The organism is Lunatibacter salilacus (genome assembly GCF_009797935.1).
Lineage (GTDB): Bacteria > Bacteroidota > Bacteroidia > Cytophagales > Cyclobacteriaceae > Lunatibacter > Lunatibacter salilacus.
On the sequence record NZ_VOLC01000004.1, the window covers coordinates 230686 to 288356 of the forward strand.

Here is a 57671-nt window from a genome sequence, read left to right on the forward strand (position 1 = left end):
TTCGGTAACCTTTTCATCAGCAGCTACGTGTGAAGCCGAATCTCGGGGTCCCTGCCCCAGATAAGCAACCATAAAAATTCCATTGAGTTCTCCCCGCTCCATGCGGGGAATGTCTACCTGACTGCCAGTCTTCCACGGGTCGTGTTCTTCCCGAAGGTCAAATCCTAGGCGGGACATTTGAAGAGGCGTATCAGCATGTGTATCTATTTTTAGGACCGAGCTGTGAATTCGGTTGGCGATTTCCATGGGGTCTGGTTCGGAGGCACAGGAACTCAGTCCGACTGAGATCCCAACCAATCCCAACGCCGTATAAGCAAGGACCTGTTTGAGGAGATGCAAAGGGGTTTTGTCTTTCATGATTACTTTAGTGGAAGTTAGGGTTTTGAAGACTTAAATGCAAAATTTGCAATTTATACAGTGGTAAATTGAATGTAAGATCTAAAAATAAGGAATTGATAGGGAAAAATACAAAGACGGTTGAAGATTAATGAAAAATATTATCTCCGTCCCCTTAGTATCTTTGAAGATATATCCGTATTAATATTAACATGCCAAGTAAATGTTAAGAAGTTGTCTCTTGAATTAGGCAGCAAAACCTTTCGCACGCCCATGAAAACGTTTATCTTATTTTATGTTTTTGTACTTGTTTCTTTTATTCCGATCAGGATGAATCAAATTCCTTTCATTTTAGCCGATCCAGTTTTAAAACAGGAGGGTTCAAAAGAAGTGGGTGATTTATCTGAATTTATTGACTCTTTGGATAACTTTAATCAGTTGGAATACAACAACCCGGCTCTGCTCACCGACTTGGGGGTGGGGCTATGGGCTTGGCCCCTTCCCATGGATTGGAATGAAGACGGACTGATGGATTTGGTAGTAGCCTGTACGGATCGGCCTTCCAACGGCGTCTATGTGTTCTTAAATACCGGAACATATGATCCGGCCACCGGGATGCCGGTTTTTTCTACGAGTGAGCGAATTGGTCCGGCTGGTCCCAATCCGCAGGTGTCCTATGTGGACGGAGCTCCGTTGGTTACTACCAGTGGGAAGTTTTACCCGGACTTCAGGAAAAGTGGCCTGACAAATTCGGTGGTTTTGGGAAACCCGGACAGTATACATGTAGGTGAGGGTAGGGTTCGGGCCAATCAATGGAAGCTGGTGGATTATACCGGAAACGGAGTGTTGGATATTGTTGTTGGTATTGGCTTTTGGGGCGATTACGGTTGGGATGATGCTTGGGACAAGCAGGGAAGCTGGACCAACGGTCCCTTACACGGATATGTGTATGTGATGGTAAATTCCGGTACGAACGAAGAACCCGCCTACGGGAGCCCGTTTCAGCTGCAGACTACATTGGGTGAACCTATCGATGTATTTGGCATGCCATCGCCCAGCTTTGCCGACTTTGACGGTGATGGAGATCTGGATCTACTTTGCGGGGAGTTTTTAGACGGGTTTACCTATTTCGAAAATGTGGGTAGCCGCGAAAAACCCGAATATGCTTCGGGAAAAAAGTTGGAAATAGGGGGGAAGCCTCTTGTGATGGACCTGTGCATGATTACGCCGGTAGCGGTGGATTTCAACGGAAATGGACATATAGACTTGGTCGTTGGTGATGAGGATGGGCGAGTGGCACTTCTTGAAGCTACCGGAAAGTTGGTGGACGGGGTCCCGCAGTTTATGCCACCCCGGTATTTCCGGCAGCTGGCCGATCGGGTTAAGTTTGGTGCCTTGGCAGCTCCCGTCAGTGTGGACTGGGATGGAGATGGCTTGGAGGACATGATTGTGGGCAACACATCCGGACATATAGGATTTATAAAAAACCTCGGAGGTAACCCTCCCCGCTGGGCAAACCCTGTTAACCTAGCTGCAGGGACAGAACTCCTAAGAGAGCAGGCTGGAAAAAACGGCTCCATCCAAGGTCCTGCGGAGGCAAAGTGGGGGTATACCAATCCCAGCGTTGGCGACTGGGACGGAGATGGGCTGCTGGATGTGGTCACCAACGGAATCTGGGGCAAGGTACTTTTTTACAAAAATATAGGGACAAAGACGGCTCCAAGGCTGGCACCTGCGCAGCCAATTGCGGTGGACTATTCAGGCAAGACACCTAAACCTACTTGGACTTGGTGGGAGCCTAAAGGTAAAGAACTCGTGACACAGTGGCGAACTACGCCACAACTAATTGACTGGAACGGAGATGGCCTGTTGGACTTGGTTATGCTGGATCAAGAAGGATACCTAGCTCTCTTCGAACGCAAAAAGGACCAGGTAGGTAATCTTACACTCAGTCCGCCAAAGCGGGTGTTCTGGGGTGAGGGTGTCTCCGCATATGATGGAAGTGGAAGGCCCCAAAATGAAATTTCCGGTTTACTTCGGATGAATGTCCGGGAAGCAGGTGGGAGTGGACGGCGTACCTTTACCTTCTATGACTGGGACCAAGATGGCATCCTTGACTTGTTGGTCAACAGTGCCACCAACGTTAATGTTCTTAAAGGGCTGGGTAAGGATAGCAGCGGCCATTGGAGATACCAAGACATCGGCTCGGTCAGCGAACAGCTTCTTGCCGCACACTCCACCACGCCCACCATTGCGAAATGGGAGGATAAGTCCTTTTTGGTAGTCGGTGCGGAAGATGGCTTTTTCTATTATATGGCTGTACCGGAGTAGAAGATGGAACTGTTCTATAAATCCAAAAAACAGATTGCATGATTTCAATATGCTGGAAGCTTCATATTTGATATAATCATATTACTTTTGAAAGGATCAGGTACAGATGTAATTCCCTTAAAAAATGGATCCCATAGGCCACAAAGAAATTTATAGATCAAGTAAAAACTATGTGCGCTATGAGTCCTATGTGGTAAAATTTTATACACGAATTCTTAATGGAGCTGTTTTTTAACCACATAGTTGCATAGTTCACATAGAAATCTTAAAAAATTATTGACTTCGTCCTTTGTAGTTTTTTATCTTTAACTGCAACGGATGCTTAGTAGATTAACGGTAGGTAAAGAAATAAAAAAAAACGCTGTTTCTTTCAAGTATTTCCGTGTCCTTCGTGGCTAACCGTTTCTAATATAAATTAAACGTCGTCGATCATATCCCTTCATTTTTCACTGAGACCTTGGTTTTTTAAATCTATCTGCTCTTTCACATGCTGTATAAACCGCATTCTTTTGTAATCAAACCACTTCTGCCGATACTCCCCAGAGTTGTCGATCTCCCATTTGAAGTTTTGAAATGGTTTTCGACGGTCTAATGCATCGAATAGCTTTTGACGCAATTTTTTGTCATCAACCTCCTCCGCAAAACCAGCCATTATCCGGAAAGACTCCCGCGATTCGAAACCTTCAAACTCAAAATAATCCCTCCAATTATCCTCTATCTCTTTGATATCCTCCTCCCAAGGTTCCTCGTCACCCCCGCCAAAGCTGTCAAAATTAATAATCGTTCGGATCGCACCTGTTTTTAAGTTGTAATAGCACTTCATTCCACACTCCAGATTATCAGCGATTTCTTCAATTTCCTTTTCGCTTAATTTCATTGTATTAGAGTTTCATAGTTTCGACGTGCTTAGTGATTTATTCCCCGTATAGTAAATCCATATATTTCACTAAATTACTTGAATAACTGTTAAATCCCGAGTGTTATCAGATGTTTCACATGGTGGTAGGTCAAGGTTGCTTTTATACATTCCTTTAACTCTGACACGGGGATTTTTTGATTTAGCTGAAAAATGATGGCCCGGTTTCCCTCATACTGAAACATAGGGCCAAATACGATCCTAAAGGTTTCCACCAGGCGACTGGTACATTGGAAATACATGGCATATTGGTCGGAGGCCCGTTCTTTCCAATCCATGCGCAGGGTGCTTCCATGTTTTGTCACAAAACTGGGTTCGCCCCATTTCAAGGTAATTTCTAATTCTTCAATGCCAGCCGTTTCTTCAGCTGTCTGAATTACCAACTCTTTTAGGTATAGCATCTTATCCCGAACTGAGTCAGGATAGTTTGAAAATATTTCGTTGACTTTTGGGTCTGTTTTTAAAATAAGTTTTGACATTTGTTTCTTCAATAGTTGTCAACTTTACGTGGCGGTAAACAAGGTAAAAATTTTAATAATTAGTAATTCGTTTGTATTCAAAAATGTTTCGGAAATACAGCGGAATTCCCATTCTAAACATTATTCATTTCATATACAAATTATTCTATGTATTTGATAAATGAAAGAATTATGTTTTAAATTTGGCTTACAGGACACAATTAAGGTGATCGGTCATTCAACTTTTCCAGATTATACTTTACTTTCTAAAACCGGACAACATTACTTTTTACAATAACATTACAGGGGTGGTGGAACGTTACAGTTTGAAGCTACCCCTTGGTCTTATCGTTGGACATCCCAAGGTGATGCAGCTGTTCTGTCACAACCGTATATTCAGTGGAAGCACAAGGTGAATGATGACATTTCCTTTGTCGCCGGCTTGCACAGCCAGTATTATTCGCTTACTAATAGTTGGTCTGTTAAGGGCTGGGTGAGGATACCGGAGAACAGTTTACCACTACGGAATTAGACGAGGTGAATATGAATCAGGTGTTCAATCAATACAGGGATAAATTCAATATCCCATTTCCGGATGAAATTCGTAGAATTCGCAAAAAATATGGATTATCGGCAAAAAGGATGTCGGAGATACTGGGATTTGGAGTAAACAGTTATAGGAATTACGAAGCGGGTGAAATGCCAAGTATTGCCAATGCCAAATTAATTCAAATGGTTGACGACCCATCTTATTTTTTGGATATGGTTGAATTATGCGGCACGTTGGATAATGAGGTGAAACCAAAATTTATATAAAAAGCACAATTTCTAGTCGAAGAAAGAAAGAGGAATATTTTTCTTTTGAACCTTAAAGATTATTTATTGGGTGACCCCTTAGCAGATATTTATTCAGGATACAGAAATCCCAATTTGGAAAAATTAGCCGAAATGGTAGTGTATTTCTCTGAACAAATGGCGCCATTCAAAGCCAAAATGAACAAATTGTTATTCTATGCCGATTTTTTAATGTTCAAACGAAGCTGTTTTTCCATTAGTGGCGTTAGATACAAGGCTATTGATATGGGGCCTGTTCCCTTTAATTTTCAAGTATTTTTGAATATTTAGCCAACAATGATATAATAGATATCTACACTACCGAGTTTCCGCAAGGGTATACAGGGGAAAACTTCATGGCAATCAAAAGTAGGCCATTTAGTTCCGACTTATTTTCAGTTAATGAATTGGAAGTTTTGGAAAAAATAGCAACCTTTTTTAAGACTATTGGCACAAATGAAATTAATGAGATGAGTCACCTCAAAGAAGCCTGGAAGAAAAATGAAAAAGAAAAAAGAGTAATAAGGTATGAATATGTGTTTGAATTAAAGTTAGAAGATTAATGGAATTTTATAATGTATGTTTACTCTCAGTGCGCATTTATAAACTTTAAAGACCTGTCCTACAAAACATTAGTCCGTATCAAGTAGCCAGTGAAAAAGGTTTAAATGCCTCAATCCGTTTCTGTCTTGTATGAAAAAATCCGTCGTAAGCAAATATTTGGGATAGTTGTCGTTGATTTTTTCCAATGCCCCAAACTCACGTTCGATGGTATTTTCGCTTGTCATTTGCAATGGCTTGGAATAGAGCTTGAAAAAATATTTCGGACATTAACCCTTACAAAGCTAATCTACAATATTCCACCACAACCCCAAAAAACCAGCTTGAATCTCCCATTAAATTGCTCAATATGCATCAGGTTTATCCTCCTTACACCGCATAAGACCACTTCTGAACTTCGAGTATGAGGCTCTGTAGATGACATAGATACTCCCAACTTTAGTCCACGTTATTTTCCCCATCCAAATAACACTTCCCCGTCTCCTACGTTCAAATACCTAAGCCTCTGCAATTCCAGCGGCGCAAAAACCAAACCATACCCCAAGCCTACCATGATCAAACCAACCCCCGATACCCTGCTTACCGATCCCCGCCTGCCGCAGCTTACCCAACACCCAGACCAGTATACAGAAGAAGACCTTCAGGTGTGGAAGCTGCTTTTTGAACGCCAATATAAGTACCTACCTAAGGCTGCATCGAAGGTGTATTTGGAAGGATTGGAGGCCATTGGGTTTACCGCTGACCAAATACCGGATTTTGCCGATGTCGACCGTAGACTAGGCATGATGACCGGATGGTCGGTTCAGGTAGTCTATGGTCTTATTGATGACGATCTTTTCTTTGGTTTGCTAAACCATCGGCGTTTCCCCGCCTCTACATGGCTCCGTAAGATGGAGGCGCTTGACTATTTGCAGGAACCGGACATGTTCCATGATGCCTTTGCCCACCTTCCCCTGTTGACAAATGCTGCCTATACGGGTTATATGGAGGACTTAGCAGGTATTGCGCTCCGATATATGGACAATCCGCTAGCAATTGATTTGCTGTCACGGATCTATTGGTTTACTGTGGAATTTGGGCTGATCCGAGAGGATGGCGAACTGCGGGTGTACGGTGCTGGAATTATCAGTTCGGCAGGCGAAACCAAATTCAGCCTCTCCGACGAACCCAAGCACTTGGACTATGATGTCAGCCTGATCCTAAACACGCCCTATTGGAAAAACAAGTTTCAGGACAGGTACTTTATCATAGACAGCTTTGAGCAACTGTATGACTCTATCCCGGAGATCAGTCGGCAGTTGGAGGTTGAGTTGGAGAGAGACGAATTGTAAATTACGAATTACGAATTACGTATTATGAATCGTAATTCGTAATTCGTAATTCGTAATCATAACCAAACAATCATCCCCCGTGAAAGTAAATTAAATTCCAATTTCCTCGGTCAACGGGCGAAAAACAGTAAATTAGCGGCCTGAATGGGAGAAGGCGTGGCAAAATCCGGCTTTTCCGACATACTAAACCATGAATGTAGCCGTAATCAAATACAACGCCGGCAATGTGCAGTCGGTACTTTATGCACTGGAAAGGCTGGGGGCAAATGCCTCGCTGACAGACGACTGGGAGACTATAAAGAATGCCGATAGGGTCATCTTTCCCGGACAGGGAGAAGCAAGCACTGCTATGAGTTACCTTAAGGCCCGGAAACTGGATCAGTTGATTCAAGAATTGAAGCAACCCTTTTTGGGCATTTGCCTTGGTCTGCAGCTTCTCTGCGATCATTCCGAAGAAAATGATACTCCCTGCTTGGGTATCTTTCCCGTGCAGGTAAAGAAGTTTCCTCCCTACGACAAGGTACCCCATATAGGGTGGAACAACCTGGAAAACCTAAAATCACCGCTTTTGGAAGGCTTGGACGAAACGGCTTATGCCTATTATGTGCATAGCTTTTATGCGGAGATTCATCCCGATTACACCATTGCTACAGCGCATTATATGCTGGATTTCAGTGCCCTGCTGCATAGAGACAACTACTACGCTATGCAGGCCCATCCTGAAAAGAGTAGCACGGCCGGGGAAAAAATATTGACCAACTTTCTGAATATATAACGCCATGGAAATTATTCCCGCCATAGACATTATCGGTGGAGCTTGTGTGCGTCTTACACAGGGCGACTACACACAGAAAAAATCCTATTCGGAGGACCCGGTCTCCGTTGCTAAGTCCTTTGAGGATGCAGGGATACGACGACTACACTTGGTGGATCTGGACGGCGCCAAGCAAAAGCAAATTGTGAACGGGGAGGTGCTTAAGCGTATCGCTACGGAAACCAACCTCTGGGTGGATTTTGGTGGCGGTATACAATCGGACGAATCCTTGGAGTTGGCTTTTTCTCTAGGTGCCAAGCAGGTAACCGGAGGAAGCATCGCCATAAAAAATCCCGTTTTATTTGACCGCTGGCTGCAAACCCACGGCGGCGAGAGGATTATTTTGGGTGCGGATGCCAAAGACCGGATGATTGCGATTTCGGGTTGGGCGGAAACTACTGAAAAGGAAGTAATTGCTTTTATTGAAGCTTATCGGACGCAAGGTGCCCGCTATGTGATCTGTACCGATGTGGCCAAAGACGGACTTCTGCAGGGGCCCTCTCTGGACCTATATCGGGAAATTATGCAGGAGGTTCCCGAAATTCAGCTGATCGCCAGTGGGGGTGTTTCCTCCATGGCTGATTTAGATGCATTGGAAAATCTGGGCGTATTCGGGACCATTGTGGGGAAGGCCTTTTATGAAGGTCGCGTGAGCTTGGCCGATTTGGCGAGTTTTGTTAAATAGACTGTTAATAGCCAAGAATATATGCTGACAAAAAGAATTATTCCCTGCCTGGACATTAAAGATGGACGCACCGTAAAAGGAGTGAACTTTCTGGAACTCCGGGATGCCGGGGATCCGGTGGAGTTGGGCAGAATTTATGCACAGGAGGGAGCGGATGAGCTGGTGTTTCTGGATATCACCGCAACAGTTGAAAAGCGCAAAACATTAGTGGAATTGGTAACCAAAATTGCCAAAACGATTAATATTCCTTTTACAGTTGGTGGTGGAATCTCAACCGTAGACGACGTAAAAGCCCTGCTAAATGCCGGTGCCGATAAGATCAGTATCAACTCTTCCGCAGTGAAAAATCCTTCGATCGTCAATGAGATGGCAAGGGAGTTTGGCAGTCAATGCATTGTGGTGGCTATAGATACCAAAGATGTGGACGGAGTTGATCTCGTGCATACACACGGAGGCCGCAGACCGACCACCCTCGTTACTCAGCGTTGGGCACAGGAAGTATGTGACCGGGGTGCGGGGGAAATCCTGCTAACCTCCATGGACCATGACGGCGTTAAGTCGGGCTTTGCAAACGGCATCACTTCCGAGTTGTCTTCCATGCTTTCCATACCAATTATCGCTTCCGGCGGTGCGGGAACTATGGCGCATTTCAAAGATGTATTTACGGTGGGAAAAGCGGATGCTGCCTTGGCAGCTAGTATTTTCCACTTTAAGGAAATTCCCATTCCCGATCTTAAAAAGTATTTGCATGGGGAAGGGGTAGCGGTTCGGCTATAAGCCCTGGCAACTACCTTATCGGCTTGTAATAAGCCATTACTAATCAAAATAAACAAAAAATGCCACGAAGAGAACTGAATATAGATTTTGACAAGGTAGACGGGCTGGTTCCCGCCATTATTCAGGATGCCGCTACCAAGCAGGTTCTGATGCTCGGCTATATGAATCAGGAAGCACTGGCACACTCCCAAGCCACCGGAAAGGTGACCTTTTTTAGCCGGACAAAACAACGACTCTGGACTAAAGGAGAAACCTCGGGCAATTTTATGCTGATTTCCGATATGCAGTTGGATTGTGACGGGGACACCCTGCTTATCTATGTAAATCCGGTGGGTCCAGTTTGCCATACAGGCGATGACACCTGCTTTGCGGATACCAACCATTCCAAAACCCACTTTATCGACCGCCTGCGGCAGGTGATCAAAGACAGGAAAAACAACCCTTCGGACACCTCTTACACAGCATCCCTTTTTGCCAAAGGCATCAACAAGGTGGCGCAAAAAGTAGGGGAGGAGGCAGTGGAGATCGTAATCGAAGCAAAGGACGACAATAAGGAACTCTTTATGGGAGAAGCTGCCGATTTGCTTTACCATTACTTGGTCTTACTCGAAGCCAAGGGCTATGAATTGGACGAAGTTATGCAGGTGCTGATTGACCGGCACAAGTAATTAGTTTTCGTTTTTCCATGGAATTCCTATTTGTTTATGGCACCCTTCTCACTGATGTAAAGCATCCTAAGGGAGAAATGCTAAGAGCCTTAGCAAGCTTTATAGGAAAAGGCCAGATACCCGGAACTCTATATGATTTAGGAGAATACCCCGCTTTGGTAGCGTGTAATGAGACTAGTTCTTCGGTTCTGGGAGAAGTATATGACTTAAGCAGTTGTCCAAATCTTTGGGCCGAACTGGATGAATACGAAGGAATCAATGACTCCGATACTCCCGAATATACCCGGGAAAAAGTATTAGTCACAACAGCAGATGCTACCCTAACTTGCTGGACCTATATCTACCAAGGTATTGTCCAAAATCTTGTACCGATTGAGGGCGGGGATTATTTAAGCTATTTTAAAGAAAGGGAGGACCACAGAGGAGACGGAGAGACTAAGGGACTCAGAGAACATAGAGATCACGGAGAAGGCAAAGATGATATAGAGAAAAGTTTATAGAAACTTTTTGTTCATCAAGAACCTCTGTATTCTTTCGGGATACGGATTTTTGCAATTGATTTCCGTTAAAAGAATCAGCTTTACCTAAGTTCTATTTTTTTTTACATTGAATTGGATAAAATGCTGATTTTGAGGGTAATGGTTCCTATTTTATTACCGTAAATGTTTCTATGTAGCCACAATAGAAACTGAAAATAATTTCCTGTACTTCAGGATCCTCCGTTCCCTTAATGGGGTTAATTTTTAAACTTTGCGGTCTCCCCGAAACTAATTTCCCGCCAACTCAGGTACAACAGGAGTGAGGTTTACAACTTGTTCCAGAAATTCTATACTTCCAGCCAGGACCTCCTCCCAACTTTTGGAAGTAATACTGGATGCGATAACATGATCCCCGCTCTCAGGAAATGCCGTTTTTCGTTTTAAATGATCTGGAGTATTCACCTGATCGTACATTTCCAACATCGCAGGTACGGACACCACCTTATCTTGGTTTTCTTCATCTTTGTAATAATAGCCCATATAAAGCGGCTGTTCCACTGCTCGGAACGTAGTCGGATTCATTTTGCTTCTTAGCAGTATGGCCAGGCTGGAATAGGCATTAATATGGTACGCATCCGCCCAATACTTTGCTTTATCGCCTTCTCGGGCCACTTCCTGCACTCCCTTATCGTTAGTCATCACAGCCTTCATCAGCTGCTTTGTCCATGGTTGGAAAAAGGGGTCCAATTGATTTCCATATTCCTTTATGCAGGGGGAAAATAAAACTAAGGCTTTTATCTCAGGTCGTTCGGAAGCCAAGATCAGGGATAAGGCACCGCCCATGGATGTCCCGATAACAATAACTGAGTCGCCCAAACTCTGGGCGATTTTATAAGCTTCCCTAGCTCCTTCAACCAGCCTTTCCGGAGTTAGATTTTCAAAGGCATTCTCCCTTTTTATTCCGTGTTCAGGCAAACGGGTCAGGAATAGATTGGCACCAAAATGCGCGGCAATCTCACGGTGAACGGGATCTCCTTCCATCTGACTGGCTCCAAACCCGTGAACGTAGAGAAAACTATAGGGGGTTTTCTGCGGGTTGGAAGGATTTGCCCAAATGATTTTAGCCTCATTGTTGGCCTTGAGACCCTGGACCGTATCCTCGTTGCTCTTGATATATCTCTCCAACTCGGAGATATCTCGAGGTACTTCGGGATAGGATCCATTCAGGTCTCTAATTGAATCCTTGGGTCCAAACATGTAAACGATCGCCAATACAATCGCTATGCCGAGAAGCCAGATGAGTAATTTTTTCATGGAAGAAATTATTTTGCGATATTGTTGTAGGAAGCCAGCATTCCACGGACCATTGCGGCGCTAAATCCGTGATGCTCCATTTCGTTCAATCCGACAATGGTGCTCCCCTTGGGTGTGGTCACTTTGTCGATAGCTGCCTCAGGATGCAATCCCTTTTTGATAATCAATTCCGATGCTCCTTTTACTGTCTGGGTTACGATTTTGTTCGCCGTTTTGGCATCGAAACCTATCTGGATTCCACCCTGAGTCATTGCCCGCATAAAGCGGAAGACAAAGGCAATTCCGCAGGCACCCAACACGGTGGCAGCTTCCATAAGATGTTCTTCGATCAATATATTGACTCCGATACTTTCGAAAACATCCCGGACTAAAATTTCAGTTTCTTCCGAAAAGTCTTTCCCACAAATACAGGTAATGGATTCCTTTATGTCTGCCGCAATGTTAGGCATCACCCGGAAGATTGCCGTCCCCGGTTCTAAAATCTGCTGCATTTGTGCAATGGTAACGCCCGCCGCGAGCGAAACGATCACTTGCTTGTCTGTGCGGAGGACAGGCTTGATATCGTTTAACACCACCTCCACATTATAAGGCTTGACGCCCAATATAACAAGGTCAGCGTCTTTGGCAGCTTCGGCATTGTCCCCCAAAACGGTTATACCCTGTGATTGCAGGTAAAAGAGGCTTTCCGGATGTCTTTTTGTAACGGTCAATTGCTCTCCCTTATAGGCAGATCCGCCCAATAGGCCGTTGACAATGGATAAGCCCAGGTTGCCACAGCCTATGATGGCGATTTTATAATTTTCCTTCATTATTTTTTAAATTCTACTTTCGGGTCCAAAAGTATCACTTATTGGATGTAAAAACTATATAGAGTATTTGTTTACTTAGTAAAATATCCCTTTGATTTAATTACTCGTATCGATCCTTTATGTCCAATGCGGCAATTTCCTGCATCAATTTGGCAAGCTTTTGACTGACGTCCTTCAGGAATTTCTCACCCTTTTCGGCACATGAAAGCTTAGGATCTCCGATACCTGTATCCTCAGAGACCATTGACCAGCGTCGCTCCGCCCAGGCCCAACCTTCACGGATTCCCGTTACCTTGGATCTTTTTTCAGCCCCATCTCCCGCTTCTTCCAATGGAAGCACTAGGTCGGGGTGGAGAAATTGGATGATGCTTGTTTCCATCTCGTCGGCATGGTCTCCAGCCTTTTCAAAATATTGGGATTTATCCATGGATTGAAACCAATTGCAAGTACTAAAAAACATGTCCGGATATTGTAGACCAATTTCCCTTAGCATCGTTTTGAAATCATTCCCCCCGTGGCTGTTCAAAATCAGTAATTTGGAAATCCCCTGCCGGTCAAGTACTGCTACGATGTCCTTAAGGATAGCAAGCTGGGTACTGGGATTAAGGTTGATATCCAGATAAATGTCTGACTGCCCTGTATTGACACCAAAGGGGATGGTAGGAAGGATCATCACTTTTGCCCCTGCCTCCCAGGCAATCTTACCGGATGCGTGGGCTATGGCGTCGGCTTCGAAAACGTCCGTTCCATAGGGTAAATGATAATTGTGGGCCTCTGTGGCGCCCCAAGGCAAAACTACCAAATCAACGGGGCTGTCTTTGAGTGCTTTCCAGTTCGTTTCTGCTAATATATATGGTCTCATAGAAATAAATAACGTTAATTTAAAAAGCCAATCTTCTCTGTTGGTGTAAATAAAACATAATTTTTTATCAAAAACCACCTTACTTTTCAGAGAAGCATTTATCTTGCAACGAAGTGAATGCGATGTCCGTCTTATCGCAGGTGTCAATATAATAAACTTATAACTAAAACAATGGCAGTATTTAATACCCGAAGAAGTTTCGTGAAAAAAGGAGTGATGGGCGTGTTGGCGGGATCCGTAATGGGTTCCTCGCAATCAATTGCCGCTCCGGTAGCTAAAAGGAAAGACCCTTTTGATCTGGGGTTTGCGGGATATACCTTCGTTCATTTCAATCTGGAGGAAAGTCTGGATATGATCAGTAAACTTGAGGTGAATTACCTTTGCATCAAGGATTTCCACCTGCCCTTAGATAGTACACCAGACCAAATCAAAGCGTTTCACAGTAGGTTGGCAGAATCCAATGTAAAAGGATATGCCGTAGGACCTATCTATTGTAGGACACGGCCGGATATGGACAAGGCTTTCGAATATGCAAAAAAAGTCGGTGTAGACCTTATTGTGGGTATCCCCCTCCATGAGGATCTTAACTATTTAGACCAAAAAGTAAAAGAGTACGATATTCGTTTTGCCATTCACAACCATGGGCCAGAAGACAAATTGTACCCCAATGCCACTGTCACCGTAGGTTTAATCAAAGACCTGGACGCCCGCATTGGACTTTGTTTTGACATGGGGCACAATATGCGCGACGGTCACGACCCGATTGCCGACCTGAGGAAATATAAGGACAGGATTTTTGACATTCACTTGAAAAATGTTACAGCCGCTGCCGCGGAAGGTAAAACCTGCGAACTGGGTAGGGGAGTGATTGACATTCCCGCCTTTGTGGACATGTTGCGAAAAGTGAAATACCCCGGTAAAGTAAGTTTGGAATATGAAAAAGACATGAAAACTCCGTTACAGGGGATTTCAGAATCGGTAGGATATTACAGAGGGGTTACCGACGCCAGGTAATAACAAACTGAAAAGAATAAAAACTAGAAAACATGCCCTCCTTCAATCCAATCTGGTTGGATAAATAGGAGGGCATTTTTTTTTAGGCCTGAACTGTTTTTTCTTGATCCAACAGCTCAATAACTTCCTGAATTACCCGATCGGAAAATCCAGGGTATTGATTCAAGTCCTGACCCCACAAGCTGGTGTTGGCTAATATAGAAGGGACTACCTCATACGGATCACCAACTTTCCACGTCTCATTAAAAAACGCCATAACACCAGGAGTGTCATTTACGGGAATGTCCAATCCTTTATAGTGGCCTCTATAGAATACTAAGAGTGCCGCTAGGGATTTTAAAAGCAGCATCGGTAATTTATCCTCCTTTTTAATATATTCCAAGATTGAGGGAAGGACCCGTACCTGAAACTTTGAGATGGAATTGAGCGCAATAGCACTTAGTTGATGTTTTACGAAGGGGTTCCTGAAGCGGTCCATGACAGCTTCCGCAAACTTTTCAAGCTCTTCTTTGGGAAGGTCAATGGAAGGAATGATTTCGTTCCAAAGAGCTGATTGGAGATATTCGCTTACCTCGGGATCGTTCATGGCATCCCCCACAAAGCGCAGCCCTTTAAGGTAGGCCACTGGAACAAGGGTGGTATGAGCGCCGTTCAAAATCCTTACTTTTCGGGTTCTGTATGGTTGTAAATCATCCACTACAATTACATCCAATCCCAAACGTGATGCGGGGAATAGTTTTTTCAATGACTCCGGACCTTCAATCGCCCAAAAAAGAAAGGGTTCTGCCACGACCATCAGATCATCTTTGTAACCCAGTTTTTCCTGAATGGCTTCCGCTTCATCACTTGGGAAACCCGGGACAATGCGGTCCACCAAGGTATTATAAAATTTAACCTCAGCTTCCAACCAAGAGTTAAAAGCCGCGGGCAGCTGCCAAAGTTTTGCATACGCCAACACAGCTTCTTTCAACTTCTTACCATTTTGCTCGATCAATTCGCAAGGGAGGACGTGAATGGTTTTGAATGATTTGTCCTTGATAAATTCATATCGCTTAAATAATAGTGCGGTAAGTTTTCCCGGGAATGAATTTGGAGTTTGGGTATAGTCTGTATCAGTGGAATCAACAAAAATCCCCGCTTCCGTGGTATTGGAAATGATCCATTCAAGTTCTGGCAATTCAGCCAATTTCAGAAAAGCATCATATTCCATATAGGGATTTAGGGTGTCGGCTATGCAGGAGATCAGGCGGGATTCATCGACCGTTTGACCGTTTTGAAACCCCCTGGTTAGTAGGGTGTAAAGTCCTTCCTGCTCTATCAGGGATGTGGCAGGTTTTTTCCCGTGCACCTGTACAAGCTGAACAGATCCTAAAAACCCGGTTTTTTCGTTCATCAGATCAAAGATCCAATCCGCAAAGCCTCTCAAAAAATTGCCTGTGCCGAACTGAATGACTTTTACCGGGTGTTTTTCACCAATTTCTGCTGATTTTCTATTTAAGGATTTCATCTGAATTATTAATATAAGAGTTGATGGATAATTCAATTGGCTGTTTCCGAAGAAATGGCCGCGGTGTTAATGCCCAACCGTTGGGAGGAGCCTCTAAATACAGGTTTGGCCCTTAGGACAATTTTTTGGGTTTCGGTGATACGTCCCTCCTTGTCAAGAAGATCAAAAAACAACTTGGCAACAGCCTGACCCATGGCAATACTTACCTGATCTACCGTGGTGAGACCAGGGTCGGTAAATGCTGTAAATGGCTCATTGCCAAACCCGGCCAAGCCGACGTCTCCGGGAATGTTATATCCGTGTTTCTTGAGCTCTTGCAGGGCACCCACGATAGAATAATCACTGGCAGAAAATATGGCATCAAAGGGTATTCCTTTTTCTATTAGGTGACGGGCACTTTGGCGGCCATCTTCGAGCTGCAAGTTACTTTCTACGACGAGTGCAGGATCCACCGACATTCCGTAACTTTCCAATGCATCTTTATATCCTCTAAAGCGCTCCTTAAATATATTGATGTTCATTGGACTATTGAAGTGGGCAATTCGGTTATACCCCTGTTCGATTAGGTGTTCCGTGACTTGATAGGCTGCTAGATAATCATCGATGACCACTTGGCATACTGGAATATTATTGGCCACCCGGTCGAAGAAAACCAGGGGAATCCCTTTTTGGATTACTGATTTGAAATGATCCAATTTTTGAGTCCCTTTTCCTAAAGAAACGACGATTCCGTCTACCCGTGCATCCAACAAGGCATGGATGGTCTGAACCTCACGCTCATAATTGTCATGGGATTGCGTAATAATTACTTTATAACCCAGTTTGTTCGCTGTTTCTTCAATACCCCTTACCACAGAGGAGAAAAAATCCCTGTTTACCGTTGGTACAATAATTCCGATCAATCTACTCTTGCCATTTCTAAGCGCCACAGCGATAGAATTGGGTTTGTAGTTGATTTCTTTAGCTACTTTGAGCACCAGTTCTTTTGTTTTTGCACTGATTCTAGGGTGATTATTCAACGCCCTGGATACCGTAGACGCTGTTATACCCAATTGTTGGGCGATATCGTGTATGGTAGTTTTCTCTTTTTTGCTCATTTTTTTGAATATTAGGAATTAATTCCATAAAATGCAATCGATTGCGCACAAATCTGTTTTATTCTATGCATACTTTCTTTATATTTAATCCCAAGAATTAGAAGGCTGTGTTTATTTCCTATAGCAATGTAGGCGGAAGAAGGCTGACAATCAGACAATATCATATTATAATCAACCAATTAAAAGAAAATCCCCTTATGAAGGTTAAAAACCCGGTTTTATCAAGCTTATGTTTATCCACCTTACTTTTGGCTATGTCCTGTTCCAGTGAAACATCCGTAGAGTCAGCCGACTCTTCCAAACTTAGCGGAGCTCCAAATGAAATCAAATTGGTTACGCTTGACCCAGGGCATTTTCATGCCCATTTGGTTAAGAAATCAATCTATCCCCAAGTAGATCCGACTGTACACGTCTACGCTCCAAGTGGTCCTGACCTACAGGCCTATCTGACCGCTATCGAATCCTATAATACCCGGACGGATGACCCCACCAATTGGGAAATGGAAGTATATACCGGAAATGATTTTTTGCAGAAAATGGTGTCTGAGAAAAAGGGCAATGTCATGGTCACTGCAGGAAATAACCGAAATAAAACCAAAAATATCTTGTCAGCAGTAGAGGCCGGTTTTCATGTGCTGGCAGACAAACCTATGGCTATCGATACAGATGGATTTGAGGTTTTAAAGGAAGCATTTGATGTTGCGGAAAAAAACGACGTGCTGCTTTTTGATATTATGACCGAAAGGTTTGAGATAAGCACCATTCTTCAGAAGGAATTTTCCCTGATCCCGGAAATATTCGGCACACTTGAAAACGGAACATTGGAAAATCCTGCCGTGACCAAAGAAAGCGTTCACCACTTTTTCAAAACAGTTTCGGGCAAACCTCTTCAGCGGCCAGGATGGTTCTACGACGTGGCTCAGCAGGGCGAAGGAATTGTGGACGTAACCACCCACCTGGTGGATTTGGTGCAGTGGGAATGCTTTCCCGAAAAAATCATCGATTACAATACGGATATCGAGATGGTAACCGCTACACGTTGGCCAACAGAACTCAGCTTGGAAGAATTTACCCGATCTACCGGTTTGACGGAGTTTCCGGACTACCTTACTCCTTATATTAAAGGTGATGTATTGGAAGTTTATGGAAACGGAGAAATCAACTACAAAATCAATGGAGTGCATGCAAAGGTATCCGTTATCTGGAATTATGTGGCTCCGGAAGGTTCTGCGGATACCCATTATTCCATTATGCGGGGTACGACCTCCAACTTGGTGATCCGACAGGACAAAAAGGAAAATTACAAACCGGAATTGTATATTGAGCCTGTAAAAGGAACTGATTTGGCTTCATTCGAGGAAACGCTAATGCAAAAAGTGTCTGCGTTAGGAAGCAAGTTTCAGGGGCTGGGTGTAGTAAAAGTAGATGGAGAAAATTCCTGGAGAATTGAGATTCCGCAGGCTTTTAGAACCAGTCACGAAGACCATTTCCGTGAAGTAACTGAAAAATACATTGAACACCTGACAGCAGGAAAGTTGCCTGATTGGGAAGTTCCGAATATGATTACAAAATACTACGTCACCACCAAAGGCCTTGAAATGGCGACTAAATAGAAAGCGAAAACTATGGATGGTTGTCCGATAATTTTGCAAACGCAGCTAGTCGTCCTTCATAGATCTAATTGTCACTCGTAACGAAATAGCTTTGAATAAGACCCAAACAATATAACCCGGAAGTTTTCAGCCATGAAAAACACACGTAGAGATTTCATTAAAGTATCCGCCTTAGCCGGATTGGGCCTTGCTGGAGGAGGAGAATGGGTACTTGGATCCGGAAATAAGCCTTTTGCCACCCCACCGCGGAATTCCGTGGAACCAAATTTAATTGGCAGTTATGGCCCCTGGGCTAATAGCCTACAGGGTGATGAGCTCCCCAAGATGTCCTTCCGTAAGGAGGAATTTACAGATCTTGAAAGCTGGAGGAAGGAGGCTTTGGAAACAATCAATGACCGCTTGGGCATTCCAGATCTGGGTAGAACACCCGAGGTGACTGTTCACAAGTCCTATGTCTACGATGGCTTGCAGATCGAAGAGATCAGTTGGCAACTCCCCTACGGAAATCCTACAAAAGGATTGGTAATGAAACCGGTAGGGGCAACTGGAAAACTTCCGGGTATTTTGGCCTTCCACTGCCACGGTGGAAACAAATACTTCGGACTACGCAAAATCACAAAAACTAGCGACAATCCCCACGAAATGATGGTTGCTCACCAAGACCATTATTATGAAGGAAAAGCATGGGCCAACGAGGCCGCTAAACGTGGGTATGTGGTGCTGATTGCGGACGCTTTTACCTTTGCCAGTCGAAGGGTTTTGATGGCTGATATCCCTGAACGGCAGCGTCGAGGGCTGACGGACGAAAATCCCGAGGATCAGGAGAACATCAACGCTTATAATCAATGGGCTTCCGATCACGAGCATATAATGGCCAAGTCCCTTTTTTGTGGAGGCACTACGTGGCCGGGGGTGTTCTTTGCCGAGGATAGGGTGGCGTTAGACATCCTGTGTGGCCGTAATGACGTGAACGATCAAAAAATCGGATGTGGGGGATTATCCGGAGGCGGGATGCGGACCGTAATGACAGGCGGCTTGGATCCAAGGATTTCCTGCGCAGTATGCGTCGGATTTATGAGTACATGGACCGACTTTCTCCTACACAAATCCTTCACCCATACATGGATGGCATATATTCCCATTCTACCCCAAGAACTGGATTTCCCTGAAATTCTTGGGCTTCGGGTTCCCTTGCCCACTCTCATACTAAATGATAGCGATGATGGCTTGTACACCCTGTCTGAGATGGAGAGGGCTGACAAAATCCTTCAAGAGGTTTTCGCAAAGGCAGGTGCTTCGGATAAGTACAGATGTTCTTATTATCCTGGTCCACATAAATTTGACCATGCCATGCAGCAGGAAGCATTTGACTGGTTTGACAAATGGTTAAAATAACGATAAGAAAATATCCAAATGAGAACTTTAAATACCCAAACAATGACTTATAAATTTCCCGCATTATCGATTTTCCCGCTGCTTGTTTGTCTTTGGTTATTTCTCCCAACTATTGGAAATAGCCAGGGAAATAACGATATGCTTTGTGTAGGAGCCCACTGGACAGAGGCTGAGGGTGCCGATTTTTTGGCTTCCATGAAAAAAGCCTATACGACCAAAAAGGAATGGGAGGCCCGTGCATCCGCAATCCGCAAGCAAGTGCTGAAAGGGACCGGTTTGGAAAAATTCCCTAAGAAGAATGCATTGAATCCCATTTTTGGTGAAGTCAGGGAGTTTGACGGGTATCAGGTTCAGAATGTGGCCTTTGAAAGTTTACCCGGCGTTTTTGTAACCGGAAGTTTATATTCGCCAAAAGGGGAACTAAAAAACCTTCCGGGTATCATTTCGCCCCATGGCCATTGGACGCAGGAAGGAGATGTTGGCCGTTACCGCGCTGATGCCCAGAAAAGGTTTGCCAGCATGGCAAGGATGGGTGCCATGGTATGGGCGTATGATGCGGTAGGATACGCAGAAATGGAAGAAATCGGTTGGGAGCACAAGCATTCGGAAGCATTGAAGCAGCAGTTATGGAACAGCATCCGCGGCGTTGATTTTTTGTTGGAAATGGGTGTTAACCCGGACAAAATTGCCGTTACCGGGGCTTCTGGTGGAGCGACCCAATCTTTTCTCCTAACGGCTGTAGATGATAGAATTGCAGTTTCCGTTCCGGTTGTGATGGTGTCTGCCCATTTCTTTGGAGGATGTGTCTGTGAAAGTGGCATGCCCATACACAAAGCAAAAAACTACCAAACCAACAATGTGGAAATTGCAGCGCTTTCTGCGCCCAAACCCATGCTTTTGGTTTCGGTAGGAGGTGATTGGACAAAAAACACCCCAAAAGTAGAATATCCACATCTCCAACATATTTATGGGCTGATGGGTGAAAAAAACATGGTCGAGAACGTCCATATACCCGAAGACCAACACGGATATGATGAGAAAAAGCGCCAGGCTGTCTATCCCTTTCTGGCCAAACACCTTGGCTTGGACCTAAGTAAGGCATTGCATGCCGACGGATCCCTCAATGAATCAGCCGTTACTCTGGAAGATCAACGGGATCTATACGTCTTTTCCGATAAAAATCCATTTCCATCCCATGGCGTCAAAAATAACAGTGGGGTTAAATGGAAATAAGCGTTAATAATAATCGAATACCTCAAATTTCAGTAATCAATTAACAATATTTTAAAACTCAAGAAATGAACAACCAATTAACCCGAAGGGATTTTGTAAAGAAAACCCTGGCAACCAGCCTTGCTGTTGGCACACTGGGAGGCTTATCCCTGCCGCAATTGTTTGCCCAGAATTCAGGAATGAAACTGGGCTTGGTGACTTATCAGTGGGGAAAGGACTGGAACCTTGCTGAGCTTATTGCCAACTGTGAAAAAACCGGCTATATGGGCGTTGAACTGCGTACGGAACATGCTCACGGCGTAGAAAGCAACCTTTCAAAAAAGGAACGAAGGGAAGTGAAGAAGCGGTTTGCGGACAGTCCTGTCACTTGTGTGGGATATGGAAGTAATTACGAGTATCATAGTCCTGACCCAGCTGTCTTAAAAAAACACATCGACGGTACTAAAGAATATGTCAAACTATGCAAAGACATCGGAGCTACTGGGTTAAAGGTAAAGCCCAATACTATTCCTGAGGGGGTTTCCCAAGAAAAGACAGTGGCACAGATTGCCGCGTCTTTCAATGAAGTGGGAAAATTCGCCCAGGACCATGGTCAACTTATCCGGGTAGAGGTGCACGGTAGAATCACGCAGGAATTGCCGGTGATGAAAGCGATCTTTGACCAAGTGACGGAGAAAAATGTAGTTATATGTTGGAACAGTAATGATACGGATCTCAAGGCACCTGGTCTGGAGGCCAATTTCAATATGGTTAAACAATGGCTGGGGGACACTTCCCATTGCCGCGCTTTTAGCGAGACCGACTATCCATTTCAGGAGCTTTTCGGATTACTAAAGGGAGCCAATTATAATGGTTGGATTTTGTTGGAAGCACACAGTAATCCGGATGACAAAATTGCCGCCATGGCAAGAGAGAAAAAGTTGTTTGAAGAAATGATAAGCCGGGTTTAATCCTTAGAACGGCGACAAATCAAAAGTAAAAATTATCAACAGTAACCAAATAGCAGTAATGACAGAAAGAAGGGATTTTATTAAGAAAAGTTTGTTGGGAGGAGCAGGGATAGCCGTGGCCGGTATGTCTATGAGTGCCAAATCTTATGGAAAAATTATCGGTGCCAATGATCGGATGCACCTATCCGTAATCGGTATCCGAGGCCAGGGAACTAACCACATCAACCAATTTTGCAAACTAAAAGACAGTAGAAATGTCGTCATCAAAACCTTGTGTGACGCAGACGAAAATACTTGGTCGGAAAAAGTAAAACTTGTCCAGGATCAAACGGGCGATAAGCCGGGAACGGCCTATGATATGCGCAAAGTGTTTGAAGATCCCGAAATTGACGCGGTTTCCTTCGCCACACCAAACCACTGGCATGCACTGGGTGCCATCTGGGCTGCGCAGGCGGGCAAAAATGTATTTGTAGAAAAACCTGCCAGCCATAACATCTATGAAGGCAGGAAAATGATCGAAGCGGCCAGAAAATACAACGTGATTATGCAGGTTGGTTTTCAAAACCGCTCCATTGCCAACGTTATGGAGGCAATGAAATTCCTCCATGAAGGCGGAATAGGTGAAGTCTATATGGCGAGAGGTCTTTGTTACAAGCCTAGAAATTCCTTCGGAATTGTCAAGGACAGTATGCCTCCGGCGGGTCTTCACTATGACCTGTGGCTCGGACCAGCTCCGTATAGAGCCTATAATGAGAAGCGCGGCCATTACAACTGGCACTGGCACTGGGATACTGGCAACGGAGACACCGGCAACCAGGGACCGCATCAGTTTGATGTAGCCCGTTGGGGATTGAATAAGAATGAGCATCCGGTGAGTGTATATTCCACCGGAGGCATCTATGGCATGACACCTTCAGAATGTTCCCAGGAGACACCCAATACCCAGACCTCCGTCTTCAAATACAATGATGGAAAGGTATTAGAATTCGAAACAAGAGGACGGTATACAAACGGTGAATCCAGCTTGGGGATACAGATAGGAAATATGTTTTACGGTACAGACGGGTATATGGAAGTGGATGGCAGTACCTGGAAAGCATTCCGCAAGAGTGAAAAGGAACCGTTCGCCCAATCTACCAAGGAAAAGGCACCTGCTTCAAGCGGATCAAATGTTCTTGCCGCTCCAGGTGGTGCTGAGCATTATGCCAACTTCCTCGATGCCATCCGCAAGAGTGACCGCTATGCGCTAAACTGTGATATCCGAGAGGGATTTTATTCTTCTGCATTGCCAGCTATGGCCAACATTTCTTACCGATTGGGAAGAAGCCTCAATTTCATGGGCGAATACGAAAAATTTGCCAATGACTCGGAAGCAGATACCATGCTTAGCCGTCCAAGCCGACCGCCATACGTGGTGCCGGATCAAGTTTAACTTACGTGTAATTTATAAAGCCTTATCCTTCCATCTTGAAGGATAAGGCTTTTTTTAAGAAAACACATTACCCATCCAATAACCCATGAAAAATTCCGTATTAGTCTGGATATTTTTAGTTGCTTTTCCGTTAGTACTTCAAGCCCAAGAGGACCTCAATGTGATTCAACCCCAGTGGGTGAATTTCACAGACGGCCAGAACGCACTGTATAAACACCTTACCAAACAGGCTTTTACACTCTTGGACAAGAGGGAGCAAGAGATAAAGGAAATCACCACCTTGGAAGGTTGGAAAGAACGGCAGGCTTGGACAGAAAAAACGTTGATGGAAGTAGTTGGGCCTTTTCCGGAAAAGACACCTCTTAATCCTACAATTACCCGTACAATTCAAAAAGAGGGATACAGCTTGGAGCATGTGGTCTTCGAATCGCAGCCCAGTTTTTTTGTTACGGCTACCTTATTTATTCCAGAGGGAAGCAGCGGGAAAAAGCCTGCAATTATCTATTGCAGTGGCCATACCCTCGAGGGGTACCGCTCGGCTACTTACCAGCATGTTATTCTGAATTTGGTAAAGAAGGGATTTATTGTACTTGCATTTGACCCGGTAGGTCAGGGGGAAAGGCTGGAATATTTCAATCCCCAAACCAATGAACCAACTATCGGAGGGCCTACAAAACAGCATTCCTATCCGGGAGCCCAGGCGTTTATCGCCGGAAGTTCCCAAGCGCGATACATGATTTGGGACGGTATACGGGCAGTTGATTATTTACTTACCCGTCCCGAAGTCGATCCCAAACGCATCGGTATTACCGGTAGATCCGGTGGCGGAACCCAATCTTCTTATATTGCGGCTTTTGATGATCGCATCTATGCAGCTGCTCCGGAGAATTATATTACTACATTCAAGCGATTGTGGTTGACGCATGGTCCCCAGGATGCAGAGCAGAATTTTTACAGGGGAATATCTGCCGGACTGGACCAACCTGATCTTATGATGGTTCGTGCACCTAAGCCGGGTATGATGATTATAACGACCCGGGACATTTTTAATATTGAAGGGGCTAGGGAGGCAGCTGCCCAGATTCAGCGCCCCTATGAAAGCTATGGATCTACAGAAAATTTTGAAGTTTCGGAAGACGATGCCGCCCATGCATCCACTCCGAAAAACCGGGAGGCGATGTATGCCTTTTTCCAAAAACACCTGAATCTTTCGGGCTCGTCGAAGGACGAAATCGTCGACTCCCTTTCCAAAGAAGAACTACAGGTAACCCCGACTGGGCAAGTTTTGACTTCCTATAAGGGAAAGCGGGTATTTGATATGAACCAAAGATATTTGAATCCTATCAACAATACCCCTTCTAAACAAATAGAGGCTTCAAACGCTCTTTCAGGGTATATAGTGCCTGAAGGGGATGTAGAATCCATGATGACTGGTCGGTTTCAGCGTGATGGCTATGTGGTGGAGAAATACCTGATAAAAGGGGAGGGGGACTACTGGATTCCCTACTTGCTGATGAAGCCCAATACCCCTACGCAGAGCGCTATAATCTATTTAAATCCAGAAGGGAAAGGAACCGATGCCCTAGTAGGAGGTGATATGGAATCCTTGGTTAGATCCGGCACCATGGTGTTGGCTCCGGACTTGTTGAATACCGGGGAGATGGGTAGAGGTGGGTTTACGGGAGACTCCAGTTTTGAGGGGAATTCGTATAATATTTGGTTTGGAAGTATCCTTATCGGACGCAGCGTCGTAGGCATACAAGCAGGTGATACTAACCGATTGGTAAATTACCTTCAATCAAAGCAGGGAGCCAAATCCATTAAAGGCGTGGCCAAGGGGAACATGGGATCAGTTTTGTTGCATGCTGCGGCCTTTAACCCGGCCATTTCCAGTGTGGCCTTGATAGATCCTCTGATGTCGTTTGAAGAAATTGTTAGAAATCCCCAGTATGATCCCGCCGCCATTGAATACACGGTGGCAGGGGCATTATCCGAATACGACTTGCCGGGTTTGGTAGAGGCATTGTCAGACCGCAATCCGTTGCTACTTCAGACTCAGGAAACATCCACTTCGGAAACATCCCTATTGCAGGAGCAATTGAGAAACACATCAACTAAGTCTGGAGTTCCTACTCAGTCTGTTAGAACAAAAGAAGAGTTGAGGGAGGTATTGGGGAGGTGGGTTAGGGAATAATGATATTGATGGATACTGGATATTTGTGGATATTGGGTGTTGAAATATAGCCCACAGCTGAAATATTGTGGAAATATTGTAGAAATATGGCCTACGGCCGAAATAGAGGGAATTGATATTAGTTGATATTTGATATTGATGGATATTAGGGGGATTGAAATATGGTTGATATATAGTAGAAATATGGCCTAGCGGCCGAAATATAGGGAGAATGATATTAGTGGATAATAGATACCTGTTGATATTATCATTAAGAAATAGATAAAAACGAATGGCAGCTGTTACGGGAGGAAGGGCTGGGGTCTTGCGAAGTGAAGACTTCTGTCAAAACCCCAATCTATTGATCTTTGCCTTCTTGATCTTGAAATGAAACGCTGATTTGGCGGATAGAGCGGATATTTTCTGCCATAAATTATAGGTTTTGGTTGAAAGGGCGAAATATTATAGCGAGGGGTAAAGTGCAGCCCCTGGTTAAGTAGAAATATTTCAGTTTTGTTTTGGCTGCGGTGATGGATGAAGAAGCGATTCCTTTCCCGTCAAAACCCGAATCTGTCAAGCTTCTGCGTCAAAATTGTCAATGCCTTAGAATATGAAGATTTCTTATAGAGCTTAACTCCTTAATTCTTTTCCTTATTTCTAATTGAAGTTTCACATAGAGAAAAAGTCGCTTTAGCCATTTTTTTTCATTGACGATAGCGGGAGTGAATTTTTCCTTCAGCTCATATTTTATTGTCGACTTTAAAACTGAACTCGTTGGTGCTCTCCCAACTTGCCCTTCCCCCTTCCATCAGGCTATTTTGCGCTGTTATTTTCATTTTATGTGGCCAGTTTGGTTTACATAACATCTTGATAATGTTGCGAATATTCGATGTGGTTGAGAGTTAAATTTAGATAGAAAAATTAACTTTAGCAATGGATGAGATTTCAGGGAGGCACGAAAATATCTCCCAAATTCTACGCTTCGCTCCGATTTCAATTGTATTTCTTCAATATTTCATTTTTAAATTCATAACTCATAATTAATCACTCATCACCAGCTTTAATCATTCCTAAACACATCCTGCTGCAAAAGCACTTCACCAAAAGAGATATCTTTAGCGGCGAGCACAAGTATGGTGGTAGGTAATTTGTGAATCCACGACTGCAATTTTTTATAATATTCCACAAAATTTTCATCCGGCTTAGCCATCCCCATAAAGATCAAATCAGCATTGGACGAGGAATCATAAATAACCTCATCAATCCTCCTGCCATTTGATACTATTACTTCCAATGTTGCGCCAGTCCTCAATTTTTGGATCAGTACGGATAAATTCCTTTTGGCATCACTTGCCGCTTTTTCACTCGGAACCATCATTTTCACAGTTACCTCCGCCCCATACCATGAACGGCTTGTGGATAGCAAATAGGATAAAATCAGCAAAAGGCCACTATTTGCTTTCAGCCCGCCCCACCACAGATCAATTTTTTTTCGGTCACCAAAACCCCTGTTTTTGTCATCTTTTATGATGACGACATTTCTGTCAAGCATATGGAATTGTGAAATCATCTCACAATAATTCTCCATATGATCTTGGTTTTCGGTATCCCCCAGGATAATTGTATTGGGAATCAAAGAACCAAAACCATAGGATTTGACGAAATCCACAGACCCAGTAAAGGGATCCGATGCGGAAATTACTCTTGCAAAACCCTGAGTCTGCCTTTTTGATAAAAACTCCTCGATATTGTCTTCCATTTTTCTAAGCCTATCAGTAGCAAGATGGTCACTAATAAGGACTGTTGCCACAGTTAATATTCCTCGCTGATGTATGATCGAGTTGGCAAAATCAATAAGATGCCAGCGGCTGGTAGGTGCTCCAGAAAGGACCAGTGGATTGGGTCTCCAAGTCTTGGTAGCCTTCTTCCGGTTTAGGTTTAATAATCCGGTACGGATCATGGCCATATAAATTCCTCTTCTGACATCCCCCCATGCAGTCTGTAGTTCCCGGCTTTGTAACCATAGGAAGATCATTATTACGAATACAAATGCCATCCCGGTCGCCAAGGCATTGATCAGAAACATGACTGCTATACAACCTATGGCTCCCAAAAGGGAAAATATCCAGTGAACTTTAAACAAGGGTCGAAAGGAAGGACTGTCCAAGAACTTCTCTATCCCTGCGGCAGCATTTAGAACCCCGTATGTCGTAAGAAAAAACATGGTTAATATGGGTGCTATGACATTTAAATTGCCTAGATAAACAGCAATTAGTGCTATGCCTAATGTAAAAAGAGTACCCAGCCGTGGTGAATCATCATCTCCGGACCCTTTACCCAGCCAGTCTAGCCAAGGTGGTAATATTCTATCGCGTACCAAAGCCTGAAGTACCCGAGGTGCACCAAGAATACTCCCAACAGCACTGGAAAGCGTAGCCCCCCAAACCCCTATCAAAATGGCATCGCCCCAATAAGACATCTTGCGCATGACCATCGGGTCTTCAATCAGTGTCATTGCATCCGCTCGGTTAGCCAAAAGAATTGGCAACACCATATAAATAATATAACCAACTCCCACTGCTGCGAAGGTTCCCTTTGGAATGGATTTGGAAGGATTTTTAAGATCCCCGGACATATTTATACCTGCCATAATTCCGGTAACCGCCGGGAAAAACACGGCAAAAACGACCCAGAAGCCTTCAGAATGACGGTCTGCCGCTCCCCACATTTCAACGCTGGTTTCCTCTATCGGACTACCAAAAATAAATGACAACAGAGAAAGACCTATGCCAAACATGATGAAAAATTGGGCTTTAATGGCAACTTTCGCCGATACAATAGCCAAAGCGGCGATTGCTATAGTTGTCACTATACCTACCAATTTGAATTCCAAGGCGGGAAAAACGCTGACTACACTTTCGGCAAATCCAACGGTATAAAGCGCAACTGAAAGTGCCTGGGCGATAAAAAGAGGAATTCCAATCGCACCGCCTGCCTCCACGCCAAGCGACCTGCTTACCATATAATAGGCCCCCCCGGTTCTGACCCGCTGATCTGTGGCGATGGCGGCTACCGATAAAGCCGTCAAAAAGGTAATGGAAGAGGCAATGGTTACAATAAGTAGCGTGCCAATAAGACCCACATTGCCCACCACCCATCCAAACCGGAGGTACATGATTACCCCTAAAATTGTCAGAATAGAAGGAGTAAATACTCCCCCAAAGGTGCCCAAGCCAGTTTTTACTGACGGAATTACCTGCTCGCTATTATGATCATTTCTTCGAAATGGATTTTTCATAAAAAAAGTTGAATCATAATAAAATTTAAAGCTGAATACGGATTAAAAGAACCTTGGGGATGCGAATTCGAGGCCGCAAGTTAAAAAATTCTTTTCGAATGGCTCTACCTACTATCAATTGTTTAAGTTAAATCGCAAAGAGAGCAACTATTAGCTCATTCAAGTAAAAACAGGATGGGAAAGATAATTAACCGTTGAATAAATTGAAGTTGCTTTGATGAAAGGAATTTCCAATCACTTAATATGCCAACCATCTTCCGTAGGCAATTACGGCAGTCCAGACAATTAAAGAAATTGTTGCGGAAACTTTTACCCGTAAGGGAAAAGGGTTACCAGTTTCGAATTCACTAATTTCAGAAAAAAAAAACCTGTGGAAAATCAGGACATTCATCCCGCCCAATAATAACAATCCCATTTTAAGCCAAAAGGTAGTGTCTGTCCCAAGAGACTGGGCATTTGTAATAAACAGTAAAAATCCCGACGGTATAATTAGTAAAAAAAGCCCTCTTTGAGACCATGGCAATATGTGGCGGGCTAGGACGCCTACATGAAGTTTTCTGGAAAAGCCAAGCAAGCGCAGATCAAACATAAATGCCGCACCCACCATCAGGACTATTCCCAAAATATGAATCACCTCCAAAGCGGGATAGGCCCATAGCGACTGACGGACAGCTATCGCCATGGAACTGTTTTCCAGCCATTCTAGACTCTCCAGCACGCTTAACGCAATTCGTATTTTTCCCCGTCTATATAGATTCTCTCCGCACGCATTTCCCCTTTTTCTGTTTTATGGGGATAAGCTACCAATCTGGCAGAGGTTCCCTTTTTTATCGCGTCCGCTGAAAGTCCCCTGGCCGTCATCCGGCTGGCGGGGGCCAAATATACCGACCAAATTTCATCCTCGTATTTTACCTTGGCCATGGTATGCGGATTTTCAAAGGTGGATTCCTCAATAACGGTGGTGAAATCCAACACCTTTGTCTGATCGTAACTTGACCATCCATGGTGTCTGACTATAAAGGAACCCAAAACCAGAATAGAAACAACAAATAATAAATTAGGTAGATTTTTCATGACGGATTGAAGTGAGTACTAGTTAAAATTAATTAATAAATGGCTGAATGTCAATAAAATATTTTCAAAATATCTCTGGGATTTTTATCAATTTATGCTTTACCATAGGGGATTTACGTTTCATTGTGCTTAGATCCCAACTATATAAATTATACCAAATAAAATTTAAGAGGCATTTGGGGTATGGAGCGACTTATCGGTTTCACTTTCCTCTCATATGGCCTTATATATCTCATATGGTTTAAAAAATTATTAACCATATAAGATATATAAGAACATATAAGTTTTTTTATTTTTTGGTTACCCTAATGGGTTGCAGGTTTCATTTTTCCTAGACCCCATTTAGTGTCTAAATAATTTTATTTTCGAAAGATAATTTTTTTACGCTAATTAGGAATTAGAAAAGTTTTTATATTTTTATTTCTAGGGAATGATAGGTAAACAATTCATTTTTCAGAGTGAGGATTCAATTAAAAACATCCATCACTCATGCGTCAATATCATGGCCTCCAGCCTGTTAAAACACCTTTCCTTAAAATTCAAAACTGCCTCTTCACCCATATTGGCAGGTGGTAGGATCGGCGCGGAAAAATAGATATCTACCGTTCCCGGCCACAAGCTAAGCTTTTTCTTGGGCATAATCTGGGCGGCGTTGATGATGGCCATGCACATAACAGGCGTTTGCGTTTCTATGGCTAGCCTAAATGCTCCGTTGTAAAACGGCAATAAGGCTTCTTTGGTGTCATTGCGGGTACCCTCAGGAGCCACCACAATGGAATAGCCGGCCTGAAGAAACTGGACGAGTCTTCCCAAACTCGCCTCCCTGGAACGGATATTTTTCCGGTCTACCCAAACCGCATACTGGCTGATAACCCATCCGAACAGGGGGATATTTCTGATTTCCTTCTTTCCCAAGGCCTTAATTTCCTGGGGGATAGACATGGGTATTGCCGGGGCGTCCAGAAAGGAACGGTGGTTGAAAATATAAATATAGGGTTGCTCAAGGGAAACATGCTCCAATCCGTGGCACCGAAACTTTATTCCCACCAGCATAGACCACATACGGGCCCATAGCCGGATGACCCTATAGGATAATTTTATGCCCTTTGGAGGAAAGAAGGAGGGAACCAGAATAAAAAGTCCGAAACCCAGCATGAGAATAAAGAATACCAAGATGGCGTAGACGCTGTAAATAATGCGGAATACCTTCATGCAGTTTTTTGTGCAAAAGTAATCCTCAGTGTCATTTTATAAAAATATTGACTCCAAATCAGTTAGATATTTTTAATTTTCTCTATTCACCTACCCCAAAATCAAATAAAATGGCAACATCTAGAATGTCGTATATCCAACATTTTTTCACTTCTGGTATTTTTCAATTAGCCGTACAATCTTGTGAAATACCTCGGTATTTTCATAAACACCCCGGAATTCCCCGGCATGCGGCCCGTATGCAAAAATTGGGACGGGTACACCTGTATGGTCATGGGTGGAAAATTCCATCTCGACTATACCTTTTCCAATATTTCCTTGTGGTAGAGTAGCACCTCCTGTTTCGTGGTCAGCAGTAATGATAACAAGTGTCTGACCGTCTTCATCGGCAAATTTCAATGCTGCTCCAACCGCCTCATCAAAATCCATACCTTCTTCCACCACTGTTTCTACATGGTTACTATGTCCTCCGGAGTCGATATAGGCAGCTTCTATCATCAAAAAGAACGGGGCGTTTTTAGCATTCATAAATTGAAGGGCTGCGTTTGTGGCATTTTTCAAATAATCCTGACGGCCCTGTGCAACTCGGGGAAGTCCATGATTGGCTGCGAAGTATCCCACCCTGTCTGCTTTCGATTGGGCTAATGCATCCAGCCCGGAAAGCAATTCAAAGCCGACGTCTTCCAAATTTCCGATTTCATCCACATCATAGCGGAGAAAATCGTTTTTCCCTCCCCCAATAAAAAGATTGATAGGGCTCTTGGCGAGATCGCCCGCAATTTCTCGGATCAGATCACGCTCAGTTTGGTGGGCGTAAAATGCCCCCGGCGTTGCTCCGGTTACATTGTCGGTGGTTATAATGCCCGTTGTAAATCCATATTGTTGGAGATATTCGGGTAGATTTTGTGCCGGGCTTCCATCAGGCAATGCACCCACACTTCTGTTTTTAACTTTTTGTCCGGTGGAAAGTGCCGTTCCGGCGGCGGCGGAGTCGGTCGTAAAATCATCTGCGGCTTGCGTTTTTATTAACCCCAAATTTTTCAAGGTGGCCAGTGATAGTTGATTGCCGTTGCCATAAAGGGCTGAGGAGAATTGTGCAAGCCCAAACCCGTCTCCAATTAGCAAAATAACGCTCTTTATGGGCAACTCTTTTCCGTCGACCTCAAAGGTAGGCGTATAAATTTCTTTTTGGTTAGGACTGGAATAGAGCCTTTTTGGTAATGTAGACAGGTACGATTTCGCCGCATAGGGCATGTCGGTATTGATATAATCAACCCCAAGTTCGGACAATGCCTTCCAGGAAGTTTTGCTGTCCGGAGTTGCCCAAAACCTGAAGGGTTTACCAAGGGAATGGGCAATGCCTATGGCTTCTTCTAACCTTTCCTGATGGGAATCAATAAGCCTTCCTTTCCCATTCCAGTCCGAAAAGCGACCAAAGCTTAGGCTTATCAACGCAATTTTCTCCATTGGTAAGTCATCGATCTCGGTGATGCTTTGATAGTCAAATAAGATGTGGTCGGGGTAATTGGTATAGTCGGATGCTTTGGGACGGTTACCGGAAATAACGAAGGTAACTAATGGCGGTTCTCCAGCTGATGAGGTATAAAGTTGGCTATAAGGAGCTACCGCCTCCTGAATTTTCTCCAATGTACTGTAGGCCTCCGTCTTTATATCGATCAGTAGTTGGAAGGGTTTTCTATTGTTTATTTTCAGTTCATAGGCCACCTGAATGGGATCCAGATATAGTGATTTTAGAGTCCGTTCCGGAGCTATAGTCTCTGTTTCATGGGCTACATAAAGCTCACCATTGAGAAGGATAACGTCTGTCTCGATAGATTCCAGCCCATTGGCATAGGCTTCCCAAAACGGTGCGGTACGTATGTAATCGTTATGACTGTGGATATTGGGATTATCCTGCGACCAAGTCAATATTGGAAGAAACAACAGAACTAACAGAGTTGGTAGCGAGGTTTTTTTCAAAAATGTCATGATAATTAAGTGAAATGGTAAAATAGTTGGGCCTAAACTACCGTCTAGGCCCAACAACAAACAAAGCTAGTGGTTTTTAATCAATTTTAGTGGCTTGATAGACTTCCTGAATTTGTGATGGAGTCAGGGCATAGTCATAAATGACAATGTTTCTATATGCAGCGCCTAGGCGGTCACCATAAGAACCGGTTCCGTCTTGATTGATGTAGATGGGGCTGTCGTTGTCGATATTGGTAGAAGTCATGGGCCTTTCGGCCGATAAGTTACCATCCACATAGATAGAAGCATTGCCAGCCCGGTTAAAAACACCCGTGATAAAATGCCACTCACCTGTCATCCATGGCGTACCACCTTCTCCCACACTCGGTTCTGCAAAATCGACTTTGCCAACTCCAGCTTCTCCGGCTACCAACCTTAAATTGCCCCGTCTATAGGCTAAAACCCATCCGGTATTATTAGAACTGCTCCACGCCATAGTTCCGATCATGGCTGGATCACTGATGTCGTGGTCTGTTTTAAACCAAAAACTAAAGGAAAAACTCCGGTTATTTCCAAATTTGAGAAAAGAGGCATTTTCCACCTCCAAGCAGGAGATTTCATTCGGCTTAAAGGTGGCAATAATGCCCTGATTATTAGGTGCCGGAGCTAGGCTTCCCACATTGATAGGCGTTGTCTTCAACTCAGTGACGGACCCATCAGCCCGTTTGAAACTGACAGGGGATGGTACATCGTCGCTTACCAAATAGGTATAAGATTTCATCGACGGGTAGCTAAAACCCTTTACGCCCTCATCTTTAAAGTATACGTGAAATAACAAGGGAGAACTCTGCGCAAACGGCACGTTTAAGTCTGCTACAGGGTAGGTAAAGTTTGCATTAGTTCCATCCACCTGAATGCTGGTCAAGAGTTCCCTGTTTAATAGGCTCACTACATCGATTTTGTCAATGTCATAGGTGGATTCGATATCCAGCTCTACCATCATATTGGAGCGGTAGAAATCCTGAAATTCATTATAAGGACGGTCATCATTCGGTTGATAGGCCTCACCTGTCCTTGGGTTGATGTGGGAAAAGGTAACCGACTGACCAAGCAGCCTGTCGTCTACCGGAATGGAGTCATCGGAATTGCATCCTGCCAAAATCGACGATAATGTTAGCAAGACTAGGAATAGCTTATTTTTCATGTGTCTATAATTGTTTTTCAGTTGTCACATGGAATCTCGCATGGCGGATAGTCATCCCAGTGTGTGTCGCTTGCGTCATGCTCGATTTCATGTGTTTATAATTGTTTTTCAGTTGCCACATGGAATCTCGCAATTATAATCATCCCTCCGTGCGTCGCCTGCGTCATGCTCGATTTCATCAGTTTATAATTTTCTTTTAATGGTCAGATGGAATCTTCGCATGGTTGATAATCATCCCAGTGTGGGACGTACTCGTCATGCTCGATTTCATGTGCTAAGATTTAATGTAATAGAATAAGTAGTCAACCTTTCCTCCGGCAGCAAAACAGCGTGTTTTACTGTCGGGGAAAGATAACCTGAACAGATTAAGGGATTACCATCCCTGATTTTGTGGGATGCCGGAGATTGCAATTGTGTTGGGCGGAATCGGCCATACATGATGAATCTGGGGATTGAAGGTCCTGCCTGGCCATACTTCATAGACTTCAAAATCGGAGTCCGGATCTGTCTTGTTGAAATGGTTTCTTCCGGTGGCGGGTTTCGAATAAGCTTCCTGGGCATCGCCCCATCGGATCAGATCCAAGTGCCTATCGGCATATTCAGCTGCCAACTCAACCCTTCTTTCCTGCTTTAGATCTTCAAGCGTTGCACTGCTTTTTGGAGAAAGACCTGCCCGTTCCCTCACTTGATTTAGCGGTCCGTCTCCGTTTTGTCCTTGCATTATCAGTGCTTCTGATTTCAGCAGTAGGATCTCAGCAAAACGGATAAGGGGAATGTTCAAATTGGTAGTTACGTAGTTTCCATTGGGGTTCAGGTGCACTTCTTCGGGAAAACGGTAGGGATGCATGTATTTGTTGATTTGAATACCTGTCCAAGAGTTACCGGAATAGTATCTTCTTGGATTTCCCAAAAAGGTAAACGAATCTCCAAATTCCAACAAGGTGGCATTCTTTCGGTAGTCTCCTTCCTCGAAGGCATTATAGAGTTCAAGGGTAGGAGAGAAGGTCCCCCAACCGTTATACAATCCCCAACCTGTATTTTCCAGCATAACACCTGGAAGAATTTGACCCCGCTCGTTGCTGGATACGGTAGAAAATACATATTCGGAGGAGAAGTTATTGTCTACGTAAAATACGCTCGCAAAATCCTCAGCCGGATTACCGGTATTGATAAGTGCACGGCCAGTAGGTGAATTGATGACCATATCGGCGTAAGTCACGACGCTTGCCCATTTGCTGGCATCGTGATGTGCCCAATACAGAGCGTTTTTTGCTAGGAACGCATGAGCGGCATCTTTATGGGCCCTACCTAAATCAGTAGATGAATAAGTGGTGAAATAAGGAAGCAACTCGGCAGCTTTCAACAGATCTGATTCTATTTGCCTGTAGTTATCTACAACACTGGCAGGACGTGTGAAGGATAGGTCCTCCATATTCTCTTCAGTTACTATGGGAATGCCCGCTCTGTGGTCGGCAAACCGTGGCGAAAGCCAAAAATAGGTATGGGCACGCATAAAATATGCTTCTCCCAAGGCTCTGTTTTTCAGGGATTCGCTGATGTTCATTTCCGGAACATACTTTATAATATTATTTGCACGCTGTATTACGGTATACATTCTGGGATAGATAGGAGCCATTCGACCTTCCTGTCCGGTTGCTTGAAAATTCCGTATAGCAGCAGCCGCGGCATCGGTCCTGCCCTGCATAATATCGTCCGATGCGGCTATAAGGTACATAAATGCCCTTCCGAACAAATTGTCATCATCCCAATGTTGGTATAGACCGTTTACTGCGGTCACGGCATCCTCTTCGGACTGCCAAAAGTTACCGGAGGTAGGGCTGCCAAGTGGAGTCAGCTCTGTGAAAGTGTCGCTGCAAGAACTGCTGACTATCAGTAGTATCAGGAAAATTTTAACTATGTGTTTCATGGTTAGCTACGTTTTAGAAATTAAGATTCAGGCCTGCGGAGAAAGTTCTTGGTACCGGAAAGGTACCGTTATCGATTACTGCTCCAGAACCTACTTCGGGATCAATGCCCGAATAGGGAGTAAAGGTTACCAGGTTCTCAGCAGATACATATAACCGAACATTGGATCCGCTCCTTACCCGGCTCAATAAATTTTCCGGCACGGTATATCCTAAAGTGAAGTTTCGAATTCTTAGATAATCACCTTTTTCCAGGTACCAGTCGGATGGCTGCCCAAAGTTACCGTTAGGATCTTGGGTGGATAGTACTGGTATCGTTGCATTCGGGTTTGATGGCGTCCAGGCATCCAGTACCCTTCTGTCCAAGTTATACCCTTGAAGTCCGGCATTGTATGCGGTATGTTTGTACCCGTTAAAAAGCATAACGCCACCTACTCCCTGACCAAAGATGGACATGTCAAAATTCTTGTACTCTAAATTAACTGTAAGTCCATAGGTAAAAGCAGGCATTGCATTTCCCATAAATACCCGGTCATCATCGCTGATTCTGCCGTCGCCGTTGACATCCCGAAAGATAAGGTCACCTGGTCTGGCATTTGGTTGGATCTTCGTACCGTCAGCATTTACGTAAGCTTCAATTTGGGCTGCATTTTGGAATATTCCGTCATTGGGAATCAGGTGGTATGAAAAAAGAGGCTGGCCAGGCTCACTTCGAAATGGTCTCACCGTCCCTCGCAAATCGTTTCCATGCGCAATAAAATCATTAGTAAACTCGTCCAAATCCAACAGTTCATTGTTAATGGTAGATATATTACCATTTAGCCTGTACCGAAGTTGTCCGATTTCTCCCGAATAGACGGCGGTCAATTCTATTCCTTTATTTAATACCGTACCCACATTTGAAAGCGCCCCAGTTGGTACACCGGAATGCGGATCCGGATCGTTTCTAAGAATCAGTCCACGTGTATACTTCTCGTAATATTCTGCGGACACCGTTAACCGATTGGACAAGAAGGCCATGTCCAAGCCAATATTAGCCGTCTCAGACCGCTCCCAACGCAAGTTGGAGTTTGACATTTCATTCAAGGATACGTGTCTGTTTCGTGTTCCGGGTTCACCCAAGATCACGTTGTTTCCAGATGCCAGAGGAATATTGAACGCATACAATCCTACAGACGAAATATTACCTATTTGACCCCATGAGCCTCGTAGTTTAAGCAAATTTACGGCAGCAGAATTGAAGAAGCTTTCCGAAGAAATTTTCCAAGCACCGGAAATGGCAGGGAAGAAGTCTGTTTTGGTGTTGCTGTGAAGGCGGGAAGTTTGATCTCTTCGGGCACTGCCCATAAAGAAATAGCGGTCGTCATAATCATATGTAATCCTGCCGATAGCGGATGTTAGGGCATCTTCATTGCCATAGGCGTCAGGGACACGAAGGATGGTTGTGGCATTGCTGGCATATTGAAACCAGTCGTCCTCCCGGTCAAAGTCCTGAACCTGATAGCTGAAAGCTTCCTCCTGACGGAACTGGGCAGTATATACTGCGGTCAGTCCTAAGTTATGCTTGTCAAAGGATTTGTTGTAATTCAACTGTTGATCCCAAATCCAGCGACTGCTGTTCCCTGCACCCTGATTTAGAAAGTTCATATTACTGGGTCTGCCGATTTCCGGCGCACGGGGGCTAAAATTCTTATCTGTCCAGCTCCAAAGGTCCATGGAAAAGGATGACTTAAACGTCAGGTTCTCCAAGATATCATATTCCGCATAGGCGATTGCGTTGATGTTCAACCTCGGATTTTTTATATTGGGACGTAAAAGTAAGGACACTGGATTGTAGGTGTCCCCATAAGCTCCTGCAAACTGGGAGAGCTCGAATGGAACTGTTCCGTGAAACTGACCAAATTCATCATAAACCGGAGCAGCCGGGTTCATGTAAATGGCATTGATAATTGCTCCACTATAACTGCTACTGGTATTTACCCCTTGGGATGTGGAATGGTTTACATATACATTCTGTCCGATCCGAAGTTTGTCAGTCAGATCATATTCTGATTTTAACCGGAAGGAAAATAATTCAAAATCGGTATTTCTCAAAATCCCCTCTTTTTTGTGGTATCCAAAAGAAGTGCTGAACCGGCCTCTTTCACTTCCGCCGCTTAGCTGCAAATTTGCGTTTGTAATAGGCCCTGCTTGGAAAATTTCGTCCATCCAATTTGTCCTAGTCACTTGGCTCCAAGGGTTCAAAAGGGGATCATGCGCTGCTTGGGGAACTGCGCCGGCATGGGCTGCGGCCCCTCTGTAAGCACTGGCGTATTCCTCGGCATTTAGTGCCTCTGGTGTTTTGTATGCAGATTGTACTCCCTGATAAATGTCCAGACTGACCTTGGTAGCTCCACTCTTTCCACTTTTGGTGGTGATAACGATGACACCTGACGCAGCCTGGGCTCCGTAGATTGCTGCTGCCGCGGCATCTTTCAGTACCACCATACTTTCAATGTCGTTGGGGTTGATTCTACCTCCATAATAAGGCATCCCATCTACTACATATAGTGGGGATTCATTCCCGAATGTTCCAACCCCCCTGATAACTACTCGGGGAGTGGCACCGGGATCACCAGATCCGGAAACAACCGTCACCCCGGCAACCTGACCCTGCAGCATATCCTGTACACTGGAGATGGGTCGGTCTACGGTACCTTTTACATTATCGAGTGACCCGATGGAAGTGGTCAAGTCCGCTCTTCGGGTGGTACCGTAACCCACTACCACTACTTCTCCCAACTGTCCAATATCTGCCTTTAGGCTTACATTAATTACAGATTGGTTGCCCACTTCTGCTTCTTTGCTTTCTAACCCTACAAAGGAGAAAACCAAAATGGCATTTTCTGAGCTGACAGATACGGTGTAGTTACCGTCGATATCGGTGGCGGTTCCGGAACCGGTGCCTTTGACCAAAACAGAGACGCCCGGTATAGGACTGTTATCCTCTTCAGATAGGACTTGTCCCCTTACAGTTCTTGTCTGTCCGTAAGCCACCGAAGCAGCTATCCAGCACAGGAACATGAGTAGGTAATAATTTTTCTTCATAATTAGCGAAATTTTGATGGTTGATAGGGTTAAAGTTAATCAAACCAAAAAAAATAAAAGTGGACAAATCTTTCACATTGGTAGACAAATCTTTCAAAAACTTCTCCTTAAATTACCTAATTGGGGTATTATTCTTTCAGTAATAATTTGGTCACACTAGGGTAGTTTTTTAGTAATATAAAAATGACCTTTTCTGCTACCGCTTTTTTCCATAATTTTGAAAATAGTGATGACCTACGCAAAGCTTTCTTGCCTAGTTGACGCTACCTTTAGAAAGGAATAGACCGATGTTGGTTTTTTCTCTTTTACTCAGCCTGAAAAAACAACCTAATTCCCTTAAATATGAAGCGAATCATTCCGGCCATTTTTCTGTGGGCATACATGTGTTTTTGGTCTTGTGACAGAACCTGGACCTATCCGCCTACGAATTTGGCTTGATAGCAGCCGAGCCAATTTGACCTTTCAGAAAACAGCCCTAAAGGAATTAACCAAAACTCCGTGATAATGAAGGAATACCTGGAATTGTATAAAACTGCGCTTTTAGAGGATGTACTTCCTTTTTGGGACACCCATTCTCCCGATAATGAATATGGTGGGTACTTTTCCTGTCTTGACCGGCAGGGGAATGTATATGATACGGACAAATTTATTTGGCTGCAGGGCAGGCAGGCATGGACTTACGCCATGTTGTATCAACGTCTCGAAAACCGACCTGAATGGCTGAAAATGTCGAAGCTGGGCATTGATTTTTTGAAAGAATTCGGGAAAGACCAGCATGGAAGCTTTTATTTTTCCATGACCCGGGAAGGCCTTCCTTTGGTCCAACCGTACAATATTTTTTCTGACTGTTTTGCCGCAATGGCATTTAGCGTGTATGGGCAGGCGGCAGGGGATGATGAAAGCCTTGATTTGGCGAAGCGGACATTCGCCAATATTCTTGCCCGGCAGGAAAATCCTAAAGGGGAGTACAACAAGATTTTCCCGGGTACCCGGCCATTAAAGGGCTTTTCTTTGCCGATGATTTTGAGTAATCTTTGTTTGGAACTTGAGCCGCTGCTTTCGAAGTCGCTCGTAGAGGAGACTTTGCAACACTGCAAAAAGGAAGTAATGGAGGTGTTTTTAGATAGGGAAAGCCTGCTGATTTATGAAAACCTAAGCCCGGAAGGCAAAAAGAGCGACAGCTTTGAAGGCCGGCTAATCAATCCGGGGCATGGAATTGAAGCGATGTGGTTTATGATGGATTTGGCATCACGGACATCAGATAGGGCTTTAATAGAACGTGCCAAGGAGGTGACATTGCGTCTTTTGGAATATGGTTGGGATAAAGAGTTTGGAGGGATTTTTTATTTTCTCGATGTGATGGGTAAACCCCCACAACAGCTGGAGTGGGATCAGAAACTTTGGTGGGTTCACTTGGAAACGCTAATTGCCTTAGCGAAGGGATATCAATTGACTGGTGACGAGCGATGTAGGGAATGGTTTGTCCGGGTACATGAATATAGCTGGCACCACTTTGCCGATCCAGAGCATGGGGAGTGGTTTGGTTATTTAAACAGAAGGGGAGAGATGTTGCTACAATCAAAAGGTGGAAAATGGAAGGGATGCTTCCATGTGCCCCGCGCTCTTTATCAAATATGGAAGACAATGGAAAAGCTTCCAGACTGACCGCAGATTTTTTTAAGCTTAAAGCGAACCTTTAAGATTCAAGATTTTTGCTACCATCACCAAGAGTTTCCTTTGAAATAGTCTTATGTGAACTATGCATCTATGTGTTAAAAAAATCGGTTTGAGTAACCAGATAGTTCATAAAAACTAGAACTACTTTTTTGATTCCTTGCTGTTCCAATACGAAGCCAATACCGAAGATGTAAAACCCATCAGGGGTCCGCATACTGCGGATGCCAGCCCTACGGTGGCGATTTTACCCATTGTTTTGGCAATGCCCGAAACCAGTCCCGCATTTTGCATACCGGTTGCAATGGAAATTGTGCGGCAGTCCTGCTCATTTAGGTTGAAAAACCGACCAACCCAATAACCGGAAAGATATCCCAATAAATTGTGGATCAAGACAGCCAGAATTAGGAGCAAGCCCATATTCAACAAACTTTCCTGCCCGGCAGCCATGATAATGGCAACTATAAGGACAATTCCGCCCATAGAAATATAAGGCATGGCTTTGTCCAGCCAAATGGCTTTTCCGGAGAGAAACTTATTAAAGAGCAATCCGGCCCCTATTGGTACCAATACGATTTGTATGATATTCCACATCATAGCCAGAACGTCAATTTCGATAAACCCATCGGCCAACAATTTCATCAGTAAAGGGATGACAAAAGGGGCGATCAAAGTTGTGACCGAAACGATGGTAATTGTCAGTGCCACGTTGGCCTTGGCCAGGTAGCACATTACCGGGGAAGCCACTGAGGTCGGAGCACAGCCCAGCAAAATAATGCCGGCGGCGATTTCCGTGGGAAAACCACTGAAAAAGGCTATGCCAAACGCCAAGCCCGGCATTAGCGTAAATTGACATCCCACTCCGACAAGCACAGCCTTCGGTGATTTTGCGAGGGCGAAAAAGTCATTTAACCCCATAGAAGTACCCATTCCAAACATGATAACTTGAATAAGGGGAGTGATCAACCCTGCGGTTTCATAGTTGCCAATAGTCAGAAAGAAGTCGGGATAATAAAGGGAGGCAGCGACTACCGACAAAATCAACAGGGTAAAGGATAATCCACTTACCCATGAAAATCCTTTTACTCCTATAGATAGTGTGGCAAGCGAAACAATTAGAAAAGGACCTGCTTCTGTAGGTTTACCGACGGAAAATAACCAGCCAACGATTGCCATCGATATCCCTGAAATGCCTAATACATAGCGGTAAATTAGTTTATTCTTCAAGCGTGATGAGTAAAAGGTTGTGGACAATTGCGTTGGTTAAAGTAACAGTTTTTTCCCAGAATCAAAATGCTGCACAGTACGGGTGATGATATTTTAAAATAAACGGGAATTGGTAAGTTTTTAAAGCGAATCTAAAAATGAAATATGTGGGTTTTCCCTAAGTTTACCAACTTTTCTTTCGTAATTTTGCACTGGTTTTAATCCGAATAGCATTTATGGCCATGAATATTGTGATTGCGGGTGCCGGGGATATGGGGTATCATTTGGCGGAGCAGCTGTGTTACGAAAACAAAGATATTATTCTAATTGACCTGGATGCGGATGTGTTGGACAACATATCATCCAGATTGGACGTGATGACGATCATGGGGGATTCTGCATCCATAGATGTGTTGAAAAAAGCTAATGTTCACAATGCAGAACTAGTTTTGGCAGTAACAACCTCGGAAAAGACTAATATAGTCACCGCAGTATTGGCCAAGCAATTAGGTGCCAAAAAAGTAATTGCCCGAGTACGAAACCACGATTACCTTTATCCGGAAAACCAAAAATACTTTTTGGATTTGGGAATAGACTCACTCATTTCCCCTTCTATGCTGTGCAGCACGGAGATTACCAAAATGATGAAAAATTCCATCTTTTCGGAGGTCATAGAATTTGAAGGGGGAAAACTTAATGTGGTGGGTATTACGTTGGACAGGTATTCTCCACTTATCAACAAGCGATTATCAGATACAAGTACTGACCCCATTTTTGAGGATATAAGGATAATCGCTTTGGTAAGGGATCAGATAACCATTATTCCGAGAGGGAACACCTATATTAGGAATGGAGACCACGTTTTCTTTATTTCCGACAAGAAGTCCGTAGATTCTATTCGGGATCTTATCCGGCACAAGCAGGTAGATATCAATCAAGTAATGATTATTGGAGGAGATGATTTGGCATATTCCACAGCCTACAAGCTGGAGGAAATATACCGTGTCACACTTATCCATAACGAAAAGGAGCGTTGTAAATGGCTTGCACAACGGTTGAACAATACCTTAGTAATACACGGGGACTACAAGAATATTTCTCTTCTCATTGATGAGGGCTTGGAGACCATGGATGGGTTTTTGGCGTTGACGGGTAGTTCAGAAACTAATATCATCACCAGCTTAAGTGCAAAAAATCACGGTGTATATAAGACTATTGCCCATGTAGATACCCGGGAATACATTCATATTTCGCACAGCATCGGGGTGGATTCACTGATCAACAAAAAGCTTGTAGCTGCCAACTATGTGAACCGATACCTCAGAAAAGGCACTGTGGAAGCGATTTCAGGAATTCACGGGGTGGATGCCGAATTTGTACAATATGTGGTTAGCAAAAACAATAGACTGACAAAAAAATCGCTGGCGGAACTCCACTTTCCGGATACGGCGATAGTTGCGGGTGTAATTCGTGGAGACGAAGTGTTTATTCCGGATGGTGATTTTCACCTCTTACTTCACGATAAGGCAATCGTGTTGGCATTACCGTCAGCCAAGCCGGTTCTTGAAAAATTATTTAATTAGGCATGATTCATTACAAAGCAATTTTTAAGGTAATGGGCGGCCTCCTGATGCTGTTGGGGGTTTTAATGATTCCAAGTATTGCATTTTCATATTATTATCAAGGCGGTGATCAATTATCCCTGTTGGCAGCTTCTGGGATCTCATTGGCGACTGGGGCCGGGATGTTTTTTTCTTTCGCCTCCCAAGATCAGAATATCCGCAAGCGGGAGGGGTATATGATTGTGGCGCTGAGTTGGCTTTTCATGACAGTCTTTGGCGCGATTCCATATTTGATCAGTGAGACTATCTCTTTCCTGCCAGATGCTATTTTTGAGACTGTATCCGGATTTACTACCACTGGCGCGACTATTTTAACAGATATAGAAGCAATGCCTGCGGGGATACTTCTTTGGCGGAGCATGACTCAATGGATAGGAGGGTTGGGCATTATCGTTTTGACAGTGGCCATTTTTCCACTACTGGGAATAGGCGGAATCGAACTTTTTGTAGCGGAGTCCCCGGGACCCACTTCAGACAAATTGCATCCTAGAATCCGGGAAACTGCCAAACGGCTGTGGTTTGTGTATGTTGGCCTGACAATTTTATTGATATTCCTTTACAGATTCGAAGGAATGTCCTTTTTTGATGCGGTCAACCATGCGTTAACCACCATGGCTACCGGGGGATTTTCTACCAAGAATGCCTCCTTGGCCTATTTCACTAATCCGGCCATACACTATACTGCAATTATCTTTATGTTTTTGGCTGGAACTAACTTCACGCTGATTTATTATGGAGTAAAAGGCAGGTTTGGCCGCATATGGGCAAGTGATGAATTTCGAGCGTATGTAATTAGTTTGGTAATACTTACGGTGGGATTAGTCGTACCAATTTATTTTCTGACAGGGGATCACTTTGAAAAAGCTTTCCGAGATACCCTCTTTCAAATTATTTCTCTGGTAACGACAACAGGTTATGTTACCGCAGATTATACTTCTTATAGCAACGGGCTAACCATTATTTTTTTCATGCTACTGTTTTTGGGCGCTTGTGCGGGGTCCACAAGTGGGGGAATAAAATTTATCCGGCACCTTACTTTTGTAAAAAACACAACCTTGGAGTTTAAACGGATTGTTCACCCCCGTGCTGTCGTTCCCTTGAAAATCAACGGAGAACGGGTCCCGGGTAGGATTATCACCCATATTATGAACTTTCTCCTGATTTACCTGATGATTTTTGTCTTGGGAAGTATTGTCATGTCCATAGCAGGGTATGATCTGCTTACTTCTTTTGGAGCAGTGGCTACCTCTCTGGGCAATGTGGGGCCGGCTATCGGTCTAGTGGGTCCAATGGATAACTTCGCATTCTTTTCCCCATTTGGCAAACTCTTTTTGAGTTTTCTGATGTTGTTGGGTAGGTTGGAGCTTTTCACCATTTTGGTGTTGTTTACCCCCTATTTCTGGCGGGCCAATTAATAGTTATCCTATGAAAAAATCACGTTATGATTATCGAATAGCTGCGGTATTTACCAATAGCACGTTGGGTTTTAAAGGCAATCCAGCCGCCGTTATAGAGACATCAGAGGAGTTGTCAACGCTTGAAATGCAACAGCTTGCTGCTGAAATAGGCCAACCGGCTACTTCCTTTTTGTCTCCCACTTCCATACCCGATACCTTTTTGATAAGGTGGTTTGCCCCAGATGAGGAAATTGGACTCTGTGGGCATGGCGCCGCTGCGGCCGCTGCATTTCTTGGCCAAAAACACCCCCAAATAGTCACCTTTACGCTCCAATATGCCGCAGGAAAGATGCAGGTCAAATACGAGGCACCTAATTCGGTCTCATTGATTATGGATCCTATACCCGTTATTAAAGAGGTGCCGATCCCCAAAGCAATTTCGGCTGGTTTGGGAATATCTCTCCTTGCCATGTATGAGACGGGCAACAAACACATCATCTTGGCAGAATCAGAATCAGCAATCAGGCAGATGGTCCCCAACTTTGAGATGCTTAGGCAATCGGAAATATTCGGCTATGCCGTAACTGCTCCCGGAGATCAAATAGACTTTGTCAGCCGCACGCTCGTACCCCACGTGCAGCAACTGGAGGACCATGCCACAGGTTCATCTCATGCCATGCTGGCACACTTTTGGTCGGGCAGGTTGAATAAGCAAAAGATGAACGCCCACCAGCTTAGCCCAAGAGGTGGTGCTTTTAAAATTATATTAGAGGGGGAAAAACTGGCTCTTAGCGGAGAATTTGAATGGTTGAATTAGATTATAGCGATACCACCTGGACAAAAGTTAGGCTGAGTCAGTCAAACGTCTTTATCGGAATTCATAAGCTAATCGAACAAAGGCATTCCACTTATCCTCCTCTAGCCCGACAGGAATACCAATCACCATTCCAACCACAATATCTTCCCATACATTCAGCGTAAGTTGCGGCCTGAAAATCATACCAATTGCACCTTCTGCTATTTGTTTATTGATCTCCAGTCCCACCATGTGGTCCTTCTCCGAGAAAGCATAATGAAAATTGGAGTTCAGATTAATAGCCCATTCCGTCTCCAATGGCCGAAGTTGCCTAGTGATTTCCGGCCCTCCCGAAAACAGGAAAAAATAGGTGTCCTGCCAGTTTTTACCTATCATATAAAAAGGTAACAGGGACATTTCCTCCAATTTAAAACCTGAATGTTGCCCTTCCGGACTTCGCATTTCCAGCACGTTCTTAAAACCAAGCCCCATACTAATCCCTTTTTTTTCATTAACATAAAAAGTGTATTGGGAGGCCCATTGTAAAAACTCCAACTGATTGTCAGGCCGCGGTACAGGTGACATTTCATTACTGAAATAGAGGGAATAAGGCAGTACGATTTCGAACCCTAGGTAGTCCACGGGAGCTATTTCATATTCTATCTGGCCGAGTAAGCTATGATGGTTGTTTCTTACCCGATTGTACCCAAAGTTGAGGTTAAGTTCATTTTCTCCTTTTCTGGCACCCAAAACTGTGGTCATATCCTCAAAGACAGGATCTGCATGCATCACTTGGGGTCTGAGGCCGGTTTCTGGTTTTTTGGGGAAAAACTGTGCTAATACGGCTGTCGGAGCTGCCAATAGAAATATCAATAGACTGATACCTTTCATACAATAGCTAATTTAATCGGTTTCCGTGGGGGGGTAAAATTACCTATTTGTAAAATAAAAAATTATATTTTAATAATGCAATTTAAATTTTTTGTGGTTCAAAATTTTACATTTGCTTCTCTATGGCAGGATTGAAAATTACCTAAATCCGTAACCTTCTAGGTTTTGTTGATAATCAGCTAGTTGTTGAAGTTTATTGGATTAAACTAGGGAGGTTTTTCTTTATTAAAATTACCTATTTAAAGAAAAGTATTACGGATTATAGGTAATTTATCGATCTATTCAGCACCCTATTTTTCATAATTATTGTTTGGACAGAATTATAATTCTCACCCGTAAGATTGTTAAAGGCATTGACTAACCATTGTTGAATTAAATGACTACAGAAGTGATCAAAAGTAATTTTATTACTTTTTTGATATAGAATTAAATTTAAATATTAATAAATATTTTTTGCAAATTTCCCATATTTTTAATACTCATTGGTACAATTTTTGTTAAAATATTTCGTGGCAGTACGTTTTGAAATGTATTTTCAGAATTTTTATTTTTAAAATTAATCAAATTGGGGATAATTGATAACCGAAAAATTTCTATCCATAATAAAAAATATACTATAATGAATAGTCAAAAAGTTCTCATCAAATACGGTGGAAATGCCATGGTGAATGAAGAACTCAAGAAGCAAATAGCGGAAAAGATAGCCTTATTGCAATCCCATGGCTACCAAGTAATTCTAGTACATGGAGGTGGACCATTTATAAACAAAGCGCTTGATGAAGCTTCCATCGTATCTACATTTTTTGATGGCCACCGATATACCAGTCCCGAGGCATTGACTTGTATTGAGAAAACACTTAAAGGTGAGGTCAACAGTTCATTAGTATCCTTATTAAATCGTACAGGTTTGAAAGCCGTGGGACTTTCAGGAAAAGATGGACAGTTTGTCACAGCTGAAAAGCGTTGGCATGTTCAATTTGATGAGACTGGCAAATCCCAGCAAGTCGATCTCGGCCAAGTAGGTGAAGTTTCCCATGTAGATACCACGCTCGTGGAGATTTTATTGAGGGAGGGGTTCACCCCTGTGATTACTTGCATAGCCGGCGACAGCGACGGAAACGAGTATAATATTAACGGAGATGTTTTTGCCGGAAAAATAGCGAGTGCGTTGGCCGTTGATGCCTATATAGTCCTTACGGATGTGGACGGTTTATTTTTAGACTTCCCGGACCCGAAATCCATTATTCCAAACCTTAAACTAAAAGATCTGAAAACCTATTACGGTTCGGTTATTCAAGGAGGAATGATACCTAAAATAAGCTCGTGTGAAGCTGCTGTTGTGGCAGGAGTAAAGCATGCTGTAATACTTAACGGAACAAAACCGAACCAAATCACGGATTATCTGCTAGAAAATAAATTATTAGGAACTACAATTACTGCATGATATGGATATTTCAAATCACTCATTACTTCAAGAAGACAAAAAGAATTATTTACCCACCTTCAACAGGCTACCTTTGGCTTTTATCAAGGGGAAGGGGAGTCGCCTTTGGGATGCGGACGGCAAGCAATATATTGATATGCTAGCCGGTATAGCTGTCAACAATGTAGGTCATTGCCATCCAAAAGTCGTCAAGGCGATCAGCGATCAAGCCAGTCAGCTTATGCACATTTCCAATTTTTTCGTCAGTCCGCCTCAGGTAGCGTTGTCAAAATTGCTAGTGGACATTGCCCATTTGGATCATGTCTTTCTCACAAATAGTGGTGCGGAATCGGTGGAAGGGGCGATTAAAATTGCCAGAAAATATGCCCATTCGAAAGGTAAAGGGGGTACGGTGCTGTCGATGGAGAATTCATTTCACGGCAGAACACTTGCAACCATAGCGACGGGTCAAGCTAAATATCAAAAAGGATTTGCCCCCATTCCCCATGGGTTTGCCCAAGTTCCCTTTAATGATTTTGACGCCGTTACGGCATATCCACACCACGATGTCGCCGCAATTTTAGTTGAACCCATTCAAGGTGAAGGTGGGATAAGGATGGCGGATCGCATGTATCTACAAAAATTGCGTAACTATTGCGATGAATTCGATATTCTTTTGATTTTTGATGAGATTCAATGTGGGGTAGGCCGTACAGGATATTTCTTTGCCAAGGACTATTATGGTATACAGCCGGACATTATGACTCTCGCCAAAGCTCTTGGAGGAGGTATGCCAATAGGGGCCTTTCTATGCAATGTAAAAGTTGGAAAAGCCATCGAATTTGGGGATCACGGGACCACCTTTGGCGGAAATCCACTAGCCTGTGCCGCGGCCTTGGCAACTTTGCGTGTGATTCAGGAGGAAGATTTATTGACCGTTGCTCAAGAAAAGGGAAAATGGTTGATGGATGAGCTCAACAAACTGAAAACTGAATTTCCGATAATCAAAGAAGTTAGGGGCTTAGGCTTGATGATAGGCGTAGAACTGGACCAGGCAGCCGCGCCGGTGATGCGGCAGCTGATGGATAAGGGAATCATCGCCAACGCGACTGCGGAACGGGTGCTTCGGCTTGTTCCTCCATTGAATATTCCAAAACAAGACTTGGAAACCTTCCTTGAAATCCTGAAATCAGTATTCACAGAAATTACAGAACATGCCAAATAAAGCGTATCGAGTATCCATCATAGGTGCATCCGGTTATACGGGTTCAGAACTTGCCCGTATTCTTATAAATCATCCGGAAGTGGAGATAGTGCATATCACTTCCGAAACTCATCTGGGTAAGAACTTTTCTGATCTGCATCCCCAGTTTATCGGGAGATTGGATATGCCTTTGGTTTCTGCGCAAAATATCTTAGCCGAAGACCAGGATGTCCTGTTTTTGGCGCTACCTCATGGGGTTTCTATGAGTTTTGTCAAACAATGGGCCGGTGAAAAAGTCAAGATAATAGATCTTTCTGGAGATTTCAGACTTAGAAATCCAAAGGTATATTCCGAATGGTATCAAAAGGAGCATATTTATCCAGAGGGGTTCAAAAATGCCGTCTATGGACTTCCGGAATTGCATGGGGAAAGAATCGCCAAGGCAAGCTTAGTTGCCAATCCCGGCTGTTACCCCACCGCTTCCATACTTAGCTTAGCTCCTTTGGTGGCAGGGGGATACACAGATCCGAAGCAAGTAATCATTGATGCCAAGTCAGGAACGACCGGCGCAGGGGTCAAGCCGTCAGAAACTACCCATTTTTCAAATGTTAACGAGAATTTCAGGGCCTACGGAATAGGGACCCATAGGCATACTATTGAAATCGAGGAACAGTTGGGAGGAATAAGTGCGGAAGAAGAAGCCCGGGTACAATTTACCCCACATCTGCTACCTGTAGACCGGGGGATATTGGCGACTGCCTATGCGAATATTCTACGGGAAATTGATCAGAATCAACTGACTACGCTATTTACTTCATTTTATAAAGGACAGCCTTTTATCCGGATCAGGAATCAGGCTCCCTCAATAAAAGATGTAAGGGGAAGCAATTTTTGCGATATATTTCCTTACTTAGACTTCCGAACCGGAAGGGTGATCGTTATTGCTGTAATAGACAATCTGGTAAAAGGAGCAGCAGGCCAAGCAGTTCATAATATGAATTTGATGCTTGGTCTTGATCAAACGGCTGGTTTAATGGATATTCCCATAAAACCATAAATTTAACTTCAAAAAAATGATTAAAAATATTACTAGTGTAAAAGGAATCAAGTGTTGGGGAGCCCATTCGGGAGTGAAATCCATGAGGAGGGACCTGGCCATTATCTATTCCTCGGTACAGGCAGCGGCAGCTGCTACCTTAACCCAAAATAAGGTTCAGGCAGAACCAATTAAAGTGACTAGAAAACACCTAAAAGATAATCGTGCGCAAGTTATCGTCTGCAATGCAGGCAATGCCAATGCATGTACAGGTGAACAGGGCAGACTTGGAGCGGAGGCTATGGCCGAGACGGTGGCCGAAATGCTTTCTATTCCCAAGGAAGATGTGATTGTAGCTTCCACGGGCCTTATCGGTGAGAAATTCCCAACCGAGGAAGTTCTGGAGGGCATTCGGACCAATATTCCCAAACTCAGTGATAATCCAAAGGCCGGGTCATTTTTGGCTAATGCCATATTGACCACGGATACTTTTGCAAAAGAGGGTTTCGTAGAATTTGAGTGGGAAGGCAACACCATCTCCCTCGGTGGGGTGGCCAAGGGATCCGGAATGATCCATCCAAATATGGCGACCATGCTTGCCTTCGTGGCAACAGACATCGACATCGATGAGAAATTGCTTCAAAAAACCCTCCAATATTGTGTAGACCGGTCCTTTAACATGATCACAGTAGACGGGGATACCTCGACCAATGACATGGTCGCTATTCTGGCAAACGGTTTGGCAGGAAACACAAAAATCACCAGTGAAGAGGATCCTTTATACTTGGTTTTTAGAGAAAAGCTTCTAGAATTATTGGTGCATTTGGCGAAATTAATTGTTTCTGATGGTGAAGGGGCCTCTAAATTCATCGAATATAGGGTTACCAAAGCAAGATCAGAAGCCAATGCACGTCTATTTGTTCGTGCCATCTCTGATTCTCTTTTAGTAAAAACCGCCATGTTCGGAAGGGATCCCAATTGGGGTCGTATCATTGCGGCATGTGGAAATGCGGGTATTACCTTTAATTATAAAAAAGCCAACTTATATCTGGGAGACAATGAAAATTTGGTCTTGGTACTCAAAAAAGGAACGCCAACCGATTTTGATAAAAATTTCATGAAAAAGCTACTCCGGGAATCCAATATACGTGTCCATCTGGAAGTTAACACTGGCAAGGCCGAAGCAGTTGGCTGGGGCAGTGATTTGACAACCGATTATGTTATGTTTAATTCTGTGTACACTACCTAATCCATTGTAATAGCCGGACTTTTTTCCCAAATTCGGCAATGAGAAAATTTTGGTGGATAGGTCTGATTTTTGGGTGTAGTGTCAGTCAGGTAGCCGGGCAAGGAGATTTTTCAACTCTTTTTGAAACCAGTAAAGGCACACAAACTCCGGAGTATGCGGATGTGATCGACTATTTTAAGCAATTAGCGGATCATTTCGAAGACATCATTATGGTGGAAAAGGGGACTACGGACAGTGGATTTCCACTTCATGTAGTCCTCTTTGATCCGCAAAGGGATTTTGATCCGGATAGGTGGCAGGCTGATGATCGGTTGGTGATGTTTATCAATAACGGGATTCATCCCGGCGAACCGGATGGTATAGATGCCTCCATGATGTTTTTAAGGGATTTGGCTTTAGGGAAAATTTCTCTCCCGCCGGGAATGGCTTTGGCTATTGTTCCTGTCTACAATATTGGTGGGCACCTGAACAGGGGTTCGTACAGCAGGGTAAACCAAAACGGACCTGAGTTATTTGGTTTTCGGGCGAATGCCCGAAATTATGACCTTAATCGGGACTTTGTCAAGGCAGATACAAAAAACGCCCAATCCTTTCAGGAGATTTTTCATTGGTTGAAGCCACAAGTATTTATTGACACCCACGTAAGTAATGGCGCAGATTATCAACATGTTATGACTCTAATTTCTACCCAGTACAATCGGCTGGGAGGACAGTTGGGAGAGTATCTTGAGTCAAGTATGGAACCCCAACTTTATCGGCATATGGAGGAAGAGGGATTTCCGCTAGTACCTTATGTCAACGCTTGGGGAGGAAAGCCTGAGGACGGTTGGCCCCAATTTAAAGACAGTGGCCGCTACAGTAGTGGATATGCGGCTTTGTTTGGAACGCTGAGCTTTATGCCGGAAACCCATATGCTCAAGCCTTATCCGGAACGCGTTTCGTCAACTTATGCCTTGTTTGAGGCCTTCCTTGCGGTAATAGAAAAAGAAGGTAAACATATTCTAGAAATGGTCAGAGAGGACAGGGCGGATCTGAAGCAAAGAGAGGTCTTTGCCTTAAACCACCAATTGGATAGGGATATGTTTCGTTGGATAGACTTTCGGGGATACAGGTCTGGGGAGAAGAAATCTGTGGTTTCCGGCCATCCCAGGCTATATTACGACAGGAATCTTCCATTTACTGAAAAAGTAAAGTTTTTTCATACTTATTCACCTGGTCTTTTTATAAAGAAGCCCCAAGCGTACTTGATTCCCCAAGGCTGGTTTTCGGTTATTGAAAATTTGAAACGCAATGGCGTTTTCATGGAAATTCTTGCCAAGGATACAAGCATTCTGGTGACCCAATATCATATAGCTGATTATCAAACAAGTAAAAACCCTTATGAAGGACATTACCTGCACAATAACATTAATATAAAAAGCTCCAAAGCGTATGTGCAATTTCGGAAAGGAGATTTTTTCCTCCCAATGAATCAGGAATCTAACAGGTATATCGTCGAAGTCCTGGAGCCTCAGGGCGAGGACAGTTTTTTTGCGTGGAATTTTTTCGATACCATACTACAGGCAAAAGAGGGTTACTCGGCCTATGTGTTTGAGGATTTGGCTGCAGAATATCTTAGCGAGCATCCCGAATTGGCGTTTGAACTTGAAAAAGCCAAAAATGAAGACGAAGCCTTCGCCCAAAACGGATCCGCACAGTTACAGTGGGTGTATGAACGCAGTCCTTGGAAGGAAAAGGAACACAACCGATACCCCATTTTTAGATTGGAGTAGTTTTGAGTCCGAATGATTCTTTGTTTTGGTCGAAAGATTAGTAGGTCAACGGAATTCTATAGGCTGCCCGAAACACTAACATCCCCAAATGGTATGGGGATTGTCCGGTATGTTGATACCTTAGACCCACTTCAATCAAATTGAAGACGTAGCCTGCCTCGGCGGCAAACCCGAATTCCGTGGAGGTGAGGTTATCGCTCGTTTGGCCAAACCGGTTTCGGGTGATATGCAGTGCGGCGCCAAGTTGGGGTTCAAAGAAAACCTGTTCGAAATTAAAACGGTATCCCAAAAATGCAGGGATGGCCTGAAAGGAAATATTGTCACCTGCCGGCAAAATGTAATTTGAGTTCAGTGGAAAATAAAGGAAGGTTCCTGAAAGTGTTACCTGTCCGCTTAATCCAACACCCAACAAGCCCTTTACCGAACCACCAAAGCCGGCAGGGAACTGATTTACCAGGTAGTCGTTCATCGTAATTCCCGCATCCAAACCAATATTCAAGTAGTTTTCACCTACCTGTGCTTGCGAAGGAAAGTAAAAAGTAACAGCAAGTAAGACAACCAAAATAAATCTTTTCATTTTTTTTGTTTTTTTGATGACTATACAAATAAAACAAAAATAATTAAGCATATTAGAATGTTTTTGGTTTGATTCCTAAAAACAGTATATATACAATAATAAAAAACCAAGTGAATCTAGCTATAGAGAGCTAATGGTTTAATTCCCAATTCAAAACCCAAAATGACTCATCGCATATCCACCTACCAAAAAAATTGCCAAATTGGCCGATTTTTGATCTATGGGCTTTTATTGTTTCTCACTTCGTCATGTAACCGTCAAGGCAGCAGTAAGGACAAAGATGGTGAAAGCAGAGTTGATACATGGGTTGCCCCCGAGGATGCCAATCACCGGTTAAATCCCTTTCAGGATGAGCAGGCAATTGCTGCTGGTCAGGCCATTTACCAGGTATATTGTTGGAATTGCCATGGTGAATCGGGAATGGGAGACGGCGCAGCTGGGGGAGCGATGGGGTCTCAGCCAGCCAATTTTTACTCACCAAGCGTTCTGGATCAAACAGATGGGGCGATTTTCCACAAAATATCCGTCGGAAGAAATGTTATGCCGGGTTTCGGTGAGATCTTAGGCGAAGAAGAACGCTGGCAATTGGTCTCCTATGTCCGCCATCTTGGAAAGGGCATGGCTGAAACATTGGCCAGTTCACCGATTGCCTTAGTTGAGGATTTGGAGATCACCCATTGGATGAAGGTAGCCCCAAGAGCTATCCGGATCTTATACAATCAGCAAACTGATGCAATTTGGTATGCCACTTTTGAAGGGAGTGTCTACCGTATTGCGTTGGATCAATCTCCTATTTCTCCGGAGTTAGTTATCAGTGTGGAGGATCATGGTATTAACAGAATGCAGGGGCTTGAAATGAGGGATAGCACACTTATACTTACCGGGAACATTCGTGTAAATGATGATAAGGGTACTACCGGATGGATGATGCGGGTGAATCTGAGACCGGATGGTTCCAAAGAGGTTTCAAAAGTTTTCTCAACTGTGGAATATGGAACTACCAATACGCCGTTTGACCACGGGTGGAGTGCAACCCGTATAAGTCCCGATGGGAAACATATTTTTGTGGTCAGCGGATCCCGGACTGACCACGGCGAAGTACAGGATAACCTCGGTGCATACCCCAATTCACGTAATGAACCGCTTACCGCAGCTATCTTCCGGTTTCCTATAGGTACCAAAGATTTGCTGCTGCCCAATGATACTAAGGCTTTGAAGGAACGAGGCTACCTTTATGCGGAAGGTATCCGAAATGCCTTTGACATCAATTTCGACCGGGATGGTAATCTTTTTGCCGTGGTCAACTCTGGGGATTACGATCAGTCAGAGGATATGTTTTGGGTGCGGGAGGGACATCATTATGGATTTCCATGGGTGATGGGAGGATTGGAATCTCCTCAGCAGTTTCCTGACTGGCACCCGGATCCCGCAAAAGATCCATTCCTTAACACCGCCGCCGCAGCTTGGCCGGATGATTTCTATAACGATCCCGATTTCCCCAAGCGGCCCGAAGGAGTGGTCTTTACTCCCGGCATAGACAATTACGGGCCGGCTGCCGCCACCTATAGAGACCCTGAAACAGGTAAAATTCTAGAAGCAGCCGACACAGGCGCTCCAGTCAGTACCTTTACGGCGCACTCCTCGCCCTTGGGGTTAAATTTTGACAATGATGACCAGCTGAGTGGGACTTACAAAGGCGGTGCGTTTACGCTTCGGTATACCAAAGGAGCTAAGGCTGCTTTGATGAAACCATTTACAGACTACGGGGAGGATTTGCTTCACCTTCAATTAACCTATAATGCGGACAAAGATAATTTTGATGTACATACCTACCGAATAGCTGAGGGATTCACACAGCCTGTAGATGCAGTGTTGGTTGGTAAAGACTTATATGTGATCGAATATGGCGGTCGCCAAAAAGGAGGAAACATCTGGAAAGTAACCTTTCCCTAACCCAAATATCCTATGAAGAATAATCTTATCGGATTTCTTATCCTTATTACTGTTTGTGGACTTTGGAATTGCCAGCCGAAACAATCCGAGGAAATCAAACAGCCTAATATTCTGTTCATTGCTATTGATGATCTAAACGACTGGGTCGGGGCTTTGGAAGGGCATCCCCAAGTAAAAACTCCAAATATTGACCGCCTGGCAGCAAAAGGAATTCTTTTTACCAATGCCCACACCCAATCACCCCTTTGCAACCCATCCCGAGCGAGTATCATGACGGGTATCCGACCTTCAACCTCCGGCATTTATAACCTTTCTCCCCACTTCAGAGATGTATCGTTGACCCGGGACGCAGTTACCTTGCCACAGTATTTTCAGCAACATGGCTATAAAACCCTTTCAAACGGTAAAATATTCCATTCGCTCGGGAATACTCCCGACAAGCGTACCGATTTTGAGGAATGGGGACCGATTGGCGGAGGCACTGCAGGGCATCCACCTGCCAAATTGGTAGGGGATACCCATATGGGTAATCATCCGCTGCTTGACTGGGGAGTGTATCCCGCGGAAGGAGACTCGGTAAGAAACGACTACAAAGTGGCTACTTGGGCGGAGGAAAAATTGGGGCAATTGGCCCAATCAGATGACGAAAAGCCCTTTTTTATGGCGGTTGGATTTTGGTTGCCACATGTGCCGCTATTTGCTACGCAGAAATGGTTTGACTTGTATCCGGAGGAAGCGGATATTGTCTTGCCCCCAGCTCCGGAGGACGAGCGGGTAGATGTGCCGGACTTTGCCTGGTACCTGCATTGGTACCTGCCTGAAGTCAGACTATCCTGGCTGAAAGCCAACAACCAATGGCCCAATATTGTCCGTTCTTACTTGGCGACCATTAGCTTTACCGATGCGCAAGTAGGCCGTGTCCTTGATGCCTTGGAGGCAAATGGCTTGGCAGACAACACATTGATTGTTCTTTGGTCGGACCATGGATTTCACTTGGGGGAAAAGGGAATAACCGGTAAAAACACACTTTGGGAGCGATCAACTCACGTACCGCTGATCTTTTCCGGTCCGGGAATTCCTGAGGGAGTAAAGACGAACAAGCCAGCGGAACTGTTGGATATTTATCCCACATTGGTCGACTGGGTGGGATTACCGGAAAAAGACGGTCTAGAGGGAATATCTCTTGTACCCCAAATAAAGGATGTGAATGCTCCAAGAGAACGCCCAGCCATTACCACCCACAATCCCGGCAACAACAGTGTACGTTCGGAGCATTGGCGTTACATACGCTATGCAAATGGTGCGGAGGAACTCTATGATCACCGATCAGATCCCCATGAACATCGCAACTTAGCGGGCGATCCTTCCATGAAAACAGTGATAGCAGACCATGCTAAATGGATTCGGCCATCCGATGCTCCACACGCTCCCGGTAGCCAACACAGGGTTTTGGAGCAGGTAGATGGAGCATGGTTCTGGGAAGGAAATCCAATAAAGTGGGAAGAGTTGATCAG

48 protein-coding genes (2 of these 48 only partly in view) are annotated in these 57671 nt (G+C 44.1%); 28 read left to right on the forward strand and 20 right to left on the reverse strand.

The features are described 5' to 3' along the window. Nucleotides 1-357, reverse strand: partial view of a dipeptidase gene (locus FQ608_RS07640; protein WP_158857231.1) — the 5' end (the start) only. 915 nt of this gene lie to the left of the window's left edge; the window shows 357 of its 1272 coding nt (coding positions 1-357); the start codon lies at nucleotides 355-357; its stop codon lies off the left edge, out of view. Between the two features lie 252 nt (nucleotides 358-609). On the opposite strand from FQ608_RS07640, the gene FQ608_RS07645 reads away from it, so the two are divergent. Further along, nucleotides 610-2667: an FG-GAP repeat domain-containing protein gene (locus FQ608_RS07645; RefSeq protein WP_158857232.1), complete on the forward strand. Its 2058-nt coding sequence runs from the start codon at nucleotides 610-612 to the stop codon at nucleotides 2665-2667. A gap of 439 nt (nucleotides 2668-3106) precedes the next feature. On the opposite strand, the gene FQ608_RS07650 is transcribed toward FQ608_RS07645, so the two are convergent. Both FQ608_RS07650 and FQ608_RS07655 read right to left on the reverse strand, forming a co-directional pair. Next, on the reverse strand, nucleotides 3107-3544 hold the full coding sequence (locus FQ608_RS07650; RefSeq protein ID WP_158857233.1) for a UPF0158 family protein: 438 nt from the start codon (nucleotides 3542-3544) through the stop codon (nucleotides 3107-3109). Between the two features lie 89 nt (nucleotides 3545-3633). Next, nucleotides 3634-4062, reverse strand: coding sequence for a DUF1801 domain-containing protein (locus FQ608_RS07655; RefSeq protein ID WP_158857234.1), 429 nt, complete (start codon nucleotides 4060-4062; stop codon nucleotides 3634-3636). Between the two features lie 468 nt (nucleotides 4063-4530). Here FQ608_RS07655 and FQ608_RS07660 point away from each other — a divergent pair, with 468 nt between their 5' ends. From FQ608_RS07660 to FQ608_RS07670, 3 genes are all read left to right on the forward strand, one after another. After that, complete coding sequence (locus tag FQ608_RS07660; protein ID WP_262885482.1) at nucleotides 4531-4857, forward strand: type II toxin-antitoxin system MqsA family antitoxin; 327 nt, start codon at nucleotides 4531-4533, stop codon at nucleotides 4855-4857. 177 nt (nucleotides 4858-5034) lie between these two features. Next, nucleotides 5035-5166, forward strand: coding sequence for a type II toxin-antitoxin system antitoxin SocA domain-containing protein (locus tag FQ608_RS28000; protein ID WP_394351640.1), 132 nt, complete (start codon nucleotides 5035-5037; stop codon nucleotides 5164-5166). Nucleotides 5167-5231: 65 nt separating this feature from the next. Continuing rightward, nucleotides 5232-5438, forward strand: a complete 207-nt coding sequence (locus FQ608_RS07670) for a Panacea domain-containing protein (RefSeq protein WP_234364117.1) — start codon at nucleotides 5232-5234, stop codon at nucleotides 5436-5438. A gap of 69 nt (nucleotides 5439-5507) precedes the next feature. On the opposite strand, the gene FQ608_RS07675 is transcribed toward FQ608_RS07670, so the two are convergent. After that, entirely contained in the window at nucleotides 5508-5663 is a 156-nt protein-coding gene (locus FQ608_RS07675; protein WP_158857237.1) for a hypothetical protein, read from the reverse strand. 324 nt (nucleotides 5664-5987) lie between these two features. On the opposite strand from FQ608_RS07675, the gene FQ608_RS07680 reads away from it, so the two are divergent. The 6 genes from FQ608_RS07680 (at nucleotide 5988) to FQ608_RS07705 (ending at nucleotide 10211) form a co-directional block, all read left to right on the forward strand. After that, nucleotides 5988-6767 carry a phenylalanine 4-monooxygenase gene (locus FQ608_RS07680; protein WP_158857238.1) on the forward strand — a complete coding sequence of 260 codons (780 nt, stop codon included), beginning with the start codon at nucleotides 5988-5990 and terminating at the stop codon, nucleotides 6765-6767. A gap of 190 nt (nucleotides 6768-6957) precedes the next feature. Beyond that, entirely contained in the window at nucleotides 6958-7542 is a 585-nt protein-coding gene (gene hisH, locus FQ608_RS07685; protein ID WP_158857239.1) for an imidazole glycerol phosphate synthase subunit HisH, read from the forward strand. Between the two features lie 4 nt (nucleotides 7543-7546). Further along, the gene (gene hisA / locus FQ608_RS07690) at nucleotides 7547-8266 is read left to right on the forward strand and encodes a 1-(5-phosphoribosyl)-5-[(5-phosphoribosylamino)methylideneamino]imidazole-4-carboxamide isomerase (protein WP_158857240.1); all 720 of its coding nucleotides are present in this window, start codon (nucleotides 7547-7549) and stop codon (nucleotides 8264-8266) included. Nucleotides 8267-8287: 21 nt separating this feature from the next. Next, nucleotides 8288-9043 (forward strand): imidazole glycerol phosphate synthase subunit HisF, encoded by a 756-nt coding sequence (gene hisF, locus FQ608_RS07695; protein WP_158857241.1) that lies wholly within the window; start codon nucleotides 8288-8290, stop codon nucleotides 9041-9043. A 35-nt stretch (nucleotides 9044-9078) separates the two neighbouring features. After that, on the forward strand, nucleotides 9079-9711 hold the full coding sequence (gene hisIE / locus FQ608_RS07700; RefSeq protein ID WP_262885483.1) for a bifunctional phosphoribosyl-AMP cyclohydrolase/phosphoribosyl-ATP diphosphatase HisIE: 633 nt from the start codon (nucleotides 9079-9081) through the stop codon (nucleotides 9709-9711). A gap of 17 nt (nucleotides 9712-9728) precedes the next feature. Then, a complete protein-coding gene (locus FQ608_RS07705) occupies nucleotides 9729-10211 on the forward strand; it encodes a gamma-glutamylcyclotransferase family protein (RefSeq protein ID WP_158857243.1) in 483 nt (160 codons plus the stop codon). 267 nt (nucleotides 10212-10478) lie between these two features. Here FQ608_RS07705 and FQ608_RS07710 read toward each other — a convergent pair whose 3' ends face one another. The 3 genes from FQ608_RS07710 to FQ608_RS07720 all read right to left on the reverse strand — a co-directional run bounded on the left by FQ608_RS07710 (nucleotide 10479) and on the right by FQ608_RS07720 (nucleotide 13175). Continuing rightward, nucleotides 10479-11504, reverse strand: a complete 1026-nt coding sequence (locus tag FQ608_RS07710; protein ID WP_158857244.1) for an alpha/beta hydrolase — start codon at nucleotides 11502-11504, stop codon at nucleotides 10479-10481. Nucleotides 11505-11512: 8 nt separating this feature from the next. Further along, the gene (gene proC / locus FQ608_RS07715) at nucleotides 11513-12313 is read right to left on the reverse strand and encodes a pyrroline-5-carboxylate reductase (protein ID WP_158857245.1); all 801 of its coding nucleotides are present in this window, start codon (nucleotides 12311-12313) and stop codon (nucleotides 11513-11515) included. A gap of 100 nt (nucleotides 12314-12413) precedes the next feature. Beyond that, nucleotides 12414-13175, reverse strand: a complete 762-nt coding sequence (locus FQ608_RS07720; protein ID WP_158857246.1) for a creatininase family protein — start codon at nucleotides 13173-13175, stop codon at nucleotides 12414-12416. A gap of 171 nt (nucleotides 13176-13346) precedes the next feature. On the opposite strand from FQ608_RS07720, the gene FQ608_RS07725 reads away from it, so the two are divergent. Further along, on the forward strand, nucleotides 13347-14189 hold the full coding sequence (locus tag FQ608_RS07725; RefSeq protein ID WP_158857247.1) for a sugar phosphate isomerase/epimerase family protein: 843 nt from the start codon (nucleotides 13347-13349) through the stop codon (nucleotides 14187-14189). Nucleotides 14190-14271: 82 nt separating this feature from the next. Here FQ608_RS07725 and FQ608_RS07730 read toward each other — a convergent pair whose 3' ends face one another. After that, entirely contained in the window at nucleotides 14272-15696 is a 1425-nt protein-coding gene (locus FQ608_RS07730) for a tagaturonate reductase (protein ID WP_158857248.1), read from the reverse strand. Between the two features lie 32 nt (nucleotides 15697-15728). Next, nucleotides 15729-16793 (reverse strand): LacI family DNA-binding transcriptional regulator, encoded by a 1065-nt coding sequence (locus FQ608_RS07735; protein WP_158857249.1) that lies wholly within the window; start codon nucleotides 16791-16793, stop codon nucleotides 15729-15731. A gap of 254 nt (nucleotides 16794-17047) precedes the next feature. Here FQ608_RS07735 and FQ608_RS07740 point away from each other — a divergent pair, with 254 nt between their 5' ends. From FQ608_RS07740 to FQ608_RS07765, 6 genes are all read left to right on the forward strand, one after another. Beyond that, nucleotides 17048-18406, forward strand: a complete 1359-nt coding sequence (locus tag FQ608_RS07740) for a putative oxidoreductase C-terminal domain-containing protein (RefSeq protein WP_234364118.1) — start codon at nucleotides 17048-17050, stop codon at nucleotides 18404-18406. A 132-nt stretch (nucleotides 18407-18538) separates the two neighbouring features. After that, nucleotides 18539-19801, forward strand: a complete 1263-nt coding sequence (locus tag FQ608_RS07745; protein ID WP_158857251.1) for a twin-arginine translocation signal domain-containing protein — start codon at nucleotides 18539-18541, stop codon at nucleotides 19799-19801. A gap of 42 nt (nucleotides 19802-19843) precedes the next feature. Further along, nucleotides 19844-21034 carry an alpha/beta hydrolase family protein gene (locus FQ608_RS07750; protein WP_234364119.1) on the forward strand — a complete coding sequence of 397 codons (1191 nt, stop codon included), beginning with the start codon at nucleotides 19844-19846 and terminating at the stop codon, nucleotides 21032-21034. Between the two features lie 65 nt (nucleotides 21035-21099). Then, nucleotides 21100-21984 carry a sugar phosphate isomerase/epimerase family protein gene (locus tag FQ608_RS07755; RefSeq protein WP_158857252.1) on the forward strand — a complete coding sequence of 295 codons (885 nt, stop codon included), beginning with the start codon at nucleotides 21100-21102 and terminating at the stop codon, nucleotides 21982-21984. A 58-nt stretch (nucleotides 21985-22042) separates the two neighbouring features. Next, a complete protein-coding gene (locus tag FQ608_RS07760) occupies nucleotides 22043-23416 on the forward strand; it encodes a Gfo/Idh/MocA family protein (protein ID WP_158857253.1) in 1374 nt (457 codons plus the stop codon). An 85-nt stretch (nucleotides 23417-23501) separates the two neighbouring features. After that, the gene (locus FQ608_RS07765) at nucleotides 23502-25610 is read left to right on the forward strand and encodes an alpha/beta hydrolase family protein (protein WP_158857254.1); all 2109 of its coding nucleotides are present in this window, start codon (nucleotides 23502-23504) and stop codon (nucleotides 25608-25610) included. 1039 nt (nucleotides 25611-26649) lie between these two features. On the opposite strand, the gene FQ608_RS07770 is transcribed toward FQ608_RS07765, so the two are convergent. From FQ608_RS07770 to FQ608_RS07805, 8 genes are all read right to left on the reverse strand, one after another. After that, nucleotides 26650-28887, reverse strand: coding sequence for an amino acid permease (locus FQ608_RS07770; protein ID WP_158857255.1), 2238 nt, complete (start codon nucleotides 28885-28887; stop codon nucleotides 26650-26652). Between the two features lie 238 nt (nucleotides 28888-29125). Further along, nucleotides 29126-29605: a DUF6644 family protein gene (locus tag FQ608_RS07775; RefSeq protein WP_234364120.1), complete on the reverse strand. Its 480-nt coding sequence runs from the start codon at nucleotides 29603-29605 to the stop codon at nucleotides 29126-29128. 2 nt (nucleotides 29606-29607) lie between these two features. Further along, on the reverse strand, nucleotides 29608-29961 hold the full coding sequence (locus tag FQ608_RS07780; RefSeq protein WP_158857256.1) for a DUF6152 family protein: 354 nt from the start codon (nucleotides 29959-29961) through the stop codon (nucleotides 29608-29610). A gap of 483 nt (nucleotides 29962-30444) precedes the next feature. After that, on the reverse strand, nucleotides 30445-31173 hold the full coding sequence (locus FQ608_RS07785; RefSeq protein ID WP_158857257.1) for a lysophospholipid acyltransferase family protein: 729 nt from the start codon (nucleotides 31171-31173) through the stop codon (nucleotides 30445-30447). A gap of 147 nt (nucleotides 31174-31320) precedes the next feature. Next, a complete protein-coding gene (locus tag FQ608_RS07790; protein ID WP_158857258.1) occupies nucleotides 31321-33162 on the reverse strand; it encodes an alkaline phosphatase in 1842 nt (613 codons plus the stop codon). Between the two features lie 76 nt (nucleotides 33163-33238). Then, complete coding sequence (locus tag FQ608_RS07795) at nucleotides 33239-34345, reverse strand: LamG domain-containing protein (protein WP_158857259.1); 1107 nt, start codon at nucleotides 34343-34345, stop codon at nucleotides 33239-33241. 373 nt (nucleotides 34346-34718) lie between these two features. Continuing rightward, a complete protein-coding gene (locus tag FQ608_RS07800) occupies nucleotides 34719-36272 on the reverse strand; it encodes a RagB/SusD family nutrient uptake outer membrane protein (RefSeq protein WP_158857260.1) in 1554 nt (517 codons plus the stop codon). Nucleotides 36273-36285: 13 nt separating this feature from the next. Then, nucleotides 36286-39357, reverse strand: a complete 3072-nt coding sequence (locus FQ608_RS07805; RefSeq protein WP_234364121.1) for a SusC/RagA family TonB-linked outer membrane protein — start codon at nucleotides 39355-39357, stop codon at nucleotides 36286-36288. Nucleotides 39358-39861: 504 nt separating this feature from the next. Between FQ608_RS07805 and FQ608_RS07810 the strand changes: the two genes are divergently transcribed. Further along, nucleotides 39862-41022 carry an AGE family epimerase/isomerase gene (locus FQ608_RS07810; RefSeq protein ID WP_158857261.1) on the forward strand — a complete coding sequence of 387 codons (1161 nt, stop codon included), beginning with the start codon at nucleotides 39862-39864 and terminating at the stop codon, nucleotides 41020-41022. A gap of 153 nt (nucleotides 41023-41175) precedes the next feature. Here FQ608_RS07810 and FQ608_RS07815 read toward each other — a convergent pair whose 3' ends face one another. Next, nucleotides 41176-42258, reverse strand: coding sequence for a bile acid:sodium symporter family protein (locus tag FQ608_RS07815; RefSeq protein ID WP_234364122.1), 1083 nt, complete (start codon nucleotides 42256-42258; stop codon nucleotides 41176-41178). A 215-nt stretch (nucleotides 42259-42473) separates the two neighbouring features. On the opposite strand from FQ608_RS07815, the gene trkA reads away from it, so the two are divergent. Genes trkA through FQ608_RS07830 form a run of 3 tightly spaced genes read left to right on the forward strand, consistent with a single transcriptional unit; the run spans nucleotide 42474 to nucleotide 46073 of the window. Beyond that, nucleotides 42474-43820, forward strand: coding sequence for a Trk system potassium transporter TrkA (gene trkA, locus FQ608_RS07820; protein ID WP_158857262.1), 1347 nt, complete (start codon nucleotides 42474-42476; stop codon nucleotides 43818-43820). A gap of 2 nt (nucleotides 43821-43822) precedes the next feature. Next, entirely contained in the window at nucleotides 43823-45274 is a 1452-nt protein-coding gene (locus tag FQ608_RS07825) for a TrkH family potassium uptake protein (RefSeq protein WP_158857263.1), read from the forward strand. Nucleotides 45275-45284: 10 nt separating this feature from the next. Beyond that, nucleotides 45285-46073, forward strand: coding sequence for a PhzF family phenazine biosynthesis protein (locus FQ608_RS07830; RefSeq protein WP_158857264.1), 789 nt, complete (start codon nucleotides 45285-45287; stop codon nucleotides 46071-46073). A 51-nt stretch (nucleotides 46074-46124) separates the two neighbouring features. Here FQ608_RS07830 and FQ608_RS07835 read toward each other — a convergent pair whose 3' ends face one another. Beyond that, nucleotides 46125-46943 (reverse strand): HAEPLYID family protein, encoded by an 819-nt coding sequence (locus tag FQ608_RS07835; protein WP_158857265.1) that lies wholly within the window; start codon nucleotides 46941-46943, stop codon nucleotides 46125-46127. Between the two features lie 619 nt (nucleotides 46944-47562). Here FQ608_RS07835 and argB point away from each other — a divergent pair. The 5 genes from argB to FQ608_RS07860 are packed head-to-tail and all read left to right on the forward strand — an operon-like array spanning nucleotide 47563 to nucleotide 53627. Then, nucleotides 47563-48387, forward strand: coding sequence for an acetylglutamate kinase (argB, locus tag FQ608_RS07840; protein ID WP_158857266.1), 825 nt, complete (start codon nucleotides 47563-47565; stop codon nucleotides 48385-48387). 1 nt (nucleotide 48388) lies between these two features. Beyond that, a complete protein-coding gene (locus FQ608_RS07845) occupies nucleotides 48389-49591 on the forward strand; it encodes an aspartate aminotransferase family protein (protein WP_158857267.1) in 1203 nt (400 codons plus the stop codon). Next, entirely contained in the window at nucleotides 49581-50627 is a 1047-nt protein-coding gene (gene argC / locus FQ608_RS07850) for an N-acetyl-gamma-glutamyl-phosphate reductase (protein ID WP_158857268.1), read from the forward strand. The genes FQ608_RS07845 and argC overlap by 11 nt, the downstream gene beginning before the upstream one ends. A gap of 16 nt (nucleotides 50628-50643) precedes the next feature. After that, nucleotides 50644-51855 carry a bifunctional glutamate N-acetyltransferase/amino-acid acetyltransferase ArgJ gene (gene argJ / locus FQ608_RS07855; RefSeq protein ID WP_158857269.1) on the forward strand — a complete coding sequence of 404 codons (1212 nt, stop codon included), beginning with the start codon at nucleotides 50644-50646 and terminating at the stop codon, nucleotides 51853-51855. 38 nt (nucleotides 51856-51893) lie between these two features. Further along, entirely contained in the window at nucleotides 51894-53627 is a 1734-nt protein-coding gene (locus tag FQ608_RS07860) for a M14 family metallopeptidase (RefSeq protein ID WP_158857270.1), read from the forward strand. 37 nt (nucleotides 53628-53664) lie between these two features. Here FQ608_RS07860 and FQ608_RS07865 read toward each other — a convergent pair whose 3' ends face one another. Continuing rightward, nucleotides 53665-54204 carry a porin family protein gene (locus FQ608_RS07865; protein WP_158857271.1) on the reverse strand — a complete coding sequence of 180 codons (540 nt, stop codon included), beginning with the start codon at nucleotides 54202-54204 and terminating at the stop codon, nucleotides 53665-53667. Nucleotides 54205-54366: 162 nt separating this feature from the next. Between FQ608_RS07865 and FQ608_RS07870 the strand changes: the two genes are divergently transcribed. Both FQ608_RS07870 and FQ608_RS07875 read left to right on the forward strand, forming a co-directional pair. Then, a complete protein-coding gene (locus tag FQ608_RS07870) occupies nucleotides 54367-56157 on the forward strand; it encodes a c-type cytochrome (RefSeq protein WP_158857272.1) in 1791 nt (596 codons plus the stop codon). Between the two features lie 12 nt (nucleotides 56158-56169). Beyond that, nucleotides 56170-57671: the 5' portion of a sulfatase gene (locus FQ608_RS07875; protein ID WP_158857273.1), read on the forward strand. 4 nt of this gene lie beyond the right edge of the window; the window shows 1502 of its 1506 coding nt (coding positions 1-1502); its start codon is at nucleotides 56170-56172; the stop codon falls past the right edge of the window.

What these genes read in the sequence shown, in the direction of transcription:
- FQ608_RS07705 (WP_158857243.1), top strand. Translation starts at nt 9,729, where the DNA reads ATGGAATTCCTATTTGTTTATGGCACCCTTCTCACTGATGTAAAGCAT.
- FQ608_RS07645 (WP_158857232.1), top strand. Translation starts at nt 610, where the DNA reads ATGAAAACGTTTATCTTATTTTATGTTTTTGTACTTGTTTCTTTTATT.
- FQ608_RS07800 (WP_158857260.1), bottom strand. Translation starts at nt 36,272, where the DNA reads ATGAAACACATAGTTAAAATTTTCCTGATACTACTGATAGTCAGCAGT.
- FQ608_RS07810 (WP_158857261.1), top strand. Translation starts at nt 39,862, where the DNA reads ATGAAGGAATACCTGGAATTGTATAAAACTGCGCTTTTAGAGGATGTA.
- hisH (WP_158857239.1), top strand. Translation starts at nt 6,958, where the DNA reads ATGAATGTAGCCGTAATCAAATACAACGCCGGCAATGTGCAGTCGGTA.
- FQ608_RS07735 (WP_158857249.1), bottom strand. Translation starts at nt 16,793, where the DNA reads ATGAGCAAAAAAGAGAAAACTACCATACACGATATCGCCCAACAATTG.
- FQ608_RS07865 (WP_158857271.1), bottom strand. Translation starts at nt 54,204, where the DNA reads ATGAAAAGATTTATTTTGGTTGTCTTACTTGCTGTTACTTTTTACTTT.
- FQ608_RS07760 (WP_158857253.1), top strand. Translation starts at nt 22,043, where the DNA reads ATGACAGAAAGAAGGGATTTTATTAAGAAAAGTTTGTTGGGAGGAGCA.
- argB (WP_158857266.1), top strand. Translation starts at nt 47,563, where the DNA reads ATGAATAGTCAAAAAGTTCTCATCAAATACGGTGGAAATGCCATGGTG.
- FQ608_RS07835 (WP_158857265.1), bottom strand. Translation starts at nt 46,943, where the DNA reads ATGAAAGGTATCAGTCTATTGATATTTCTATTGGCAGCTCCGACAGCC.
- FQ608_RS07710 (WP_158857244.1), bottom strand. Translation starts at nt 11,504, where the DNA reads ATGAAAAAATTACTCATCTGGCTTCTCGGCATAGCGATTGTATTGGCG.
- FQ608_RS07670 (WP_234364117.1), top strand. Translation starts at nt 5,232, where the DNA reads ATGGCAATCAAAAGTAGGCCATTTAGTTCCGACTTATTTTCAGTTAAT.
- FQ608_RS07790 (WP_158857258.1), bottom strand. Translation starts at nt 33,162, where the DNA reads ATGACATTTTTGAAAAAAACCTCGCTACCAACTCTGTTAGTTCTGTTG.
- argJ (WP_158857269.1), top strand. Translation starts at nt 50,644, where the DNA reads ATGATTAAAAATATTACTAGTGTAAAAGGAATCAAGTGTTGGGGAGCC.
- FQ608_RS07745 (WP_158857251.1), top strand. Translation starts at nt 18,539, where the DNA reads ATGAAAAACACACGTAGAGATTTCATTAAAGTATCCGCCTTAGCCGGA.
- FQ608_RS28000 (WP_394351640.1), top strand. Translation starts at nt 5,035, where the DNA reads ATGAACAAATTGTTATTCTATGCCGATTTTTTAATGTTCAAACGAAGC.
- FQ608_RS07750 (WP_234364119.1), top strand. Translation starts at nt 19,844, where the DNA reads ATGACTTATAAATTTCCCGCATTATCGATTTTCCCGCTGCTTGTTTGT.
- argC (WP_158857268.1), top strand. Translation starts at nt 49,581, where the DNA reads ATGCCAAATAAAGCGTATCGAGTATCCATCATAGGTGCATCCGGTTAT.
- FQ608_RS07730 (WP_158857248.1), bottom strand. Translation starts at nt 15,696, where the DNA reads ATGAAATCCTTAAATAGAAAATCAGCAGAAATTGGTGAAAAACACCCG.
- proC (WP_158857245.1), bottom strand. Translation starts at nt 12,313, where the DNA reads ATGAAGGAAAATTATAAAATCGCCATCATAGGCTGTGGCAACCTGGGC.
- trkA (WP_158857262.1), top strand. Translation starts at nt 42,474, where the DNA reads ATGGCCATGAATATTGTGATTGCGGGTGCCGGGGATATGGGGTATCAT.
- FQ608_RS07860 (WP_158857270.1), top strand. Translation starts at nt 51,894, where the DNA reads ATGAGAAAATTTTGGTGGATAGGTCTGATTTTTGGGTGTAGTGTCAGT.
- FQ608_RS07740 (WP_234364118.1), top strand. Translation starts at nt 17,048, where the DNA reads ATGTCCTGTTCCAGTGAAACATCCGTAGAGTCAGCCGACTCTTCCAAA.
- FQ608_RS07830 (WP_158857264.1), top strand. Translation starts at nt 45,285, where the DNA reads ATGAAAAAATCACGTTATGATTATCGAATAGCTGCGGTATTTACCAAT.
- FQ608_RS07785 (WP_158857257.1), bottom strand. Translation starts at nt 31,173, where the DNA reads ATGAAGGTATTCCGCATTATTTACAGCGTCTACGCCATCTTGGTATTC.
- FQ608_RS07725 (WP_158857247.1), top strand. Translation starts at nt 13,347, where the DNA reads ATGGCAGTATTTAATACCCGAAGAAGTTTCGTGAAAAAAGGAGTGATG.
- FQ608_RS07755 (WP_158857252.1), top strand. Translation starts at nt 21,100, where the DNA reads ATGAACAACCAATTAACCCGAAGGGATTTTGTAAAGAAAACCCTGGCA.
- FQ608_RS07680 (WP_158857238.1), top strand. Translation starts at nt 5,988, where the DNA reads ATGATCAAACCAACCCCCGATACCCTGCTTACCGATCCCCGCCTGCCG.
- hisF (WP_158857241.1), top strand. Translation starts at nt 8,288, where the DNA reads ATGCTGACAAAAAGAATTATTCCCTGCCTGGACATTAAAGATGGACGC.
- FQ608_RS07765 (WP_158857254.1), top strand. Translation starts at nt 23,502, where the DNA reads ATGAAAAATTCCGTATTAGTCTGGATATTTTTAGTTGCTTTTCCGTTA.
- FQ608_RS07780 (WP_158857256.1), bottom strand. Translation starts at nt 29,961, where the DNA reads ATGAAAAATCTACCTAATTTATTATTTGTTGTTTCTATTCTGGTTTTG.
- hisA (WP_158857240.1), top strand. Translation starts at nt 7,547, where the DNA reads ATGGAAATTATTCCCGCCATAGACATTATCGGTGGAGCTTGTGTGCGT.
- FQ608_RS07675 (WP_158857237.1), bottom strand. Translation starts at nt 5,663, where the DNA reads ATGACAAGCGAAAATACCATCGAACGTGAGTTTGGGGCATTGGAAAAA.
- FQ608_RS07770 (WP_158857255.1), bottom strand. Translation starts at nt 28,887, where the DNA reads ATGAAAAATCCATTTCGAAGAAATGATCATAATAGCGAGCAGGTAATT.
- FQ608_RS07805 (WP_234364121.1), bottom strand. Translation starts at nt 39,357, where the DNA reads ATGAAGAAAAATTATTACCTACTCATGTTCCTGTGCTGGATAGCTGCT.
- FQ608_RS07655 (WP_158857234.1), bottom strand. Translation starts at nt 4,062, where the DNA reads ATGTCAAAACTTATTTTAAAAACAGACCCAAAAGTCAACGAAATATTT.
- FQ608_RS07845 (WP_158857267.1), top strand. Translation starts at nt 48,389, where the DNA reads ATGGATATTTCAAATCACTCATTACTTCAAGAAGACAAAAAGAATTAT.
- FQ608_RS07720 (WP_158857246.1), bottom strand. Translation starts at nt 13,175, where the DNA reads ATGAGACCATATATATTAGCAGAAACGAACTGGAAAGCACTCAAAGAC.
- FQ608_RS07795 (WP_158857259.1), bottom strand. Translation starts at nt 34,345, where the DNA reads ATGAAAAATAAGCTATTCCTAGTCTTGCTAACATTATCGTCGATTTTG.
- FQ608_RS07870 (WP_158857272.1), top strand. Translation starts at nt 54,367, where the DNA reads ATGACTCATCGCATATCCACCTACCAAAAAAATTGCCAAATTGGCCGA.
- FQ608_RS07825 (WP_158857263.1), top strand. Translation starts at nt 43,823, where the DNA reads ATGATTCATTACAAAGCAATTTTTAAGGTAATGGGCGGCCTCCTGATG.
- FQ608_RS07650 (WP_158857233.1), bottom strand. Translation starts at nt 3,544, where the DNA reads ATGAAATTAAGCGAAAAGGAAATTGAAGAAATCGCTGATAATCTGGAG.